At 64.5% G+C, this 56,005-nt stretch carries 50 protein-coding genes, 1 tRNA gene and 1 pseudogene (2 of these 52 only partly in view); 30 read left to right on the top strand and 22 right to left on the bottom strand.

Annotated elements, in window-relative coordinates; translation table 11 throughout:
- The 11 genes from BRA471DRAFT_RS32830 to BRA471DRAFT_RS32780 form a co-directional block, all read left to right on the top strand.
- Positions 1-261, top strand: partial view of a superoxide dismutase gene (locus tag BRA471DRAFT_RS32830; RefSeq protein WP_007615200.1) — the final stretch only. Its footprint begins 336 nt before the window's first position; the window shows 261 of its 597 coding nt (coding positions 337-597); its start codon lies beyond the left edge, outside the window; its stop codon occupies positions 259-261.
- A 184-nt stretch (positions 262-445) separates the two neighbouring features.
- Complete coding sequence (locus BRA471DRAFT_RS32825) at positions 446-1,057, top strand: permease (RefSeq protein WP_007615198.1); 612 nt, start codon at positions 446-448, stop codon at positions 1,055-1,057.
- Positions 1,054-1,554, top strand: a complete 501-nt coding sequence (locus BRA471DRAFT_RS32820; RefSeq protein ID WP_007615196.1) for a hypothetical protein — start codon at positions 1,054-1,056, stop codon at positions 1,552-1,554. The genes BRA471DRAFT_RS32825 and BRA471DRAFT_RS32820 overlap by 4 nt, the downstream gene beginning before the upstream one ends.
- 43 nt (positions 1,555-1,597) lie before the next feature.
- Complete coding sequence (locus tag BRA471DRAFT_RS32815; protein ID WP_007615194.1) at positions 1,598-1,846, top strand: hypothetical protein; 249 nt, start codon at positions 1,598-1,600, stop codon at positions 1,844-1,846.
- Positions 1,847-1,848: 2 nt separating this feature from the next.
- Positions 1,849-2,604 (top strand): metal ABC transporter ATP-binding protein, encoded by a 756-nt coding sequence (locus BRA471DRAFT_RS32810; protein ID WP_007615192.1) that lies wholly within the window; start codon positions 1,849-1,851, stop codon positions 2,602-2,604.
- A 6-nt stretch (positions 2,605-2,610) separates the two neighbouring features.
- Positions 2,611-3,480 (top strand): metal ABC transporter permease, encoded by an 870-nt coding sequence (locus BRA471DRAFT_RS32805; protein WP_007615191.1) that lies wholly within the window; start codon positions 2,611-2,613, stop codon positions 3,478-3,480.
- A 5-nt stretch (positions 3,481-3,485) separates the two neighbouring features.
- On the top strand, positions 3,486-4,349 hold the full coding sequence (locus tag BRA471DRAFT_RS32800; protein ID WP_007615190.1) for a metal ABC transporter solute-binding protein, Zn/Mn family: 864 nt from the start codon (positions 3,486-3,488) through the stop codon (positions 4,347-4,349).
- A gap of 59 nt (positions 4,350-4,408) precedes the next feature.
- Entirely contained in the window at positions 4,409-5,458 is a 1,050-nt protein-coding gene (locus BRA471DRAFT_RS32795; RefSeq protein WP_007615189.1) for a GTP-binding protein, read from the top strand.
- Complete coding sequence (locus BRA471DRAFT_RS32790; RefSeq protein ID WP_007615188.1) at positions 5,458-6,477, top strand: WD40 repeat domain-containing protein; 1,020 nt, start codon at positions 5,458-5,460, stop codon at positions 6,475-6,477. Before BRA471DRAFT_RS32795 ends, BRA471DRAFT_RS32790 begins: the two co-directional genes overlap by 1 nt.
- A gap of 30 nt (positions 6,478-6,507) precedes the next feature.
- The gene (locus BRA471DRAFT_RS32785; protein ID WP_007615187.1) at positions 6,508-7,224 is read left to right on the top strand and encodes an MgtC/SapB family protein; all 717 of its coding nucleotides are present in this window, start codon (positions 6,508-6,510) and stop codon (positions 7,222-7,224) included.
- Positions 7,225-7,325: 101 nt separating this feature from the next.
- Complete coding sequence (locus BRA471DRAFT_RS32780; protein ID WP_007597175.1) at positions 7,326-7,661, top strand: hypothetical protein; 336 nt, start codon at positions 7,326-7,328, stop codon at positions 7,659-7,661.
- A gap of 211 nt (positions 7,662-7,872) precedes the next feature.
- Here the strand turns inward: BRA471DRAFT_RS32780 and BRA471DRAFT_RS32775 are convergent, their stop codons facing one another.
- The 5 genes from BRA471DRAFT_RS32775 to BRA471DRAFT_RS32755 all read right to left on the bottom strand — a co-directional run bounded on the left by BRA471DRAFT_RS32775 (position 7,873) and on the right by BRA471DRAFT_RS32755 (position 12,665).
- A complete protein-coding gene (locus tag BRA471DRAFT_RS32775; protein ID WP_007615186.1) occupies positions 7,873-9,315 on the bottom strand; it encodes a homospermidine synthase in 1,443 nt (480 codons plus the stop codon).
- Positions 9,316-9,359: 44 nt separating this feature from the next.
- Positions 9,360-9,749 carry a RidA family protein gene (locus BRA471DRAFT_RS32770; protein WP_007615185.1) on the bottom strand — a complete coding sequence of 130 codons (390 nt, stop codon included), beginning with the start codon at positions 9,747-9,749 and terminating at the stop codon, positions 9,360-9,362.
- Positions 9,750-9,883: 134 nt separating this feature from the next.
- Positions 9,884-10,471 (bottom strand): GNAT family N-acetyltransferase, encoded by a 588-nt coding sequence (locus tag BRA471DRAFT_RS32765; RefSeq protein ID WP_007615175.1) that lies wholly within the window; start codon positions 10,469-10,471, stop codon positions 9,884-9,886.
- A 130-nt stretch (positions 10,472-10,601) separates the two neighbouring features.
- Positions 10,602-11,744: a type III PLP-dependent enzyme gene (locus BRA471DRAFT_RS32760; protein WP_007615165.1), complete on the bottom strand. Its 1,143-nt coding sequence runs from the start codon at positions 11,742-11,744 to the stop codon at positions 10,602-10,604.
- 666 nt (positions 11,745-12,410) lie between these two features.
- Positions 12,411-12,665: a hypothetical protein gene (locus BRA471DRAFT_RS32755; protein WP_007597166.1), complete on the bottom strand. Its 255-nt coding sequence runs from the start codon at positions 12,663-12,665 to the stop codon at positions 12,411-12,413.
- Positions 12,666-12,800: 135 nt separating this feature from the next.
- Here BRA471DRAFT_RS32755 and BRA471DRAFT_RS32750 point away from each other — a divergent pair, with 135 nt between their 5' ends.
- Genes BRA471DRAFT_RS32750 through BRA471DRAFT_RS32740 form a run of 3 tightly spaced genes read left to right on the top strand, consistent with a single transcriptional unit; the run spans position 12,801 to position 16,611 of the window.
- Positions 12,801-14,882, top strand: coding sequence for a M3 family metallopeptidase (locus BRA471DRAFT_RS32750; protein WP_007615164.1), 2,082 nt, complete (start codon positions 12,801-12,803; stop codon positions 14,880-14,882).
- Positions 14,882-15,520 carry a DUF1007 family protein gene (locus BRA471DRAFT_RS32745; protein ID WP_007615163.1) on the top strand — a complete coding sequence of 213 codons (639 nt, stop codon included), beginning with the start codon at positions 14,882-14,884 and terminating at the stop codon, positions 15,518-15,520. The genes BRA471DRAFT_RS32750 and BRA471DRAFT_RS32745 overlap by 1 nt, the downstream gene beginning before the upstream one ends.
- Positions 15,517-16,611 (top strand): nickel/cobalt transporter, encoded by a 1,095-nt coding sequence (locus BRA471DRAFT_RS32740; RefSeq protein WP_007615162.1) that lies wholly within the window; start codon positions 15,517-15,519, stop codon positions 16,609-16,611. Before BRA471DRAFT_RS32745 ends, BRA471DRAFT_RS32740 begins: the two co-directional genes overlap by 4 nt.
- A 105-nt stretch (positions 16,612-16,716) precedes the next feature.
- Here the strand turns inward: BRA471DRAFT_RS32740 and BRA471DRAFT_RS32735 are convergent, their stop codons facing one another.
- Positions 16,717-17,115, bottom strand: a complete 399-nt coding sequence (locus tag BRA471DRAFT_RS32735) for an MAPEG family protein (protein ID WP_007615161.1) — start codon at positions 17,113-17,115, stop codon at positions 16,717-16,719.
- A 79-nt stretch (positions 17,116-17,194) separates the two neighbouring features.
- Here BRA471DRAFT_RS32735 and hemH point away from each other — a divergent pair, with 79 nt between their 5' ends.
- From hemH to BRA471DRAFT_RS32715, 4 genes are all read left to right on the top strand, one after another.
- The gene (gene hemH, locus BRA471DRAFT_RS32730) at positions 17,195-18,232 is read left to right on the top strand and encodes a ferrochelatase (RefSeq protein WP_035974481.1); all 1,038 of its coding nucleotides are present in this window, start codon (positions 17,195-17,197) and stop codon (positions 18,230-18,232) included.
- A gap of 25 nt (positions 18,233-18,257) precedes the next feature.
- On the top strand, positions 18,258-19,232 hold the full coding sequence (locus BRA471DRAFT_RS32725; RefSeq protein ID WP_007615159.1) for an ABC transporter substrate-binding protein: 975 nt from the start codon (positions 18,258-18,260) through the stop codon (positions 19,230-19,232).
- A 274-nt stretch (positions 19,233-19,506) separates the two neighbouring features.
- A complete protein-coding gene (locus BRA471DRAFT_RS32720) occupies positions 19,507-20,508 on the top strand; it encodes an SPFH domain-containing protein (protein ID WP_007615156.1) in 1,002 nt (333 codons plus the stop codon).
- Positions 20,509-20,578: 70 nt separating this feature from the next.
- Positions 20,579-21,025: an NfeD family protein gene (locus tag BRA471DRAFT_RS32715; protein ID WP_007615154.1), complete on the top strand. Its 447-nt coding sequence runs from the start codon at positions 20,579-20,581 to the stop codon at positions 21,023-21,025.
- A gap of 166 nt (positions 21,026-21,191) precedes the next feature.
- Here BRA471DRAFT_RS32715 and BRA471DRAFT_RS32710 read toward each other — a convergent pair whose 3' ends face one another.
- Positions 21,192-21,521, bottom strand: coding sequence for a helix-turn-helix domain-containing protein (locus BRA471DRAFT_RS32710; RefSeq protein WP_007615152.1), 330 nt, complete (start codon positions 21,519-21,521; stop codon positions 21,192-21,194).
- A gap of 72 nt (positions 21,522-21,593) precedes the next feature.
- Between BRA471DRAFT_RS32710 and BRA471DRAFT_RS32705 the strand changes: the two genes are divergently transcribed.
- Complete coding sequence (locus BRA471DRAFT_RS32705; RefSeq protein WP_007615150.1) at positions 21,594-22,148, top strand: carboxymuconolactone decarboxylase family protein; 555 nt, start codon at positions 21,594-21,596, stop codon at positions 22,146-22,148.
- A gap of 109 nt (positions 22,149-22,257) precedes the next feature.
- On the opposite strand, the gene BRA471DRAFT_RS32700 is transcribed toward BRA471DRAFT_RS32705, so the two are convergent.
- A complete protein-coding gene (locus tag BRA471DRAFT_RS32700; RefSeq protein ID WP_007615148.1) occupies positions 22,258-23,265 on the bottom strand; it encodes an SIS domain-containing protein in 1,008 nt (335 codons plus the stop codon).
- A 191-nt stretch (positions 23,266-23,456) separates the two neighbouring features.
- Between BRA471DRAFT_RS32700 and BRA471DRAFT_RS32695 the strand changes: the two genes are divergently transcribed.
- Complete coding sequence (locus BRA471DRAFT_RS32695) at positions 23,457-25,223, top strand: outer membrane beta-barrel protein (protein WP_007615146.1); 1,767 nt, start codon at positions 23,457-23,459, stop codon at positions 25,221-25,223.
- Between the two features lie 328 nt (positions 25,224-25,551).
- Here the strand turns inward: BRA471DRAFT_RS32695 and BRA471DRAFT_RS32690 are convergent.
- The 3 genes and pseudogenes from BRA471DRAFT_RS32690 to gltB all read right to left on the bottom strand — a co-directional run bounded on the left by BRA471DRAFT_RS32690 (position 25,552) and on the right by gltB (position 33,150).
- Positions 25,552-26,602: pseudogene (locus BRA471DRAFT_RS32690) on the bottom strand (IS110 family transposase).
- A 219-nt stretch (positions 26,603-26,821) separates the two neighbouring features.
- Positions 26,822-28,273 (bottom strand): glutamate synthase subunit beta, encoded by a 1,452-nt coding sequence (locus tag BRA471DRAFT_RS32685; protein WP_007615144.1) that lies wholly within the window; start codon positions 28,271-28,273, stop codon positions 26,822-26,824.
- Positions 28,274-28,416: 143 nt separating this feature from the next.
- Positions 28,417-33,150 carry a glutamate synthase large subunit gene (gene gltB, locus BRA471DRAFT_RS32680; protein ID WP_007615142.1) on the bottom strand — a complete coding sequence of 1,578 codons (4,734 nt, stop codon included), beginning with the start codon at positions 33,148-33,150 and terminating at the stop codon, positions 28,417-28,419.
- A 492-nt stretch (positions 33,151-33,642) separates the two neighbouring features.
- Between gltB and BRA471DRAFT_RS32675 the strand changes: the two genes are divergently transcribed.
- The gene (locus tag BRA471DRAFT_RS32675; RefSeq protein WP_007615140.1) at positions 33,643-34,392 is read left to right on the top strand and encodes a hypothetical protein; all 750 of its coding nucleotides are present in this window, start codon (positions 33,643-33,645) and stop codon (positions 34,390-34,392) included.
- 225 nt (positions 34,393-34,617) lie between these two features.
- On the opposite strand, the gene BRA471DRAFT_RS32670 is transcribed toward BRA471DRAFT_RS32675, so the two are convergent.
- Complete coding sequence (locus BRA471DRAFT_RS32670) at positions 34,618-35,379, bottom strand: alpha/beta fold hydrolase (RefSeq protein ID WP_007615138.1); 762 nt, start codon at positions 35,377-35,379, stop codon at positions 34,618-34,620.
- Positions 35,380-35,652: 273 nt separating this feature from the next.
- Entirely contained in the window at positions 35,653-36,114 is a 462-nt protein-coding gene (locus tag BRA471DRAFT_RS32665) for an Hsp20 family protein (RefSeq protein WP_007597127.1), read from the bottom strand.
- Positions 36,115-36,335: 221 nt separating this feature from the next.
- On the opposite strand from BRA471DRAFT_RS32665, the gene BRA471DRAFT_RS32660 reads away from it, so the two are divergent.
- A complete protein-coding gene (locus tag BRA471DRAFT_RS32660; RefSeq protein ID WP_007615136.1) occupies positions 36,336-37,283 on the top strand; it encodes an alpha/beta fold hydrolase in 948 nt (315 codons plus the stop codon).
- A 178-nt stretch (positions 37,284-37,461) separates the two neighbouring features.
- On the opposite strand, the gene BRA471DRAFT_RS32655 is transcribed toward BRA471DRAFT_RS32660, so the two are convergent.
- The gene (locus BRA471DRAFT_RS32655; RefSeq protein ID WP_007615134.1) at positions 37,462-40,227 is read right to left on the bottom strand and encodes a di-heme-cytochrome C peroxidase; all 2,766 of its coding nucleotides are present in this window, start codon (positions 40,225-40,227) and stop codon (positions 37,462-37,464) included.
- A 175-nt stretch (positions 40,228-40,402) separates the two neighbouring features.
- On the bottom strand, positions 40,403-42,199 hold the full coding sequence (locus BRA471DRAFT_RS32650) for an adenylate/guanylate cyclase domain-containing protein (protein ID WP_007615133.1): 1,797 nt from the start codon (positions 42,197-42,199) through the stop codon (positions 40,403-40,405).
- A 246-nt stretch (positions 42,200-42,445) separates the two neighbouring features.
- On the opposite strand from BRA471DRAFT_RS32650, the gene BRA471DRAFT_RS32645 reads away from it, so the two are divergent.
- Positions 42,446-43,078: a LysE family translocator gene (locus tag BRA471DRAFT_RS32645; protein WP_007615131.1), complete on the top strand. Its 633-nt coding sequence runs from the start codon at positions 42,446-42,448 to the stop codon at positions 43,076-43,078.
- A gap of 6 nt (positions 43,079-43,084) precedes the next feature.
- Here the strand turns inward: BRA471DRAFT_RS32645 and BRA471DRAFT_RS32640 are convergent, their stop codons facing one another.
- Positions 43,085-43,837 carry a sulfite exporter TauE/SafE family protein gene (locus BRA471DRAFT_RS32640; protein ID WP_007615129.1) on the bottom strand — a complete coding sequence of 251 codons (753 nt, stop codon included), beginning with the start codon at positions 43,835-43,837 and terminating at the stop codon, positions 43,085-43,087.
- A gap of 88 nt (positions 43,838-43,925) precedes the next feature.
- On the opposite strand from BRA471DRAFT_RS32640, the gene BRA471DRAFT_RS32635 reads away from it, so the two are divergent.
- Positions 43,926-44,816 carry a LysR substrate-binding domain-containing protein gene (locus BRA471DRAFT_RS32635; protein ID WP_007615127.1) on the top strand — a complete coding sequence of 297 codons (891 nt, stop codon included), beginning with the start codon at positions 43,926-43,928 and terminating at the stop codon, positions 44,814-44,816.
- A gap of 8 nt (positions 44,817-44,824) precedes the next feature.
- On the opposite strand, the gene BRA471DRAFT_RS32630 is transcribed toward BRA471DRAFT_RS32635, so the two are convergent.
- The 3 genes from BRA471DRAFT_RS32630 to BRA471DRAFT_RS32620 all read right to left on the bottom strand — a co-directional run bounded on the left by BRA471DRAFT_RS32630 (position 44,825) and on the right by BRA471DRAFT_RS32620 (position 48,019).
- Complete coding sequence (locus BRA471DRAFT_RS32630; RefSeq protein WP_007615125.1) at positions 44,825-45,790, bottom strand: tripartite tricarboxylate transporter substrate binding protein; 966 nt, start codon at positions 45,788-45,790, stop codon at positions 44,825-44,827.
- 17 nt (positions 45,791-45,807) lie between these two features.
- Positions 45,808-46,590: a histidinol-phosphatase gene (gene hisN, locus BRA471DRAFT_RS32625; protein ID WP_007615123.1), complete on the bottom strand. Its 783-nt coding sequence runs from the start codon at positions 46,588-46,590 to the stop codon at positions 45,808-45,810.
- 538 nt (positions 46,591-47,128) lie between these two features.
- The gene (locus tag BRA471DRAFT_RS32620) at positions 47,129-48,019 is read right to left on the bottom strand and encodes an N-formylglutamate amidohydrolase (protein ID WP_007615122.1); all 891 of its coding nucleotides are present in this window, start codon (positions 48,017-48,019) and stop codon (positions 47,129-47,131) included.
- Positions 48,020-48,398: 379 nt separating this feature from the next.
- Here BRA471DRAFT_RS32620 and cpdR point away from each other — a divergent pair, with 379 nt between their 5' ends.
- From cpdR to BRA471DRAFT_RS32595, 5 genes are all read left to right on the top strand, one after another.
- Positions 48,399-48,758, top strand: a complete 360-nt coding sequence (gene cpdR, locus BRA471DRAFT_RS32615; protein WP_007597092.1) for a cell cycle two-component system response regulator CpdR — start codon at positions 48,399-48,401, stop codon at positions 48,756-48,758.
- Positions 48,759-48,832: 74 nt separating this feature from the next.
- A tRNA-Val gene (locus BRA471DRAFT_RS32610) sits at positions 48,833-48,907 on the top strand.
- A gap of 230 nt (positions 48,908-49,137) precedes the next feature.
- Positions 49,138-49,623, top strand: a complete 486-nt coding sequence (locus tag BRA471DRAFT_RS32605; protein ID WP_007615120.1) for an L-2-amino-thiazoline-4-carboxylic acid hydrolase — start codon at positions 49,138-49,140, stop codon at positions 49,621-49,623.
- An 11-nt stretch (positions 49,624-49,634) separates the two neighbouring features.
- Complete coding sequence (locus BRA471DRAFT_RS32600; RefSeq protein ID WP_007615118.1) at positions 49,635-49,880, top strand: hypothetical protein; 246 nt, start codon at positions 49,635-49,637, stop codon at positions 49,878-49,880.
- 221 nt (positions 49,881-50,101) lie between these two features.
- A complete protein-coding gene (locus BRA471DRAFT_RS32595; protein ID WP_007615116.1) occupies positions 50,102-50,524 on the top strand; it encodes a RidA family protein in 423 nt (140 codons plus the stop codon).
- Positions 50,525-50,593: 69 nt separating this feature from the next.
- Here BRA471DRAFT_RS32595 and BRA471DRAFT_RS32590 read toward each other — a convergent pair whose 3' ends face one another.
- On the bottom strand, positions 50,594-51,685 hold the full coding sequence (locus BRA471DRAFT_RS32590) for an enolase C-terminal domain-like protein (RefSeq protein ID WP_007615114.1): 1,092 nt from the start codon (positions 51,683-51,685) through the stop codon (positions 50,594-50,596).
- 176 nt (positions 51,686-51,861) lie between these two features.
- Here BRA471DRAFT_RS32590 and BRA471DRAFT_RS32585 point away from each other — a divergent pair, with 176 nt between their 5' ends.
- The gene (locus tag BRA471DRAFT_RS32585; protein ID WP_007615113.1) at positions 51,862-53,424 is read left to right on the top strand and encodes an adenylate/guanylate cyclase domain-containing protein; all 1,563 of its coding nucleotides are present in this window, start codon (positions 51,862-51,864) and stop codon (positions 53,422-53,424) included.
- Between the two features lie 226 nt (positions 53,425-53,650).
- On the opposite strand, the gene BRA471DRAFT_RS32580 is transcribed toward BRA471DRAFT_RS32585, so the two are convergent.
- Together BRA471DRAFT_RS32580 and BRA471DRAFT_RS32575 are read right to left on the bottom strand one after the other, a co-directional pair.
- Positions 53,651-54,874 carry an ABC transporter substrate-binding protein gene (locus tag BRA471DRAFT_RS32580; protein WP_035975254.1) on the bottom strand — a complete coding sequence of 408 codons (1,224 nt, stop codon included), beginning with the start codon at positions 54,872-54,874 and terminating at the stop codon, positions 53,651-53,653.
- A gap of 390 nt (positions 54,875-55,264) precedes the next feature.
- Positions 55,265-56,005: the 3' portion of an alpha/beta hydrolase gene (locus BRA471DRAFT_RS32575; RefSeq protein WP_007615109.1), read on the bottom strand. 189 nt of this gene lie beyond the right edge of the window; 741 of the gene's 930 nt are visible here — the last part of the coding sequence; its start codon lies off the right edge, out of view; it ends in the stop codon at positions 55,265-55,267.

The following is a 56,005-nucleotide window of genomic DNA, read 5'->3' as shown; positions in this document are numbered from 1 at the left end:
ACGGACTTCCAGGCGGCCGGCGTCGGCCAGTTCGGCTCCGGTTGGTGCTGGCTCCAGGTCAAGAACGGCAAGCTCGAGATTGCCAAGACCCCGAACGGCGAGAATCCGCTGGTGCACGGCGCCACCCCGATCCTCGGCTGCGACGTCTGGGAGCACTCCTACTACATCGACTATCGCAACCGCCGTCCCGACTATCTGAAGGCGTTTGTCGAGAACCTCGTGAACTGGGAATACGTCGAGTCCCTGTTCGACAAGGCCTGAGTTAAGCCTCATCGGAATAGCGAAAGGCGGTCGCTCGTGCGGCCGCCTTTTTGCTGTGCGGAATTCGCACTTCGCCCGCATGGCCCTGCGCGACGTGTGCATCGCTCCCGTCATCGTACTGTTTGCATCGCATCTGCGGCGCCCTTAATCAGGACGGGCATCACCCTCGAGCCGAACGCGCCCGTTGTCAGAACCCTCCCCGAAAGACCCGGCGCCCGCCGAGGACGCGGACTCCGAGCCACGGCCGGGTCGCGTGCGCAAGCCGATCGGCTGGTCGACCATCATCATCGCAGCGCTGGTGGCGGTGAGCGCGGGTCTGGTCTGGCGGCGTGACGGCACCGACGGTGTTCTCGACATCCTGACCCACGATCTCTCGCTGTTCAGCGGCATCCTGCCGCGCGTGCTGGCCGGCTGCCTGCTCGGTGCGTTCATCTCCGAGATCCTGCCGCACGAGAAAGTCTCGCGCGCGCTCGGGCCGAAATCGGGCCTGAAAGGCCTTCTGATCGGTACCGCCTTCGGCGCGATCCTGCCCGGCGGTCCCTTCACCGCCTATCCCGTGGCGAGTGCGCTGCTCGCGGTCGGCGCCGATTTCGGTGCCACCATCGCCATGGTCGTGAGCTGGACCCTGATCGGCTATGGCCGGGCAGTGGCCTGGGAAATCCCGATCATGGGGACCGACTTCACATTGTGGCGCATTGTCATCTCGCTGCCGTTGCCGGTGCTCGCAGGCGCGCTCGGCCGCTTCGTCTATGTCCGGCTTTATCCGAAGTGGGCCCTGAAGGACGATGAGAATTGAGCGCCGCGCTTCTGATCGACATCCTGTTGTGGGGCTCGGTGTTCGGCGTCGGCCTGATCGCCTTTCGCCGCGGCCCACCGGTGTTCAAGGCCTCGCTGCGCGAAGGCTCGATGGACTTCATCAACATCGTGCCGCGGATCGCGCTGGGGGTGATCGGCTCCGGCTACATCGCCGCCATCATCCCGCAGGAGGTGATCAGCGGCTGGCTCGGCCCGGACAGCGGCTGGCTCGGGGTCGCGACGGCCGTGATCGCCGGGGCCGCGACGCCCGGCGGCCCGGTGATCGGCTTCTCCATCGGTACGGTGGCGCTGAAATCAGGCGGTGGGGTGCCGCAGGTGGTTGCCTATGTCGTCGCCTGGGCGCTGTTTGCCTTCCAACGGGTAATTTTGTGGGAAATTCCGTTCATGCCGGCCCGTTTCGTCTGGTTCCGCTGCGCAGTCTCGGTGCCGTTCCCGTTCGTCGCCGCCGCCATCGCCATGGTGATCGGCAAGCCCTGAGCCCGGCGTGGACAGGGGTAACGTTATAATATAACGTTCCGACATGGTTCCCGCCGCGTCCCCAGCCCATCATCACGACCATCATGGCCATTCCAATGACCACGGGCATTCGCATGGACACGATCACACCCACGCGCATAACACCCACGCCCATGTCCACGATGCGGCCTCTCCGCATCCGGCTCAGGCGGCGCATTGGTCGATCCTGCGCATGACGATGGCCGCCCGCCTCGCGGCCGCGCTCGCGGTCTGCGCCGTGCTCTGGGGCGTGGTCTTCCTGGCGATGAGGTGACCATGGCGGCGCTGCATTTCCACAACGTTACGCTCGGCTATGACCGCCATCCGGCCGTGCACCACCTCAACGGGGAGGTCGCGCCGGGCGCGCTGCTGGCCGTGATCGGCCCGAACGGCGCCGGCAAGTCGACGCTGCTGCGGGGCATCGTCGGCATCCTCAAGCCGCTCGACGGCAGCATCCATATCGGCGGGCTCGACAGCCGCGATATCGCCTATCTGCCGCAGAGTGCGGAGATCGACCGCAGCTTCCCTATCTCGGTGCTGGACTTCGTTGCCACCGGGCTGTGGCGTGGGACCGGCCTGTTCGGCGGCATCGGCAAGGCGGCGCGCGAAAAGATCCTCCGCGCGATCGCTTCCGTTGGGCTCAACGGTTTCGAAAACCGCCCGATCGGCACACTCTCGGGCGGCCAGATGCAGCGCGTGCTGTTCGCGCGCGTGCTGCTCCAGGACGCCCGGCTGATCGTACTCGACGAGCCCTTCAACGCCATCGACAGCAAGACCACGGCCGATCTGCTGGCGCTGGTGAAGCACTGGCATGGCGAGGGCCGCACCGTGCTCGCCGCACTGCACGACATGGAGATGGTGCGCACCCATTTCAGCGAGACGCTGGTGCTGGCGCGCGGGCCCGTGGCGTGGGGGCCGACGGCGGAAGTGCTGACGCCGGAAAATCTGATGGTCGCAATGAGGATGTGCGAAGCCTTCGACGACAGCGCCGCCGCCTGCTCGGCCGATGATGCCCGCTCACGTGCGGCTTGATATCCGATGCTCTATGACGCGCTGATCGGCCCGTTCACCGAATTCGAGTTCATGCGACGTGCGCTCGCGGCCGTCATCGCGCTGTCGCTCGCGGGGGCACCGATCGGCGTGTTCCTGATGCTGCGGCGGATGAGCCTGGTCGGCGACGCCATGGCGCATGCAATTCTTCCCGGCGCCGCTGTCGGTTTCCTGCTCTCGGGTCTCAATCTGTTCGCGATGACGGCCGGTGGCCTGATCGCAGGTTTTACCGTCGCGATCCTCGCAGGTCTCGTCGCGCGCTCGACCGGGCTGAAGGAGGATGCCTCGCTCGCGACCTTCTATCTGGCCTCGCTGGCGCTGGGCGTGACTATCGTCTCGATCAAGGGCACCAACATCGACCTGCTGCACGTGCTGTTCGGCAATATTCTCGCGATGGACGACCAGACGCTGCTGGTCGTCGCCTTCAACGCCACGGTGACGCTGCTGGTGCTCGCCGTGATCTACCGGCCGCTGGTGATCGAGAGCGTCGATCCCTTGTTCTTGCGCACCGTGAGTCGGGCTGGCGGGCCTGCGCATCTGGCTTTCCTCGCGCTGGTCGTGATCAACCTCGTCAACGGCTTTCAGGCGCTCGGCACGCTGCTCGCGGTCGGTCTGATGATCCTCCCGGCCGGCATCGCGCGGTTCTGGTCGCGCGATCTCACCGTCATGATCTGCATCGCGGTCGTCGCTGCCGCCGTCTCCGGCTATGCAGGTCTCGTGCTGTCGTTCCAGACCCGTGTGCCGTCGGGCCCTGCGATCATTCTGGTGGCGAGCGCGCTCTACACCGTCTCCGTCCTGTTCGGTCGGGTCGGCGGTGTCGTCAGGCAACTATTTCCCGGCCGGCATCTGGAAGCGTGACAGCGATGCGGCGCATCCTGCTTTGTGTGCTTTTGCTGATTGCCTCGCCGCTGCATGGCGCAGAGCAGCTCAAGGTCGTCGCGAGCTTCTCGATTCTCGCCGATTTCGTCCGCAATGTCGGCGGCGACCGGATCAATCTGACGACGCTGGTCGGAGCCGACAGCGACGTCCATGTCTACGCGCCCGCACCAAGCGATGCGAAGCGGATCGCGGACGCAAGGCTGGTCATCGTCAACGGACTTGGCCTTGAGGGTTGGCTGCCGCGGCTCGTGCAGTCCTCGGGCAGCAAGGCGCAGGTGATCACCGCGAGCGCCGGCATCGCGCCGCTCAAGCTCGGCTCTGCCGCCGACCCGCATGGCTGGCAGTCCGTCCCCAACGCGAAGGTCTACGTCACCGACATCGCCAATGCGCTGGCCGCGGCCGACCCTGATGATGCGGAGTTCTTCCGCGCCCAGGCCAAGGCCTATCTGGAAAAGCTCGAAACGCTCGACCGCGAGGTCCGCGAAGCCGTGGCCAAAATCCCGCAGGAGCGGCGTAAGGTGATCTCGACCCATGACGCCTTCGGCTATTTCGCCGCCGAATACGGCGTCCAGTTCATCGCGCCGCTCGGCGTCTCCACGGAAACCGAGCCCAGCGCGCGGGACATCGCCACCATCATCGGCCAGATCAAGGCTCAAAAAATACCAGCCGTGTTCCTGGAAAATATCAGCGACGACCGGCTGATCCGGCGGATCGCGGCGGAGACCGGCTCAAAAGTCGGCGGGACCCTGATTTCGGACGGTTTGACCGGCGAAAAGGGGCCTGCACCCACTTACATTGATATGGTCAGGCACAATATAAAGGCCCTGACCAGCGCGCTTGACCACTAGGGCAGGGGCCACCCCGCCCCGCCTCGCGTCGCGCGAAAAGCCCGAAGTCCGGAGTTGTTATGTCTGAAGCGACCGCCCCAAAAATTCCCGTGACCGTCCTGACCGGCTATCTCGGTGCCGGCAAGACCACGCTGCTGAACCGCATCCTGTCGGAAAACCATGGCAAGAAGTACGCCGTCATCGTCAATGAATTCGGCGAGATCGGCATCGACAACGACCTCATCATCGGCGCCGATGAGGAAGTGTTCGAGATGAACAACGGCTGCATCTGCTGCACCGTGCGCGGCGATCTCGTGCGCATCATGGAAGGCCTGATGAAGCGCAAGGGCAAGTTCGACGCCATCATCGTCGAGACCACCGGTCTTGCCGATCCGGCACCGGTGGCCCAGACCTTCTTCGTCGACGAGGACGTGCAGAAGAACGCGCGCCTCGACGCGGTGGTCACGGTTGCGGACGCCAAATGGCTGTCCGACCGTCTCAAGGACGCGCCCGAGGCCAAGAACCAGATCGCCTTTGCCGACGTCATCGTGCTGAACAAGACCGATCTCGTCACCAAGGGTGAGCTGGCCGAGGTCGAGGCCCGCATCCGCGCCATCAACCCCTATGCGAAGCTGCACCGCACCGAGCGCTGCTCGGTGGCTTTGGCCGACGTGCTCGACCGCGGCGCCTTCGACCTCGACCGCATCCTCGACATCGAGCCGGACTTCCTGAATGCCGAGGATCATGACCACGACCATGATCATCATCACCACGGTCACGATCATCATCACGATCATGATCACGGCCACGGCCTGAAGCACTATCACGACGAGGACATGCAGTCGCTGTCGCTCAAGACCGACAAGCCGCTCGATCCGAACGTGTTCATGCCATGGCTCCAGAATCTGGTGCAGGTGGAGGGCGGCAAGATCCTGCGCTCCAAGGGCATCCTCGCCTTCCACGACGACGACGACCGCTACGTCTTCCAGGGCGTCCACATGATGCTTGAGGGCAACCACCAGCGGAAGTGGAAGGACGGCGAGCCGCGCGAGAGCCGCCTCGTCTTCATCGGCCGCGAATTGCCGCAAGACCTCATTCGCCAGGGTTTTGAGAGCTGCATCGTCTCGTGATGAAAGAGTTTACGCCACCCGCCGATTCCGCCTCGATCGTCTCCGTCACCGAGCGCGTCAAGCCGCTCGCGCTCGGGATGGTCGTGACCTCCGTGCATTTCCTTGGCAACCGCGCCGCCTTCGTCGGCGGCGAGGAGAATGTCGCGTTCGTGGATGGCCAGGGCGAGATCAGCAAGGTCGCCGTGCACAGCGGCGGCATTCTCTCGGCCGCCTCCGATGGCAAGCGCCTCGTGATGGGCGGCGACGATGGAAAAGTCGTGTCGCTCGACACCAAGGGCGAAGTGACGCTGCTTGCGACTGACCCGAAGCGGCGTTGGATCGATGCAGTGGCGCTGCATCCGGATGGTGCCTACGCCTGGTCGGCCGGCAAGACCGCCTTCTTCAAGAGCGGCAAGGGCGAGGAGAAGTCGCTCGAGGTGCCCTCGACCGTGGGCGGCCTCGCGTTTGCGCCGAAGGGCCAGCGTCTCGCGATTGCCCATTACAACGGCGCGACGCTGTGGTTTCCCAACATGGCGGGATCGGCCGAATTCCTGCCCTGGGCCGGCTCGCATCTCGGCGTCACTTTCAGCCCGGATAACAAATTCCTGGTCACCACGATGCATGAATCGGCTCTGCACGGCTGGCGGCTTGCCGACAACAGGCACATGCGCATGACCGGCTATCCCGGCCGCGTCCGCTCGATGTCATGGAGCGCGGGCGGCAAGGCGCTGGCGACCTCGGGCGCCGACACCGTCATCCTGTGGCCTTTCGCAAGCAAGGACGGCCCGATGGGCAAGGAGCCCGCGATGCTCGCGCCGCTGCAGGCGCGCGTGTCGGTCGTCGCCTGCCATCCAAGGAACGACATCTTCGCGGCCGGCTACAGCGACGGCACCGTGCTGATGGTGCGGTTGGAGGACGGTGCCGAGATCCTGGTCCGCCGCAATGGCACCCCGCCGGTGGCCGCGCTCGCCTGGAACGCCAAGGGGACTCTGCTGGCGTTCGCCGACGAAAATGGCGACGGCGGTCTGCTGGAGCTTTAAGCTGTCATCGTTCTGACCGTAGATGGGGCCATGCGGTTTCTGACGACCTTCCAGATCGCTGACTTTGCGGACACGCTGGTCAGCCTGTTCACGGCCTTCGTGCTGGGCACACTGATCGGCGCCGAGCGGCAGTATCGCCAGCGCACCGCGGGCCTGCGTACCAATGTGCTGGTCGCGGTCGGCGCCGCCGCCTTCGTCGATCTCGCCATGCACCTGACCGGCGCTGACGGCGCGGTGCGGGTGATCTCCTACGTCGTCTCGGGCATCGGCTTCCTCGGCGCCGGCGTCATCATGAAGCAGGGCATGGACGTGCGCGGGCTCAATACCGCGGCGACGCTTTGGGCTTCGGCTGCGGTCGGCTCCTGCGCCGGCGCCGACATGGTCGCGCAGGCCGCGGCGCTGACGGTGTTCGTGATTGCCGGGAACACCATGCTGCGGCCGCTGGTCAACGCCATCAACCGCATCCCATTGAACGAGAAGACCTCCGAGGCGACCTATTACTTCAAGCTCGCGGTCGCACCGGACGCTTTGCCCGACATGCGTGACCGGCTGGTCGAGAAGCTTGAGGGCGCAAAATATCTGGTGGCCGATATCGACATGGTCGAAACCGGGGACGATCTGATCGAGATCGTGGCAAAGCTGGTCGCGACCGCCGTCGATCCGAACGAACTGAATGCGGTGGCGACCGATCTCCAGCACCTCCCCGGCGTCCGCCACGCCACCTGGGAAGTCAGCACCACGGATTGAGCGCGGCGATGGGGCGCGCAGGCGTCGGGTTCCGGCGGCCATTGGCAGGGAACCGCAGACCGGCGATTTCGTTGATCCCGAGGACAAAGGCGGTGATCGACATGCCCGGCCAATATGACAAGCGCAGACTGAAGCTCGACCTGATGGTCGCCTGCTCGCTGTTCGCAGCCGGCGTTGTGGTGTCAGGCATGTCGCTGGCGCAAATCCGCGCCGAGACCCGGATGCAGACCGCCCAGGCGACGCAACCGCTTCAGGGCACGCCGTCCGACGATCAGAACAAGCCCGCGGAAGCCAAGCCCGGCGGCGACCGGCCGACCACGCCCGCCCCGGAGCCGGCGCGGCCCGACCCGCAGACGCAGGGCGCTGCGGGCGCGGCGAAACCAGCATTGCCGCCGGCGCCGGCCGAGAAGATCGCGCCGCCGATCGAGAGGAAGTAGGTTCTGCATCCTCCGCGAACGCTGTCATCGTCCGCGAAGGCGGACGATCCAGTATTCCAGAGGCTGTGCGTGGATACGGAGAGGCCGGCGTACTGGATGCCCGCCTGCCACCTACGCTAAAGCTTCGGCGCGCCTGGACCTCAACCTCGGCGAAGCCTTGGCGTAGCCGGGTCGCGGGGCATGACAGCAGTGGGCGAGGCGCGACGGTCCCTCACCGCACCAGAACGTTCCGGAACTGCCAGGGATCGCTCGTGTCGATATCTTCCGGGAACAGTCCCGGACGATCCGTCAGCGGCGTCCAGTCGGTGTAGAAGCCCTTCACCGGGCCGAGATACGGCAGCTGGATTTCCAACAGACGATCGAAATCCATCTCGTCGGCTTCGACGATGCCCTCGTTCGGGTTTTCGAGCGCCCACACCATGCCGCCGAGCACGGCGGACGTCACTTGCAGGCCGGTGGCGTTCTGATAGGGCGCGAGCTTGCGGGTCTCTTCGATGGAGAGCTGCGAGCCGTACCAGTAGGCGTTGTTGTCATGGCCGAACAGCAGCACACCGAGTTCGTCGATACCGTCGACGATCTCGTTCTCGTCGAGGATGTGGTGCTTTTCCTGCATCTTCGCGGCGCGGCCGAACATCTCGTGCAGCGACAGCACGGCATCGTCAGCCGGATGATAGGCGTAGTGGCAGGTCGGCCGATAGACCGCCGTGCCCGATGCATCGCGCACGGTGAAATAGTCGGCGATCGAGATCGACTCGTTGTGGGTGACGAGGAAGCCATACTGCGCGCCGCGGGTCGGGCACCAGGTGCGCACGCGTGTGTTGGCGCCGGGCTGCATCAGATAGATGGCAGCGCCACAGCCGGCTTCGTGAGTCCGCGCATTTTCGGGCATCCATTTTTCATGAGTGCCCCAGCCGAGTTCTGATGGCTGCACGCCTTCCGACAGGAAACCTTCCACCGACCAGGTGTTGACGAAGACATCCGGCTCTTTCGGCTTCTTGGAGCGCTGGGTGTCGCGTTCAGCGATGTGGATGCCCTTGATGCCGGCTTGTCGCATCAAGTCCGCCCATTCGGCTTTGGTTTTCGGCTTGGGGGCATTGAGCTTCAGATCGGCGGCGACGTTGAGCAGCGCCTGCTTCACGAAAAACGAGACCATGCCGGGATTGGCGCCACAACAGGAGACGGCCGTCGTCGAGCCCGCGGGGCGCGCCTTCTTGGCGGCCAGCGTCGCCTCGCGAAGGGCGTAGTTGGAGCGCGCCTCCGGGCCCTTCGACGAATCGAAATAGAAGCCGAGCCAGGGCTCGTTGACGGTGTCGATATAGAGAGCGCCGAGCTCGTTGCAGAGCTCCATGATGTCGGTTGAGCCGGTGTCGACCGAGAGATTGACGCAAAAGCCCTGGCCACCGCCTTCAGTGAGCAGCGGGGTCAGCAACTCCCGATAATTGTCCTTGGTCACGCCCTTCTGGATGAAGCGCACATTGTGCTTCTCGCAATGCGCTTTGCGACCCTCGTCCTTGGGATCGATCACGGTGACGCGCGACTTGTCGTAGTCGAGATGCCGCTCGATCAGCGGCAGCGTGCCCTTGCCGATGGAGCCGAAGCCGACCATGACGATGGGACCGGTGATCTTCGCGTAGATCTGCGAGGCGGGGCTCATGGGATGGTTTCTCCGGAACGTGCTGGCGAACAAAGGATGGGGGATCAAGCGTTACGGCGCTTGGCGGTGACTTCGATCTCGACCTTCATCTCGGGCTTGGCGAGGCCGCTGACGACCAGCAAGGTCGCGGCCGGCCTGATGTCACCGAGAACGTCGCCGCAGACAGCGAAATGGGCATCGATATAGCTGGCGTCGGTGACGTAATAGGTCGCACGGACGATATCGGCCATCTCGAATCCGCCCTCCTGCAGGGCGGCTTCGATGGTCTTGAAGCAGTTGCGTGACTGGCTCGTGACATCGGCCGGCATCGTCATCGTTGTGTAGTCATAGCCTGTGGTTCCCGCGACGAAGGCGAACTCGCCGTCGATCACGGCGCGGCTGTAGCCGACGGTCTTCTCAAGCGGAGAGCCGGTGGAGATCAGGCGACGGGACATGGTCGTGGGCCTCGACTGAAGGGGGCGTTTGGCGGGTTAAAGGGCGTTTCTCAGCCCCGCGCAACCCTAAAGCAAAGGGCACGCGCGAGCATCTCCGCTCGGCGCGGCTTTGGTATTGCGATCATGGCAATCCCTTACGCCGCGCGCGCCTCGAGGCCGCGAACTACCCTCCGTTTGGGCAGGGTCGCGCCAGTCGGGACGATCATCCCCGCGGCGCCATCGAGCGCACCGGCCTGGAATTCGATCGCCAGCAGGCGGTCGCGCTCGAACGGGCCGGGCAGCGACAGCTCGCCGGTCCTCTCATGCGAGAATCCGAAGCGGGCGTAGTAAGGGGCGTCGCCGAGCAGGATCACGGCGGCATGTCCGCGCGCCCGGGCGGCAGCCAGCGCTTGTTGCATCAGCGCGGCGCCGATCCCGAGCTCGCGGCAGGCAGGGTCCACCGCCAGCGGTCCGAGGACCAGAGCGGGCCTGCCTCCGGCGCTGACGTGCCACAGCCGCACGGTTCCCACGAGTTTCCCCTCGCGCATCGCGGCCAGCGCAAGGCCGGCAGCGGGTGCGCGTCCGTCACGCAGGCGCTGGCAGGTGCGGCCATGGCGGTTCTCGCCAAAGGACGCATCGAGCAGCACTTCACGCATCGCAACGTCGGCAGCACGCTCGCTGCGGATCGCGAACGGAGCGGCTTTCGAGGTGGGGTCAACCTGTGTCTTCCGAAGAGCAGTCATGGCGCGTCAGTCCCCGCTTGAAACCGACGTGCGCAAAGCACGCCGGTCCAAGGCGTCGTCAGATCGAAATGTCAGGGAGGGAGCCGGCAAGCCGGCTCCCGGGTTCGTCAGGCCTCAGACGAGAGGCGGATCAGATGTGGTAGGTCTTCAGCGGCGGGATGCCGTTGAACGCCACCGCCGAGTAGGTTGACGTATAGGCCCCGGTGCCTTCGATCAGCAGCTTGTCGCCGATCTCGAGCGTCACCGGAAGCGGATACGGGTTCTTCTCGTACAGCACGTCGGCGCTGTCGCAGGTCGGGCCAGCGAGCACGCACGGCGTCATGTCCGCGCCGTCATGCGGGGTGCGGATGGCGTAACGGATCGACTCGTCCATGGTCTCGGCGAGACCGCCGAACTTGCCGATGTCCAGATAGACCCAGCGCACCTCGTCCTCGTCGCTCTTCTTCGAGATGAGCACGACTTCGGATTCGATGATGCCGGCGTTGCCGACCATGCCGCGGCCCGGCTCGATGATGGTCTCCGGAATCTGGTTGCCGAAGTGCTTGCGCAGCGCGCGGAAGATCGAGCGCCCGTAGGTCACCACCGGCGGCACGTCCTTCAGGTACTTGGTCGGGAAGCCGCCGCCCATGTTGACCATGGTCAGGTTGATGCCGCGCTCGGCACAGTCGCGGAACACCTGCGAGGCCATCGCCAACGCACGGTCCCACGCCTTCACCTTGCGCTGCTGCGAGCCGACATGGAAGGAGATGCCGCACGGCTCCAGGCCCAGACGCTTGGCAACATCGAGCACGTCGACGGCCATCTCCGGGTCGCAGCCGAACTTGCGCGACAGCGGCCATTCGGCGCCGGCGCAGTCATAGAGGATGCGGCAGAACACCTTTGCGCCGGGCGCGGCACGGGCGACCTTCTCGACTTCGGCGGTGCAATCGACCGCGAACAGCCGAATGCCGAGCGCGAAGGCGCGCGCGATGTCGCGCTCCTTCTTGATCGTGTTGCCGAAGGAGATGCGGTCGGGCGTCGCACCGGCGGCCAACGCCATCTCGATCTCGGCGACCGTCGCGGTGTCGAAGCAGGAGCCCATGGAGGCGAGCAAAGCCAGCACTTCCGGCGCCGGGTTCGCCTTGACGGCATAGAACACGCGGCTGTCGGGCAGCGCCTTGGCAAAGGTCTGGTAATTGTCGCGCACGACTTCGAGGTCGACGACGAGGCACGGTTCGGTGTCGAGGCCCTCGCTGCGGCGGTTGCGCAGGAATTCCTGGATACGGTCGGTCATAGCACTCTCCCAAACGGCCCAGCGACGGGGATCCGTTCAAAAAATGACGTCGGATAAGAGCGCTCCGGCCAGATCGCGCGATGGAGGCGCGACGAGCCAAAGACTCACATCAGACTGTGCTGCCGTGGATTGGTTGGGAATGTTCCCGCCCGCACACCTGGCAATGAAGGACAAGCCTTTTCAGTAGCCCGCGCCGGCGTTGGACTGCCGGTAGAGACCAAAAAAGCCCGATCCGTCGTTGCTTTAAGTCGCGTCCCCCGTTGAGAGCGGGGTGCGCCGGTTCGCCTCCGGCTGCCAGTCACGGTTGCAAAGAGCAAAGTCACCTTCGACAAGGCATCTCTTTGAGAGAGATGCTGGACGCTCCGGGTTTGCTTTCGTCTTCCGGCTAAGAGCCTTCCGACTTCCACACTTCCGAAGAGCCCCTCGGCTTCTTCACCCCTTGGCGGCTGTCCGGCCTCTTGTCCGGATACCTACCGACTGACACACGACCACAGGCACGTGCGAAATTGGGCAATCCGCACATAAGTGTTTTGACTCTGGTTCGCAAGAGATTTTTTAGGCTGCGAGCAGAATTGCCTAACATCTGCTTGCGAAGTGTTGCGCGAGCGACGCGGAAGATGAACGCGCGTTAAGTTTCTGCGCGCGTGTCTCGGGCGCGAGGAAGTGTCAGCCGCGCTTCGTGAACGGCTCGACGCGCTGAGCGGCGCGGATGAAGGCAGTCATCACGAGCACGCCGAGCGCAAACAGCGCGGCCTGAAGGATATGCGTGCCCTGCTCGCCCAGCCCGAACAGGATCGCGAGCGCCCAGCCGCCGGCAAACGCCGCGCCGAACACCTCGGCGCCGATCAGGATGGCGGCGCTGATGACGGTGATGACGCTCGGCCAGACGATCCGACGGGAAGACGAGGAGGTCGCGTTCATGAGCTCAGGGGTCCTAGGCTTGGAGGGCCGCAATCTCCCCGAAAAGGCAGCCGGGAGCAAGGGCAAATGGCCCAAAAAAGCCCCATCGCGTGCTATAGCTGGCCGCAACAATCGAGCCACAAATCGGGACTTGTAATGTCAGAACCCCGCCAAACTACGGACTCCGAGACCAACCCGCTGCTGAAGGCCTGGGTGACGCCGTTTGCGACCCCGCCCTTCGACGAGATCAAGCCGGAGCACTTCCTCCCGGCCTTCGAGCAGGCCTTCGCCGACCACTCCGCCGAGATCGCAGCGATCACCAACGACCCGACCGCGGCCGACTTCGCCAACACCATCACGGCGCTGGAGCGCTCGGGCAAGCTGCTCAGCAAGGTCGCGTCGGTCTTCTACGACCTCGTCTCGGCGCATTCCAACCCGGCCATTCTGGAGATCGACAAGGAGGTTTCCTTGCGGATGGCGCGGCACTGGAATCCGATCATGATGAACGCCGTGCTGTTTGGCCGCATCGCCCAGCTGCACGAGAACCGCGCCAATCTCGGTCTGACACCGGAACAGCTCCGCTTGCTCGAGCGCACCTACACCCGCTTCCACCGCTCCGGTGCCGGCCTCTCCGAAGAGGCCAAGACGCGGATGGCGGAGATCAACGAGAGATTAGCCCAGCTCGGCACCAGCTTCAGTCATCATCTGCTCGGCGACGAGCAGGAATGGTTCATGGAGCTCGGCGAAGCCGACCGCCAGGGCCTGCCGGAGAGTTTTGTCGCCAGCGCCAAGGCTGCGGCAGAAGAACGCGGCATGGCCGGCAAGGCCATCGTCACCCTGTCGCGCTCCTCGGTCGAACAGTTCCTGAAGAGCTCGGCCCGGCGTGACCTGCGCGAGAAGGTCTACAAGGCCTTCACCGCGCGGGGCGACAACGGCAATGCCAACGACAACAACGCGACCATCGTCGAGGTCCTGAAGCTGCGCGAGGAAAGCGCCAATCTCCTGGGTTACCCGACCTTCGCGGCCTACCGGCTCGAGGATTCCATGGCCAAGACGCCGGAAGCGGTGCGCGGCCTTCTGGAGCGGGTCTGGAAGCCGGCGCGGGCGCGGGCGCTCGCCGACCGCGACGACATGCAGGCGCTGATCACGGAGGAGGGCGGCAATTTCAAGCTCGCCCCCTGGGACTGGCGCTTCTACGCCGAAAAGCTGCGCCTTCAGCGCGCCAATTTCGACGACGCCGCGATCAAGCCCTATCTCGCGCTTGATCACATGATCGCGGCCGCCTTCGACTGCGCCACGCGCCTGTTCGGCGTCACCTTCGAGGAGCGCAAGGATGTGCCGGTCTGGCATCCGGACGTCCGGGTCTGGGAGATGAAGGGGCGGGACGGCAAGCACAAGGCGCTGTTCTATGGCGACTACTTCGCCCGGCCATCGAAGCGCTCCGGCGCCTGGATGACCTCGCTGCGCGACCAGCAGAAGCTCGACGGCGAGGTCGCGCCGCTGATCCTCAACATCTGCAACTTCTCCAAGGGCGCGGATGGGGAACCCTCGTTGCTGTCGCCCGACGACGCCCGCACCCTGTTCCACGAGTTCGGCCACGGCCTGCACGGGATGCTCTCAAACGTGACCTATCCGTCGTTGTCGGGCACCTCCGTGTTCACCGACTTCGTCGAATTGCCTTCGCAGCTCTATGAGCACTGGCAGGAGCGGCCCGAGGTGCTGCAGCAGTTCGCCCGCCATTACCAGACGAGCGAGCCGCTGCCGGACGATCTGCTGCAAAGGTTCATGGCCGCCCGAAAATTCAACCAGGGTTTTGCCACCGTCGAGTTCGTCTCTTCGGCGCTGATCGATCTCGAATTCCACACTCAACCGGCTTCCGCCGCGCAGGATGTCCGCGCCTTCGAGAGACGCGAGCTGGAAAAGATCGGCATGCCCGAGGAGATCTCGCTGCGTCACCGTCCGACGCAATTCGGTCACATCTTCACCGGCGATCATTATGCGGCCGGCTATTACAGCTACATGTGGTCGGAGGTGATGGACGCCGACGCCTTCGGTGCATTTGAGGAAGCCGGCGACATCTTCGATCCCGCCGTCGCAAAGCGCCTGCACGACGACATCTACTCGAGCGGCGGATCGGTCGATCCGGAAGCCGCCTATGAGGCCTTCCGCGGCCGGCCGCCGGAGCCGGACGCGCTCTTGCGCCGTCGCGGCCTGCTCGACGCCCCGAAGGCTGCCTGATGGGCATGCGGACCCTGCTGGGGCTGCTGCTCGCCGTCGCCCTGTCGCTCGCGGCAGGCGAGGCGCGGGCGCATCCGCATGTCTGGATCACCGCGACCAGCGAGCTGCTCTACGCCCCCGACGGCACCATCACCGGCGTGCGCCACGCCTGGACTTTCGACGACATGTTCTCGGCCTATGCAGTGCAGGGGCTCGAGAGCAAGACCAAGGGTGCCTATACTCGCGAGGAGCTGGGGCCGCTGGCGCAGACCAACGTCGAGTCGCTGAAGGAATACGCCTACTTCACCTTCGCGCGGGCCGACGGCAAGAAGGAGCGATTCCAGGAGCCGGTCGACTACTTCCTCGACTACAAGGATACCGTGCTGACCCTGCACTTCACGCTGCCGCTGAAGAACCCGGTCAAGCCCAGGCAATTGGTGCTCGAAGTGTTCGACCGCTCCTTCTTCATCGACTTCCAGATGGCCAAGGACAATCCGGTCAAGCTGGTTGGCGCGCCCGCCGGCTGCCAGATGAAACTTGACCGGCCGAGCGACGGCACCGCGAGTGCCCAGAAGCTCAACGAGCAGACTTTCATGAACGGCGAGAATACCAATTTCGGCATGATGTTCGCCAACAAGATCACGGTGGATTGCCCTTGAAGCCGCAACTCACGCCTCTCGGGCGCGGGCTCGCCGTCTGCGCCGGCGTTCTTCTCGTCGTGGCCGTGGCCGACGCGGCGCTCCACGATCTCCTCGCGCAAAATCCGTTCGGCGCGCCGCGTTCGCCACAAGCCGCTCAGCCTGAGGCCAGTGGCCTCATCGGCTGGCTCTTGGCAAAACAGTCGGAATTCTATCGCCAGATGTCGGCGACGATCCGCGCCGCCAAGTCCGACGGCTCGGCGGTGTGGACGCTGCTCTTCATCTCGTTCGCCTATGGCATCTTCCACGCGGCCGGCCCCGGTCACGGCAAGGCGGTGATCGCCTCCTATCTCGTCGCCAATCGCGAGACCGCGCGGCGCGGCATCGTGCTGTCGTTTGCCTCCGCGCTGATGCAGTCGCTGGTGGCGATCCTGATCGTCGGTATCTCGGCCTGGGTGCTGAATGCGACCGCCAAGACCATGTGCAAGGCGGAAGGCGCGATCGAGATCGCAAGCTACGCGCTCATCGCACTGTTCGGCCTGCGGCTGGTCTGGGTCAAGGGCGGCACCTTCATCCGTGCGCTGCAGGCGGTTCAGCCGGTGCCGGCGATCGCGGGCGTGCCGCATGACCATCATGATCACGGTGACCACCACCACGATGCGCACGATCATCATGGTCACGATCATGCCCATCATCACCACGAAGATGACCACGTCCATGACGAGCATTGCGGCCATTCCCACGGGCCCACGCCCAGCGAGCTCGCCGGCCCCGGAGGCTGGGGACGCGGCTTTGCCGCGATCCTGACCGTCGGCATTCGCCCCTGTTCAGGCGCGATCCTGGTGCTGGTGTTCGCGCTGGCCCAAGGCCTGTTCTGGGCCGGCATCGCCTCGACCTTGCTGATGGGGCTCGGCACCGCGATCACGGTCGCAGCCATTGCCGTGGTCGCCGTCTCCGCCAAGGACATCGCCGCCCGCCTGAGCGCCGGACGCGACGGCAACGGCGCACTGTTCATGCGCGGCATCGAATTCGCCGCCGCCGGCCTCGTGCTGCTGTTCGGTGCAGGCCTGTTGTTGGGTTACATCGCGGCCGAACGGACGACGTGTTTTTGAGCGGCAGGTGTTGTAGCCCGGATGGAGCGAAGCGCAATCCGGGACAGTGCCGCCGTGGAGGAATCCCGGATTACGCTTCGCTCCATCCGGGCTACGATCTCAAGCTCACACCGGCAAGAACTGCTTCAAGGCCGGCATGAAGAAGATCCCGAGATTGATTGCAAAGCCGATACTCCAGAGAATGGAGCGCAGCGTCGGGCGGTTGCCGAGATAGGTCAGCACATAGGCGATCCGTACGATCAGGAACAGCGCCGCGAGCTCGTCGATCAGGCGCTGCGGCGACTCCCTGTATTCGGCCAGCAACACCGCGAAGGCGAAGAACGGAAAGGTCTCGATGCCGTTCTGGTGCGCGCCGAGCGCGCGCTGCGCGATGGCGTCCTCGAAGAACGCTGGATCGCGCGGCCGCGAATTGTCGAAGCCACGAAATCTGATCCATTTGATCGAGACGATCGTTAAGAGATAGAGCAACAGCGCCCCGAAAACGCACCATTCCGCCAGCGTCATGGTTCTCCCCCTGTGCACTGACCCTAGCGAAACCGGCCCAATCTTGACAAGTTCGGAACAACGCGCGACGCAACGGATCATGATGACAATCGCCCCCAGCCAGACCGCGATGCCGGCGACGCAGCCGGCCCCCTCGGGGGTCGGCGTACTCCTGGTCAATCTCGGCACGCCCGATACCGCCGACGCGCGCGGCGTGCGGGTCTATCTGAAGGAGTTCCTCTCGGACGCCCGTGTCATCGAGGATCAGGGCTTGATCTGGAAGGTGGTGCTGAACGGCATCATCCTGCGCACCCGCCCCCGCGCCAAGGCGCGCGACTATCTCAAGATCTGGAACACCGAGAAGAACGAGTCGCCGCTCAAGACCATCACGCGCTCGCAGAGCGACAAGCTCGGAGCCATGCTGTCGGACCGCGACCAGATCATGGTAGAGTGGGCGATGCGCTACGGTAATCCTTCGATCAAGTCGGGCATCGATGCACTGATTGCGAAGGGCTGCGATCGCATCCTAGCCGTGCCTCTCTATCCGCAATATTCCGCTGCGACATCGGCCACCGTCTGCGACGAGGTGTTTCGCGTGCTTGCCCAGCTGCGCGCGCAGCCGACGCTGCGGGTGACGCCGCCTTATTACGAGGACGAAGCCTATATCGAGGCGCTCGCCACCTCGATCGAGACGCATCTGGCGAGCCTGCCGTTCAAGCCGGAGCTGATCGTCGCCTCCTTCCACGGCATGCCGAAGGCCTATGTCGACAAGGGCGATCCCTATCAGGGCCAATGCGTCGCGACCACCGAGGCGCTGCGCCGCCGGCTCGGGATGGACGCGACAAAGCTGCTGCTGACCTTTCAGTCGCGCTTCGGATTCGACGAGTGGCTGCAGCCCTACACCGACAAGACCATGGAGCGTCTGGCGAAAGAGGGCGTGCGCCGTATCGCGGTGATCACGCCGGGTTTTTCCGCCGACTGCCTCGAGACGCTGGAGGAGATCGCGCAGGAGAATGCCGAGATCTTCGAGCACAATGGCGGCGAGCAGTTTTCCGCGATCCCCTGCCTCAACGACAGCGACCCAGGCATGAACGTGATCCGAACGCTGGTGCTACGCGAGCTCCAGGGCTGGATCTAGTGAGCCTGGATCCGAGGAGCGCCCCATGAACCGCCGCGAGGTTCTGGCGCTTCTTGGGGTGACCGCGGCGCTGCCGGCCTCGGTGCTGGCGCAAACGAATGCGACGCGCCGGCTCGGCGTGCTCTCGGTCACTGCGGCCGACGATGCGATCGGGCAGACGCGTAGCGCAGTCCTGGTCCAGGCGCTTGCCGGCCATGGCTGGAAGGAGCGCGACAACCTCAAGATTGATTGGCGCAACGGCGGCGGCGACCGCGCACGGATCGCGCAATTCGCCGACGAACTCGTGGCGCTCAAGCCCGACATCCTGCTTGCGGTCGGCACGCCCTCGGTCGAGGAGCTGCGCCGGCGCACGGCGACGATCCCGATCGTTTTCGCCGTCGTCACCGATCCCGTCAGCCAGGGCTTTGTCCAGAATCTCGCCCATCCCGGCGGCAATGTTACCGGCTTCACCGATTACGACGGCCCGCTGGCTGGCAAATGGCTGGAGATGCTGACGCAGGTCACGCCAAAACCGTCCCGTGTGTTCGTGGTCTACAATCCCGCCACCGCGCCGTTCGCGCCCCTGATGCTGGGTACGATCGAGGACGCTGGGCGCGCGCTCGATGTGACGGTGGAGTCCACGCCGGTCCATGACACGGCCTCGATCGTCGCCCTGGCTTCGCGGAAGGATGGCGGCCTGCTGGTGCTGCCGGACTTCTTCACCATGTCCAACCGTGCGCTTCTGCTGGCGGCCATCAATGAAGCGCGCGTGCCGGCGGTGTTCTGGAGCCGCACCTTCGTCGACGAGGGTGGCTTGATGTCCTACAGCACCGACAGCGCCGAGCAGCTCCGCCGCGCCGCCTCCTATATCGATCGCATCCTGAAGGGGGCGCGGGCGGCCGACCTGCCGGTCCAAAATCCAACCACGTTCGAGCTGGCGATCAACTTGAAGACGGCCAGGGCGCTCGGCGTCACGCTTTCGCCAAGCCTGCTCGCAACCGCGAACGAAGTCATCGAGTAGGATTTGGCTGCGACCGCCGGCATGGCCGGATTCGTTAATTTCGTCGCTAGGTCTGCGCCAGCACGCTTTCAAGAGCGCCTCGCAAATACATAATCGCGACCATTCCCTCTCCCGGCGTCTTGTGTAGAATCCTGCCGATGCCGAAATCATCCACGACCGCTGAACACTGAATCCTTTACTGAACGCTTTACTGAACCCCTGGGGTCGTGATCCCGACCAATGACAGCGCGGAAAAGGGCCTTTTCCCGACAATCTTTCCCGCCTTGGAGGAAATATGAGCGGTTTCGACATTTTCGCGATTGTGCTGGTTTTGCTCGTCATCGTCACGTTGGTGGCCGGCGTAAAAACGGTGCCGCAGGGCTATGACTGGACCATCGAGCGGTTCGGCAAATACACCCAGACGCTGAGCCCGGGGCTCAATCTGATCGTGCCCTATTTCGATCGCGTCGGGCGCAAGATCAACATGATGGAGCAGGTGATCGACATTCCCGAGCAGGAGGTGATCACCAAGGACAACGCCACCGTGACGGTCGACGGCGTCGCCTTCTTTCAGGTGTTCGACGCCGCCAAGGCGAGCTACGAGGTCTCCAACCTGACCCAGGCCGTCACCGTGCTGACCATGACCAACATCCGTTCGGTGATGGGCTCGATGGATCTCGACCAGGTGTTGTCGCACCGGGACGAAATCAACGAGCGGCTGCTGCGTGTGGTCGATGCCGCCGTCTCACCCTGGGGCCTCAAGGTCAATCGTATCGAGATCAAGGACATCGTGCCGCCGGCAGACCTCGTCGAAGCGATGGGCCGACAGATGAAGGCCGAGCGCGTCAAACGCGCCGACATCCTTCAAGCTGAAGGTGCACGCCAGTCCGAGATCCTGCGCGCCGAGGGTGCCAAGCAGGGCCAGATCCTCCAGGCGGAAGGTCGCCGCGAGGCCGCCTTCCGCGACGCCGAAGCACGCGAGCGGTCGGCGGAAGCCGAGGCCAAGGCGACGCAGATGGTCAGTGAAGCCATTGCCAAGGGCGACGTCGCGGCGCTGAACTATTTCATCGCCGACAAATATATCAAGGCGTTCGGGCAGTTCGCGGACTCGCCGAACCAGAAGATCATCATGCTGCCGATCGAGGCCACCAGCATGCTCGGCTCGCTTGCCGGCATCGGCGAGATCGCGAAAGCCACGTTCGGCGAGAGTGCTGCATCCGCGGCTGCCGCCGCTCGTCGCGGTTCGGTGCCGACGACTGGGAGCACGCCGCCGGCGGTGCCTCCGCGGCAGGGGTAAAGCGCATGCCCCGGAAAAGTGGACACCGGTTTTCCGACAAGGGCATGCGTCATTTCAAAGAGGTCGTGTCATGACCGACATGTTCGTATCGCTCGGCACCTGGAACTGGCTGATCTTCGGCTTCATCCTGATGGCGTTGGAGGTGCTGGCGCCGGGCGTGTTCCTGTTCTGGCTCGGACTCGCCGCGCTGCTGGTCGGGCTGATCTCGTTCGGAGTCGCGACATCCTGGCAGATTCAGCTCGTGATGTTCGCGATCTTCGCCGCCGCCGCCGTGCCGGTATGGCGCCGCCTCGCCCGGCCGAAGCCGGATGCAATTGCCGCCAGCCCCTTCCTCAACAAGCGTGCGGATGCGCTGCTCGGCCGCGAGTTCACGCTGGAGAAGCCGATCGTCGACGGCAACGGCACCATGCGCATCGGCGACACCGTCTGGCGCGTCGCAGGTCCCGATACGCCGGCGGGCACGCGTGTGAAGGTGGTGCAAGTGGACGGTGCGAATCTGACGGTGGCGGCGACGTAGTCTTATCTTACCTCGCCCCGCTTGCGGGGAGAGGTCGGATTGCATCGAAGATGCAATCCGGGTGAGGGGGAGTCTCGGCGAAGGCAGCTGTCACTGAATTTGCGGAGGCAGCCCCTCACCTCAACCCTCTCCCCGTAAGAACGGGGAGAGGGAGATGACCGGCGTCTCAGCTCTTCTTCCACCTCTCCGCAAACCGGTGCAGCGGCATGAACGTCTCGCACAATTCCCGCCCGAGCGCCGTCAGTCCGTAACCGCCGGCTTCGCCGAGCTCCACGAACCCGGCCTCGCGCAAATCGTCCAGCCGCGCCTGCAGCACTGTGGGCGAGGCCTCGTTGCAGGCCGTTCGCAATGTGCGCGAGGTGAGGGGGGCATCGCGCAGCTCCCAGAGGATCCGCAGGCTCCAGCGGCGCCCCAGGATGTCGAGCAGCGCCATGATCGGTCGCCCGGTGCGCGAGCCTCGGACGCCGCGCGATCTCGAACTGGTCTGTTTCGCCATCGTCCCCCTCTTGCGCGCCGCTACACATAGTGTAGCGTGATGCTACAAGAAATGTAGCAAGAGAGGCGGCCAATGTCCCAAGCCACATCGCGCATTGCCCCGCTCACCCCGCCTTATCCCCCGGAAATCCAGGCGCAGTTCGACCGCATCATGCGCGGTGCGCCGCCGCTGCTGCTGTTCCGGGTGATGGCGGGCCATACCCGCGCCTGGGACAAGTTTCGCGCCGGCGGCCTGCTCGATCCCGGACCGCTGTCGCTGCGCCAGCGCGAGATCGTCATCGACCGCACCTGCGCGCTGAACCAATGTGAATATGAATGGGGTGTGCACGTCGCGGTCTTCGCCGCGCCGGCGAAATTCACCGAGGAGGAGGTGCGCGCGACCGTGCTGGGCGATGCGGCGTCGTCGTGCTGGTCCCCGGCCGAGCAGGCGCTGATCGCCGCCGTCGAGGCGCTGCATCACCGCGCGACGCTTGACGACGCCGAGTTCGCCGCGCTGTCGGCGCATTATGACGAGGCGCAGATCCTGGAGATCATGCTGCTGTGCGGCTTCTACCGCACGGTCTCGTATCTGGCGAATGGGCTGCGGCTGCCGCTGGAGGACACGGCGGCAAGATTTCCGCAGCTCTAGCCACACGTCATTGCGAGGAGCTCTTGCGACGAAGCAATCCAGGCTGTCTCCGCGGTGACAGTCTGGATTGCTTCGCTGCGCTCGCAATGACGAGCGGAGAGAGCGTGTCTTAAGCCACGCCCGCCCGCAGCAGATCGTGCAGGTGCACGATGCCCACCACCTTGTCCGCCTCGGTCACGACCAGCGTCGTGATCTTGCGGGTGTTCAGCACCTCGATCATCTCGGTGGCGAGCATCGAGGGCGGCACGGTCTTCGGCTGCCTGGTCATGATGTCGTCGACCGACGCCGTCAGCAGGTCCGGCCGCATGTGGCGGCGCAAATCGCCGTCGGTGATGATGCCGACAGCCTCGGCCGCATCGTTGACGATGCAGACGCAGCCGAGGCCCTTGGCCGACATCTCCATCACCGCGTCCGACATCTTGGTGCCGAGCGGCTTGAGGGGGATCTCCGCGCCGGTGCGCATGTAGTCGCGGACGAATTTCAGCATTGCGCCGAGCTTGCCGCCGGGGTGGAAGTGCGCGAACTCCAGCGCGGTGAAGCCGCGGCCTTCGAGCAGCGCGATCGCGAGCGCATCGCCGATCGCGGCCTGCATCAGGGTCGAGGTGGTCGGCGCCAAATTGTGCGGGCAGGCCTCGCGCGCCTTCGGCAGCTCGAGGACGATGTCGGCCGCTTGTCCCAGCGAGGACGCCGCGTTCGACGTCACCGCGATCATCGGGATCGCGAACCGCGCGGAATAGTTCACGAGAGTCTTCATCTCCGGCTGCTCGCCGGACCAGGACAGCGCCATGATGACGTCGTCGGTGGTGATCATGCCGAGGTCGCCATGGGCGGCTTCGGCGGTGTGGACGAAGAAGGCGGGCGTGCCGGTGGAGGCCAGCGTTGCCGCGATCTTGCGACCCATATGGCCCGACTTGCCGAGCCCTGTGACGATGACGCGGCCCTTCGCGTTGCGGATCAGATCGACCGCCTGGGCGAAGCTGGCGCCAAGCGAGCCGCGCAGGGCGGCGGCGAGCGCGTTGATACCGCCACTCTCCGTTTCCAGCGTGCGGAGTGCGGATTCGACGCTGTCGGGAATGGGGCCGGATGATTGGGTCATCAGCGGTTTCGAACTCGGCATGTTCTGGTCCAGGGAGGAGGGGCGTTCGCCCGTTGGCGCCTGCTTAGCACGCCACGGCCTTCGAGGCGACGAGGGCGCCCCGACCCTCAACCGGTCGTTAACCATAATTGTTTTAACTCCATTAACGATGGTTCCCGCCGATCGGTGGGGACGATCGCGAAAGTGTTTGATTTCGTTGGAGTTCTTCCATCGTGGGGTCGTCTCCAGGCACGAGCCGGAGCAAACGCGCGCATTTCCTGCGCGCGGCTTTGCCGTGCCTTGCGCTGACGGTCCTCGGAAGCGCCCCCGTGGCCGCCCAGAGCCTCACCCCCGACCTGTTCAGTCCCAACCGCGGTGGCTTCGCCTCGCCCGACACGCTGCCGACGCGCCGCACCGCGGGCGTGCCGCAGGCGCCGTCGGATGCGCTGCCGGCGCTGCCCGATCCCAACGCCGATTTGCGCAAGCGCCAGCAGACGCCGGCGCGCCCCGGCCAAAACCCGACCAACCAGAACCCGACCGGCCAGGTCCCGACCTATGGCCTGCCTGCCGCCAACGGCGCGAGCAGCTCCGGCTACGATTCGCTCAACCGCAAGCGGCAGCAGCCGAAGCTCTATCCGGGTCAGCCGAAGCCGAAGCGCCCTGCCGGTCCCGGCTCGCCGGTACCGCCTGCGACGCCTGAGCGAACGCTCGGCCCGCCGCGCATCGCGCCGCCGCCGTCCGAGACTGCGCACAAGACACCGGTGCCGCCGGCGATGGCCGGCAACGTGCCCGGCCAGCCGCTGCGCCGCCGCCTCAAGCTCGACGACGATGCGTTCGGCGCGGTCGGCGATTATGCTGGCAGCTTCCTGATCAAGGGCGGGCTCGAGCTCTCCACCGGCTACGACACCAACCCGGCGCGCCTAAACAAGCCGGTCGGCTCGCCGGTTTATGTGGTCGCGCCCGATCTCCTCGTGGCGTCCGATTGGGAGCGCCACGCGCTGGTCGCGGATCTGCGCGGCTCGTTCTCGGGCTACACCAACAACATGCCCGCGACGATCGACGGCTTTGCCTCGCCCTCGCCGGTCGAGGTCGACCGCCCCGACTTCAACGGCCACATCGACGGCCGCATCGACGTCAATCGCGATCTCAAGCTGACCACGCAGCTGCGCCTGCGGCTCGCCACCGACAATCCCGGCAGCCCGAACGTGCAGGCCGGCCTGCAAAAATATCCTGTTTACGCCGCCTATGGCACGACAGTCGGCTTCGACCAGACCTTCAACCGCTTCCAGGTCGCGGCCGGGGCCACCGTGGACCGCACTGCCTACACCAACTCAAAGCTGACCGACGGATCGATCTTCAGCAACGACGATCGCGACTTCAACCAGTATGGCGGCGTGGGGCGCTTCTCCTACGAGTTGAAGCCGGGCCTGAAGCCGTTCGTCGAGATCCAGGGCGACACCCGCGTCCACGACCGGGCCGCCGACCGCAACGGCTATTTCCGCGATTCGAACGGCGGCTACGCCAAGGTCGGCACGTCCTTCGAGTTCTCGCGCATTCTCATCGGCGAGGTCTCGGTCGGCTATTCCGCGCGCAACTATGTCGACCCGCGCCTGAGCCAGCTCGCGGGCTTCCTCACCTCGGGCTCGCTGATCTGGAGTGCAAGCGGCCTCACCACTGTGAAATTCGCCACCGACACGCAGATCGCCGAGACCACCGTCCCCGGCTCCTCCGGCGTGCTGGTGCACACCTACGGGATCGAAGTCGATCACGACTTCCGCCGCTGGCTCACGGCCGTCGGCAAATTCACCTACGGCACCTACGACTATCAGGGCCAGAACCGCAACGACAAGACCTACTCGCTTGAAGGCAATCTGATCTACAAGCTCAACCGCAACATCTGGATCAAGGGCACGCTCCGCCACGACATCCTGGATTCGAACCAGCCGGGCTCAAGCTCGCAGGGGACGGTGGTGATGGTCGGTGTGAGGCTGCAGAATTAGGGAGGCCTGACCTTAGGCTCCTGGCTAATGTAGCCAAACCTCAGGTGTCGTCCTGGCGAAAGCCAGGACGGCCCCCGTGGCACAAGAGCTTAGTGAGGTTTGATCGGATCGCTTGCATCCATATGTCCGGCCTGTTGATGCGGCTTTGTCGGACCGCTGGCCAAGATGGTTTTCGCGACACGAGTTCCAATCACCCATGCGACCTTATTCGGCCAATGGGTCCTACGGATTTGCTCGCATCTCGAACGATCGATCGCACCATCTCCTCTGCTCTTGCAGCTCCGGTTCGGCCGGTGGGGCTAACCCGCCGGTCGGCCGAATCTTTCGATCACACGGCAGCGGCCGTTTGGGCCTCGTTTTGCGCCCCTAGCCGCGCGCGATCGTATTGCTCTCCCGTCGTCATCAGCTTCCAGGCGATGCGGGCCATCTTGTTGGCCAGCGCCACCGCCGCCAGCTTCGGTGTTTTGCGCTTCAAAAGCTCGATCAGCCAGCTCGGCCCACGAGCTTTCGATTTGGCGATCTTGACCACCGAAGTTGCCCCAAGCACCAGCAGCTGACGCAAGGTCTCATCGCCTGCACGGGTTATCTTGCCGAGCCTGGTCTTTCCCGCGGTGGAATGGTCCTTTGGGGGTCAGGCCGAGCCAGGCGGCAAACAGCCGTCCCGAGCGGAAGGCGTGAGGATCGGGTGCCTTCATCACCAGTGCTGCGGCGGTGACCGGACCGATCCCCGGGATCTGAGCCAAACGACGGCTCAAGGCATTGGCACGGTGCCAGGCGAGAAGCTTCGCCTCCACTGCCTTCAGCTCGACCTGCACCTGATCATATTGGCGGGCAAGCGTCGCAAACAGTTCGCGGGCCAGCGTCGGCACCCTTTCATCGTGCTCGATTGCGGCCAGGAACGAGACCAGCTTGTCCAGCCCCTTGGCCTCGATCAGACCGAACTCCGCCGCATAGCCGCGGATCATGTTGGAAAGTTGAGTGCGTCGCACGACCAGTTGTTCGCGGATGCCCAGCAGCATCAGCGCGGCCTGTTGCTCGGCGGTTTTCACCGGCACATAGCGCATCCGCGGCCGGCTCGCCGCCTCGCACAGCCCCTCTGCATCGCGCCCATCGTTCTTGTTGCGCGCCACGTAGGGTTTCACCAGCTGCGGAGCGATCAGCTTGGCTGTGTGTCCCAGCTTACCTAGCTCTCGCGCCAGGACGTGAGCCGCCCCACACGCCTCGATCACCACCACCGTCGGCGGCAGCTTGGCAAAGAACTCCAGCATCCCCTTGCGGCCAAGCCGTTTGCGCAGCACGACCTGCTCCGAGGCATCCACCCCATGCAGTTGAAAGATATACTTCGACGTATCCATCCCAATGCGGATAATCTGGCTCACGGACGGCTCCTGTGAATGAGTTTCTGACAACCTCATTCTGGCACACTGATGCCGTAGGGGGCCGTCCACACCATCACCCCAGGGAGTAGTTTGGCGAAGACTCGTCGCTTGGTATTGCGACCGGTCAACGATCGAGGGATCACGCGGTATGGGTCCTGGCTTTCGCCAGGACGACAGCGGATTGTTTGTCTGCCTTAAGCCGCGGCGGCTCGCGCCAATTCAGCGCGGCAGATCCGTCTTCCCCATCAGGAACGTATCGATCGACCGGGCGCACAGCCGGCCCTCGCGGATCGCCCACACCACCAACGATTGCCCACGGCGCATGTCGCCGGCGGTGAACACGTTCGGACGCGAGGTCTGGTAGTCGAGCGTGTTGGCCTTGACGTTGCCGCGGGGGTCGAGCTCGACCGAGAGCATCTTGAGCAGGCCCTCGTGCACGGGATGGACGAAGCCCATCGCGAGCAGGACGAGGTCGGCGTCGAGCTCGAACTCGGTGCCGGCGATCGGCTTGAACTTGTCGTCGACGCGCACGCAATGCAGCTTCTTGACCTTGCCGTTCTCGCCCGAAAACTTCTGCGTCAGCACGGCGAATTCGCGGATCGCGCCTTCGGCCTGGCTCGAGGACGTCCGCATCTTCAGCGGCCAGTTCGGCCAGGTCAGGCCCTTGTTCTCGTGCTCCGGCGGTGCGGGCATGATCTCGAGCTGGGTCACGGAGAGCGCGCCCTGGCGCAGCGAGGTGCCGATGCAGTCGGATCCGGTGTCGCCGCCGCCGATGACGACGACATGCTTGCCGGCGGCCAGAATCTCCTGGACGCCATTCAACGGTTCATTGGACACGCGGCGGTTCTGTTGTGGCAGGAAGTCCATGGCGTAGTGGATGCCGGCGAGGTCGCGGCCGGGGATCGGCAGGTCGCGCGGGGCTTCGGCACCGCCGGTCAGCGCCACGGCGTCGTACTCGTTGAGCATCTCGCGCGGATCGACATTGCCGTCGCCACCGACATGGCTGTTATAGTGGAAGGTGACGCCTTCGCCTTCCATCTGCTTGACGCGGCGGTCGATGACGTTCTTTTCCATCTTGAAGTCGGGGATGCCGTAGCGCAGCAGGCCACCGGCCTTGGCGAACTTCTCGAACAGATGCACGTCGTGGCCGGCGCGTGCGAGCTGCTGCGCGCAGGCCATGCCGGCCGGACCCGAGCCGATCACCGCGACCTTCTTGCCGGTCTTGTGGGCGGCGATTTCGGGCTTCAGCCAGCCATTGTCCCAGGCGCGGTCGACGATCGCGCATTCGATGGTCTTGATGGTGACGGGATTGTCGTCGATGTTGAGCGTGCAGGAGGCTTCACACGGCGCCGGGCAGATGCGCCCCGTGAACTCCGGGAAATTGTTGGTCGAGTGCAGATTGCGCGAGGCTTCTTCCCAGTTGCCCTGATAGACGAGGTCGTTCCAGTCCGGGATCTGGTTGTTGACCGGGCAGCCCGGCGTGCCGGGCGAGACCGAGCCGGTGCCGTGGCAATAGGGAATGCCGCAGTTCATGCAGCGCGCCGCCTGGTCGCGCGTTTCCTTCTCGGAGAGGGGGACGACGAACTCGTGGAAATGCTTCACGCGCTCGGCGACCGGGGTGTACTTGCGGTCATGCCGTTCGATTTCGAGAAAACCCGTGATCTTGCCCATTAAACCCGAAGTCCCTGCCGTCTAATCATTTGTTGTTTCCTCACCGTCATTGCGAGGAGCTCTTGCGACGAAGCAATCCAGTCTGCTTCCGAGTAGAAAGTCTGGATTGCTTCGCTGCGCTCGCAATGACGGGTGCTGATGTCCTACGCCCCGATCGCGATTTTCGGCTCGGCGTCCGCGTTGGCGGCCATTTCGCGCAGCGCGCGCCGGTATTCGACCGGCATCACCTTGCGGAATTTGGGCAGCCAGTCCTTCCAGTTGGCCAGGATGTCGGCGGCACGCCTGGAGCCTGTCGCTTTCGCATGGCGCGTGATCAGGACGTGGAGCCGCTCGACGTCGGAGGCGAGCAGGTCCTTGAACACGTCGACCCGGCCGTGCGCTTCGAGGTCACCGGAATGGTGATAGGTGCCGGCGTTGATCAGCTCTTCCGACAGCACCGGCTCGAGCTCGACCATCGCCATGTTGCACAGCCTGTCGAAATCGCCGGTCTCGTCCAGCACATAAGCGATGCCGCCGGACATGCCGGCCGCGAAGTTGCGTCCCGTCTTGCCGAGCACGACCACGATGCCGCCGGTCATGTATTCGCAGCAATGGTCGCCCGCGCCCTCGACCACCGCCACGGCGCCGGAATTGCGCACGGCAAAACGCTCGCCGGCGATGCCGCGGAAGTAGCACTCGCCTTGAATGGCGCCGTACATCACGGTGTTGCCGACGATGATGCTCTCTTCCGGCACGATGCCGCTGTTGGCCGGCGGCTTGACGATGATCTTGCCGCCCGAGAGGCCCTTGCCGACATAGTCGTTGGCTTCGCCTTCGAGCTCGAAGGTGACGCCTTGCGCCAGCCAGGCGCCGAAGGCCTGGCCAGCGGTGCCCTTCAGGCTGACATGGATGGTCTCATGCGGCAGGCCGGCATGGCCGTAGATCTTGGCGACCGCACCCGACAGCATCGCGCCCGCGGAGCGGTTGGTGCTGTTGATCTTGGCCTCGATCTTCACCGGCGCACCGCGGTCGAGCGCAGGCGTCGCCTGCTCGATCAGCGTGCGGTCGAGCACCGCTTCCAGATGATGGTTCTGGCGCTCGGAGTGATAGATCTTCTGGCCCTTCTCTTCCTTCTGCTTGACGAACAGCTTGGAGAAGTCGAGGCCCTTGGCCTTCCAGTGCGCGACCAGCTTGGTCTGGTCGAGCAGCTGCACCTGGCCGATCATCTCGTTGAAGCTGCGGAAGCCGAGCGAGGCCATGATCTCGCGAACCTCCTCGGCGACGAAGAAGAAATAGTTGATCACATGCTCGGGCTGGCCGGTGAAGCGCTTGCGCAGGACGGGGTCCTGGGTCGCGACGCCGACCGGGCAGGTGTTGAGATGGCACTTGCGCATCATGATGCAGCCGGCCGCAATCAAGGGCGCGGTGGCGAAGCCGAACTCGTCGGCGCCGAGCAACGCGCCGATCACGACGTCGCGGCCGGTACGGAAGCCGCCGTCGACCTGGACCACGATGCGGCTGCGCAGCCGCTCGCGCACCAGCGTCTGGTGGGTTTCCGCGAGGCCGATCTCCCACGGCGAGCCGGCGTGCTTGATTGAGGTCAGCGGCGAAGCGCCGGTGCCGCCCTCGAAACCTGCGATGGTAACGTGGTCGGCGCGCGCCTTGGCGACGCCCGCCGCCACCGTGCCGACGCCGATCTCCGAGACGAGCTTGACCGAGACCGCGCCGTCCGGGTTGACGTTCTTGAGGTCGTAGATCAGCTGCGCCAGATCCTCGATCGAGTAGATGTCGTGATGCGGTGGCGGCGAGATCAGGCCGACGCCCGGCGTCGAATGCCGGACCTTCGCGATGGTCGCGTCGACCTTGTGGCCGGGTAGCTGGCCGCCTTCGCCGGGCTTGGCACCCTGCGCCATCTTGATCTGCATCATATCGGAGTTGACGAGATACTCCGTGGTGACGCCGAAGCGGCCGGAGGCGACCTGCTTGATCGCCGAGCGCATGCTGTCGCCGTTCGGCATCGGCTTGAAGCGATCGGCTTCCTCGCCGCCTTCGCCGGTGTTCGACTTGCCGCCGATCCGGTTCATGGCGATCGCGAGCGTGGTGTGCGCCTCGCGCGAGATCGAGCCGAAGCTCATCGCGCCGGTGGCGAAACGCTTGACAATGTCCTTGGCCGGCTCGACCTGGTCGAGTGGCACCGGCTTGCGCTTCTCTTCGTCCGCATTCTTGATCCGGAACAGGCCGCGCAGCGTCAGGAGACGCTCCGACTGCTCGTTGAGGATCTTCGCGAAGGCGCGGTAGCGTTCCAGCGAATTACCGCGGGCGGCGTGCTGGAGCAGCCCCACCGACTCGGCGGTCCATGCATGGTCCTCGCCGCGGCTGCGATAGGCATATTCGCCGCCGACATCGAGCGAGGTCTTGTAGACGAGCGCATCGCCGAACGCGTCGGCATGGCGGCGCACCGCCTCTTCGGCGATCTCGCCAAGACCGACGCCCTCGACGCGGGTGTGCGTGCCGGCGAAGAATTTTCCGACGAATTCCGCCTTCAGGCCGATGGCGTCAAAGATCTGCGCGCCGCAATAGGACTGGTAGGTCGAGATGCCCATCTTGGACATCACCTTGAGCAGGCCCTTGCCGATCGACTTGATGTAGCGCTTGACGATCTCGTAGTCGTCGAGCGAGCCGGGCAGGCGGTCCTTCATCGCGATGATGGTTTCGAACGCCAGATAAGGATTGATCGCTTCCGCGCCGTAGCCGGCCAGGCAGGCGAAGTGATGCACTTCGCGCGGCTCGCCGGATTCGACGACGAGGCCGACCGAGGTGCGCAATCCGGTACGGATCAGATGATGATGCACGGCGGCGCAGGCCAGCAGCGACGGGATCGGAACCCGGTCGGTGCCGACCATGCGGTCGGACAGGATGATGATGTTGACGCCCTCGCGCACCGCGCTCTCGGCGCGCGCGCAGAGCTCGTCCAGCACCTGGTCCATGCCGGCCGCGCCGAGGCCGGCGTGAAAGGTGGTGTCCAGCGTGCGCGACTTGAAGTGCGACTCGGCGACCTCGGAGATCGAGCGGATCTTTTCGAGGTCCGCGTCGGTCAGGATCGGCTGGCGCGCTTCGAGCCGCTTGGTGGTGGCAAGGCCTTGCAGGTCGAACAGGTTCGGCCGCGGTCCAATGATGGAGACGAGGCTCATCACCAGCTCCTCGCGGATCGGATCGATCGGCGGGTTGGTGACCTGCGCAAAGTTCTGCTTGAAGTAGGTGAACAGCGGCTTGGCCTTGGCCGACAGCGCGGAGATCGGTGTGTCGTTGCCCATCGAGCCTGCGGCTTCCTCGCCGGTGGAGGCCATCGGCGTCATCAGGATGGTGATGTCCTCCTGGCTGTAGCCGAACGCCTGCTGGCGATCGAGCAGCGACAGGTTGGAGCGCACGCCGGTGGTCGGCACCTTAGGCAGATCTTCCAGCACGATCTGGGTCCGCTCCAGCCACTCGGTGTAGGGATGGCTCCTGGAGAGCTCGGCCTTGATCTCGTCGTCGGGGATGAGGCGGCCCTGCTCGAGGTCGACCAGCAGCATCTTGCCGGGCTGCAAGCGCCACTTGGTGATGATCTGGTCTTCGGGAATCGTCAGCACGCCCATCTCGGACGCCATCACGATGCGGTCGTCCTTTGTGACGAGATAGCGCGCGGGACGAAGGCCGTTGCGGTCGAGCGTGGCGCCGATCCGGCGGCCGTCGGTGAAGGCGATCGCGGCGGGGCCGTCCCACGGCTCCATCAGGGCGGCATGATATTCGTAGAAGGCGCGGCGCTTCTCATCCATCAAGGGATTGCCGGCCCACGCCTCCGGAATCATCATCATGACGGCGTGCGGCAGCGAGTAGCCGCCCTGCACCAGGAATTCGAGCGCGTTGTCGAAGCAGGCGGTGTCCGACTGGCCTTCGTAGGAGATCGGCCAGAGCCGGTTGATGTCCTTGCCGTACAGCTCGGAGCTCACCGAGGCCTGGCGCGCCGCCATCCAGTTGACGTTGCCGCGCAGCGTGTTGATCTCGCCGTTATGCGCGATCATCCGGTAGGGATGCGCCAGCGACCACGCCGGGAAGGTGTTGGTCGAGAAACGCTGGTGGACGAGCGCCAGCGCGCTCTCGAAATCCTTCTCGTGCAAATCGGGATAGTACTTGCCGAGCTGGTCGGCGAGGAACATGCCCTTGTAGATCACGGTGCGGCAGGACATCGAGCACGGATAATAGCCGGCGAGGCCGCGGTCGCGGCGCTGATAGATCGCTTGCGAGATCGACTTGCGCAGGATGTAGAGCCGACGCTCGAAATCGTCCTCGGTCTTGGCGGTGCCGTTGCGGCCGATGAACACCTGCATGCAGGCGGGCTCGGTCGGCTTCACGGTGACGCCGAGCGAGGAATTGTCGGTCGGCACGTCGCGCCAGCCGAGCAGCGTCAGGCCTTCTTCCTTGATCTGGTCGGCGATGATGCTCTTGATGACGTTACGCCAGGCGGTGTCGCGCGGCATGAACAGCGCGCCGATGGCGTATTCGCCCGGATTGGGCAGTGCGAAGCCGAGCTCCTTCGCTTTGCGGCTGAAGAAAGCATGCGGGATCTGCACCAGAATGCCGGCGCCGTCACCGGCGCGCGGGTCGGCGCCGACAGCGCCGCGGTGCTCGAGATTGCAGAGGATGCTGAGCGCGTCCGCGACGATCTCGTGCGACTTCTGGCCCTTGATGTTGGCGATGAAGCCGACGCCGCAGGAATCCTTTTCCAGGCTCGGATCGTAGAGGCCTACGGCCGGCGGGCGTGAATTGTGTTCCTGAATCGGATCGGCCGTTTTCGAGGCGACCGTCGCCGACAGTTGCTCTGCCACGATGTTTCCGCGCTCGACTTGCGACCCGTTCATGTCCTCGTCCTCTCCATGCGGCAAGCTGCCTCACCGCCATCTTCGGCGCACCTTGGGCGTCCCGCGGCACCCGCTTCTGGGTCACCGCTCGTCCGCTCGCGAGCCGCATTTTCTTAAATTCAGGCCAAGGCGTTCTTCGTCCCCGAGAACGGCTTTGCCTGTTGCCTTCTTGGCGCTCGAAAGCACCGTCTTTCGTTGCAATCCCTATGCCGGAACCGCAAGCAAAATTGAGACAGTCTTCCTGTCCTAACCATCACCTTGCCAAATTTTTGTCTATCACACAAGCGCGCGCAAGTCCCGATTCCCCATGGATCAATCAATCGCTTTCCAAAAGTTGCGCAGCCCCGGTTTTGAAGCAAACGCGCCCTGATCCGGCCCCGCCGACGCCGGAATCCCCAATGAAGCTTCGGATCAACCCTTCGGAAGCCGTGCCTCGCCGCAAGAAGCAAAAGAGCGCGATCCATCCGGGGGCCTGACAGGAGCGTCTCGACCATGAAGTTTTTCACAGGATGTGTGGCCGCCGCCACGCTGGCGCTGGCCGCGACCACGGCTCAAGCCCAGGTTCCAGCGCGAGGGGCGATGATCGCGGTCTCGGATTTCGACGGCCCCTATGCGCCGCCGGAGGCCGCGCCGCCCCCGCCGCCGCGCTATGGCTACGGCTATGGCTACGAGGAACGCGGGCCGGCTCCGGTGCTGCTGCCGCCGACCGAGGTCTACGCCGTGCTGCGCGAAAATGGCTTCTCGCCGCTCGGCGTCCCGACCCTGCGCGGCAGCGTCTACACCATCGCGGCGATCGATCGCCGCGGCGAGGACGGCCGGCTGGTGATCGATGCCCGCGACGGACGGATTTTGCGCTTCATGCCGGCTGCCGACGCCTACGGCATGGCGCCGGGCTACGAGCAGCCAGCGGTTGCGCCTTACCGCTCGCAGAGCGCGCTGCCGCCGCCGACGATGGTCCGCAGCGGTCCGCCCCGCCCACCGGCCCCGATCCCGCATGTCGCCAGCCGCTCCGTGCCGCTGCCGAAGGCCGCTCCGGCGCGTGGCGCGGCGCCAGTCGCCGCCGCCAAGCCAGCCGAACCTGCGAGGCCGCAGGCTCAACCTGCAACGCAGACCGTGGCGGCGGTGCCGGCAAAGCCCGCCGAGGCCGCGCCGCAAGTCATTGCTCCAACCGTCGGTCTGGCCAAACCTGCTCCAACGATCCTGCCGACACAGGACATGCCGGCAGCGCAGGGGCTGGATTAGGACGCTGCGTGTCACACCAACGGTGTCGTCCTGGCGAAGGCCAGGACCCATACCGCGAGGTCTGTCGAGCGATTGAGGTGCGAGTACCGGACGAGTCTTCGCCAAACTCCTTCCTGGGGTAATGGGTCCTGGCCTTCGCCAGGACGACGTTGAGGAGAGAGTTAGCGCAAATAAAATAGAAGGCGCCTGAGCATTCAGGCGCCTTTGCATCATGACAAGCGCCGCTCAGCTCCGTCCATACCCCGCCGCTTCCAGGATCAAATTCGCCACCTCTTTCCGGTGTGACACCAGCGAGAGGTGTCCGGCGTCGATCTCGATCGTGGTTGCGTTCATGCGCTTGGCGAGGAAGCGTTCGAGATCGGGATTGATGGTGTAGTCGTTCTTCGACACCGCGTACCAGCTCGGCTTGGAATGCCATGCCGCCTCGGTGGTGCGACCGGCGAAGATCGAGGCGGCAGTCGGCCATTGCACGGCGTAGAGCTCCTTGGCCTGCTCCGGCTTCACGCCATTGGCGAAGTACTTCAGGAAGGCGTCTTCCGAGAGTTTTGTGTAACCGTCGCGCTCGACGACGCCGGCGCGTGCCGGTCCCGCCGGGAATTGCTTCGACAGCGCGACAAAATCCTCGTTGGCATCGGGCGCACGTGCGGCGACATAGACAAGGGCGCTGACCTTCGGGTCGGTGCCGACCTGGCTGATCACGGTGCCGCCCCAGGAATGCGCGACCAGCACGGTCGGACCGTCCTGTTCGGCCAGCACGCGCTTGGTGGCTTCGACGGAGTCCGCAAGCGACGACAGCGGATTCTGCACGGCGGTTACGTTGAGCCCTGCGGCCTGGAGAATCGGGATCACCTCCGACCAGCTTGAGCCGTCGGCCCAGGCGCCGTGCACCAGCACAACGTTCTTGGCCTTTACGGTCTGCGCGTGAGCGAGGCTGAGAGGGGCCGCCAACAGGCTCGCGGCGACGAAAAAGCTGCGCCAGAAAGTCATGATCGTTCTCCGTCTTGTTTTGGGTTCGATAGCCAAAGGACGACGCACGGGCCGACGGCGTTACGCCAATTCACCGCTGTGTGATGCGGCGCAACAGTCCAGCAGGGCCGTTCAGAAATCGGTGACGTCCCGGCGACGGCCGAGACCATCCTCTCTGGCAAGGTATGGCAGATCCGTCGTCCGGTATTTCTTCCGCGCACGATTGATCAGCCAAACAAAAAAACGCCCCGGGGCACCGGGGCGTTTTCGCAACCTGGAAGTGGCCGACGTGATTTACGCCGCTACCGAGTTCTCGATCACCTGTGCGCCCTGCGCGCCGGTGTTGATCGCGATCTGGCGGGGCTTCTTCGCTTCGGGAATCTCACGGACGAGGTCAACGTGAAGCAGCCCGTTCTCGAGCGAGGCGTTCTTCACTTGCACGAAGTCGGCAAGCTGGAAGGCGCGCTCGAAGGCACGCGCGGCGATGCCGCGGTACAGCACTTCGGCCTTCGAGTTCTCGTTGGCGACTTTCTCGCCCTTGATCGTCAGCGTGTTTTCCTTCGCGACGATGGAGAGCTCATCCTTGGCAAAGCCCGAGACCGCAACGGTGATGCGGTAGTCGTTCTCGCCGGTGCGCTCGATATTGTAGGGGGGATAACCGGGGCTGCCGTCCGAACCGGCCTGGTCAAGCAGGTTGAAGAGGCGGTCGAAGCCGACGGTGGAACGGTAGAAGGGGGTCAGGTCGTAGGTACGCATGGTCAAGTCCTCCATTGAGCGACTGTTTGAGTAACCCGCCCGCCAATCGGGCCGGGCTTTCGTCTGTGTGCAGCCTGATGTTCCGGTTCCGAAACACTGGTAGCGGCCTGCACCAAAGTGATATGGGTTGAGGAGAACGGCGTTCAAGAGGGCGGATACTCAGCCTTTTCGGCGCTCCTGCCCCCTGATTTGCAGCACTTCGTGCCCAAGCCCTCCCCATCATGACGCTGGTCTCGATACCATCCAATCCCGTTCCCGAAGACGTCGTCAGCGGCACCATCAAAACCCCTGATGGCGTCGAGCTGCGCTTTGCGCGCTGGGCGCCGCCGGCGAACCGCAAGGGCACCGTCTGCGTCTTCACCGGACGCAGCGAGCAGATCGAGAAATATTTCGAGACCGTGCGCGACCTGCGCGACCGCGGCTTCGCGGTGGCGATGATCGACTGGCGCGGGCAGGGCCACTCCTCGCGTCGCCTGCGCGATCCGCGCAAGGGCTATGTCCGCGACTTCGCCGATTTCGAGATCGACGTCGAGACCTTCGTGCAGCAGGTGGTGCTGCCGGATTGCCCGCCACCCTTCTTTGCGCTCGCCCACTCCATGGGCGGCACGGTGATGCTGCGGGTGGCGCATGCGGGCAAGCGCTGGTTCGACCGCATGGTGCTGTCTGCGCCGATGATCGACCTGCCCGGCCGCGCCACCTCGTTTCCGGCGCGGGCTCTGCTGAAGACGATGCGCGTGTTGGGGATGGGCGGCCGCTATGTCCCCGGCGGCAGCGACCAGATCACCGGGCTCAATCCCTTCATTAACAATCCGCTGACCAGCGATCCCGTGCGCTATGCGCGCAATGCCGCGATCCTGGAGGAGGATCCGACCCTCGGGCTCGCGTCACCAACGATCGCCTGGGCCGATACCGCCTTCCGCGCGATGCACACTTTCAGGGGCAAAAACTACCCGTCCGAGATCCGTCAGCCGATCCTGATGCTGGCGGCCTCCAGCGACACCGTGGTCTCGATCGCGGCGATCGAGGAGTTTGCCTATCATTTGCGCGCCGGCTCCCATCTCGTGATCGCCGGCGCCAAGCACGAGATTCTCCAGGAGCAGGACCGCTACCGTTCCCAATTCTGGGCAGCCTTCGACGCCTTCGTGCCGGGCACGCCGCTGTTCAAGTGAGGGGAAGCGAGGGTGCGCTCCCTCGCCTCGCTTGGTTCGCAAGACCCTCATGGTGAGGAGCGCGGAACGCGCGTCTCGAACCATGAAGGCCTCCGCCCTCGCCCGCGGCCATCCTTCGAGACGCCCGCTTTGTGCGGGCTCCTCGGGATGAGGGCGGCGTGCTTGGGACAGAGCTCGGCTACAGCGTCTTCAGATACTCGATCAGATCGTAGCGCTCGTTGTCGTCCTTGAACACGCGGCCGATCACGCCCGGACGTTTTTCCTCGCCCGGCTTGCGCTCGAAGGAATGGCCGAGCACGCTGTTGCCCTGGATCGGATCCTTCTCCGACCCCGCCGAGAACTCGGTTTCACCCGTCTTGCACTTCTCGTCGGCGGTGACCGCAAAGCCGACGGTCACAGGATCATAGTCACGGCGGCCCATGCAGAATTTTTGCGGGCGCTCGCTTGCAGGCCTCAGCAACCAGTAGAGAGAGGGCACCGAACCGTTGTGCAGATAGGGCGCCGTGGCCCAGATGCCGTTGAGCGGCCGTGCCCGATAGCGTGCTCCCCCCACTGGATTGAGGCAGTTCTTGCGCGCGAGATTCCACAGTTTCGCCCGCTCGGCGTCCGGAGTCTTCTCGTCGTCCATCCATTTGCGGGCGACGAGGTCCACCACCGTCATGAGCCCGAGCGCATACACCATCTCGGTCGGCGAGCTTGCGGTCGAGACGTCGCATTGCCACCATTTCTGGAGGTCGGCCGTATTCACCTTCAGGAAGCCGGGCACATCGACGATCCTGTTGCTGAGCACGAGCGACTGTTCGGGATCCGTCTTGATCTCGTCGAGGGGGATCGTCACCGCGTTCAGCACCTTGCTGTCGCCGCTCGGCTCCCAATGTCTCGACGACCAGAAAGCCGGGGTGTCGATCGCCGGCAGATGGCAGCCTGAACACATTTCGGCGTAGATCTTGCGGCCATTGTCGACCTTCTTCTGATCGAGCCTCCAATTGTCGCCGAGGATCTGCGAGGGCCATCTCGGCGCCAGCAGGCCGCCGAACTTCGGACCGGTGGAGGGATCCGCCGTCTTGAACGGATCGGGCCCCCTCAGCATGTCCTCGATCCAGCCGAGGGTGTTGATATGGACCGAGGAGCGCCACAGCCTGTCCTCAGGGTAGGCATCGGACAGATTGAGCAGCGCCGTCACGCCGAGGGCTTCGCCGGCGTTGCGGATCAGCGGCTGCTCGATCGAGGCGTCGTACTGGGCGAACTTGAACCAGGGCACGGTCCAGATCGGGGGATAGCTGACCGGGGCGTCCTGGGCGTGCAGGTTCTTCTCGAAACCCTTAAGCCCGCTCAGCGCGAGATCCTGCGAAAACACCTGATTCCCGATGCGGTTGAGAGCGTCGAGGCGACCGAACCCTTCCTCGGTGTCACTCTGCTGCCGGCCGTTCCAGGTCTTCTTGCCTTCTATCGTCTTTTGCTGGGTTTGCGCCCAGTCGATCAGGAAGTTGCCGATCGCGCTGAGCTTCTGCTTGAGCGCGGCGCGGTCAGCCCTGCTGGCATCGGGGCCGAGCACGCGATCAGCGAAGCGCTGGAAGCGGAACGGCACGTAAAGCGTGTAGGCGATCGACAGGCCGGTGGAGAGCTCGAGCTTCTTCAGATCGGTCATGGCCGGACCGCCGTCGAAACGCACGTCCACGCCCTGGTAGTGGATCTGGCCGGTATGGCAGGCCGCGCAGGTCAGCCCGATCTTGTCCTCTTCGCGACGGCCCGTCGCGGGATCGACGACACCGGTCATCCGTGCGAAGCCGACCGGCAGGCCGTCGACGTTCTCCGCCGGCGTCCACCTGGTCGACCAGTCCGGCACCTGCGTCGTCTCGTAGACATTGGCGTAGCCGAAGCGGCGCAGTGACGTCGCGTCGGTCTGGATCGACTGCGGGCTCGGGATGAATCCGAAGCGCTCGAGATAGGCGCTGTCTGTCATCATGCCCGGCCGCGAGAACAGATGCAGGCGCGGCTGCTCCAGCGCCATGAACCATTCATAAGGCACCGGGAAGGTCGCGGTGCCCTGGCTGGCATGGTGAAACCAGTGCCTGTCCTTCAGCGACCAGTTCTGTTCGAGCCAAAAGGCCGCCTTCGTCTCGGGGACCGTGGGCAACGACGGCGGCAGGAGATTCACGAGAATTCCCTTTTGCGGCAGCATGGCACGCACCTGGTCGGGGAATTCAGCGACCGCAACGAGCAAGGCAAGACCGAGGGCGACGGGCACGGCCGCAACCTTGAGGGCGCCCCGCACCACGCGCTGGCAGGTCGACAGCACCGGCTGCGATACGAGCCGCTGGTTGATGCGAGCAGGGAATTGCCGCTCGTTGAACAGAGTGCGCACGTCGGCCACGCTGAGATAGCGGTTCTCACCCGCGCCCTTGCCCACGATCTTCAGGAGGATCGGCCATTCGAACTTCATCAGCAGGGGGTAGTACCAGCGCGCGGCGCTGCCGGCGCGCTTGAGGTTGTCGCGCATGAAGACGCCGATTTCCGAGGCGTTGAGACCCGGCTCGGAGCCGCCGCCGTTCGGATCCTGGTAGTTCCGGCCGAAGCTCGCAAACCGCGCAAGCTCGTCCTCATCGACCGTGCCGTCGACGCCGAGGACGCGCGAGCCGGCACCGCGCTTGTCGAGAGGGCCGCCACGCAAGGCGTCGAGCTGCGCGCCCGAAAATATGCTCTTCAGGACGTGACCGAGACCGTTGGCGATGAGCGCGACGCCGCGGACCTGGATGCGGGCCGAGACCTTCTTCAGCCCGGTCTCGCCGCTCGCATTCGCGATCGTTTGCGACAGCGTTCCGAGCGGGACGGTTCCGCCGTCAACAAATCCCTCGCCGACGAGGCCGCGCAGGAATGGACAGGGATTGTTCGGCGAGACCTGGATCGAGGGGTCGAAGGGGGGCTTCGGAGCGGAGTCATGCATGGCCCAAAATCCTGAAAACGGCGAATCGTGAAATACAGACGCGCCGATAGAGCGCGGAAAGTCCTGACAAACCGACAACACGTTATACTACTTCAGCGTGTAGCGGAGTGTGGCTGAATTCACCGTCGTGTCAATAAAGGCGGAGGGGACATTGCCGCGTGGCCGCGGCTGGCCCTCAGGATTCGGCGACGCGTTTGACGTCGCTCGAGACCAAGGTCAGTTTGCCGAGCGGCACGCCCGCATTCAAGAGTCCGGCGCGGTAATGGGCGAGGTCCTCGGGCCGCTTCCAGTGGAAATTGCGCAAATGGCGGTCGACATTGAGAGTCGGGTAGTTAGCCATGAGCACGCGGGTCGCCTCGACCGCCTCGTCGCCCCGTCCCAATTGCGCCAGCGCCGCGGCACGGATCGCCAGCGCCTGCAAATGGTTCGGGTTGATGTAGAGCTGTTCTCGAGCCCATGACAGGGTCGCGTCATATTGGCCCAGCAGATAATGGCTGAAGGCGTTCAGTGCGGCCCATTGGTAGCGCGGATCGCTGTTGTCGCGCTGTGAGGCCATCGAGAACAGCTCGATTGCCTCGCGGTGCTCGCCGATGGCGAAATGGCAGATGCCGAGCACGCCGCGCGCGCCGTTGTCGTAGGGGTTGAGCGCGACGGCGCGTTTGGCGGCGTCCATCGCGGCCTCGTAATGCCCCTCCAGCGCGTGGGTCCAGGACAGGATCGAGAACGCAAATGACGAGCGCGGGTCGAGCCGGACGCTGGTTTCGGCAAGCTTCATCGCTTCGGCCCACATCTCGCGCGTGCCCTTGACCCAGCCGAAATGGATGCTCTGGATCTGGATCGTGGCGAGATAGGCGTGCGCAATCGACAGCTTGGGCTCGAGCCTGATGGCCTCCCGGAACAGGTCGACGGCGATGGCCAGGTCTTCCTTGGTTTGTCGATAATAGTGCGACAGCCCTTTGAGGAAGCGGTCCCAGGCAGTGACGTCGGTCGAGAGCCGCGCCGGCGCCGAGGCCTCGGCCCGGACGATCTCGGTGGCGATGGCGGCGGACAGGTTGGTGGTGATCTCGTCCTGCATCGCGAAGAGATCGCCGATGTCGCGGTCGTAGCGGCCGGTCCAGAGCTGCTCGCCGGTCTCCGGCGCGATCAACTCTGCGGTGACGCGGATCTTGGCTCCGGCGCGCCGCACCGACCCCTGGATCAGATAGGTGGCGTCGATCTCCCGCGCGATCAGGCGGTTGCTGACGTTGTTGCCCTTGAACACGAAGGTCGAGTTGCGGCTCAGCACGCGATAGAAGGATTGCAGTGACAGCGCGTGGATCAGATCCTCGGTCAGGCCGTCGGAGAAATATTCGTCCTGGGCGTCGCTGAGATTGGCAAAGGGCAGCACGCCGACGATCGCGGTGCGGTACTGCTGCGAGAGGGCGGATGCCTCTCTCAGCGCGGGCGCAAGGGCCGGTGCGCCCTCAGGCGTCCAGGTCCAGACCCCGATCGGATCCTTGATGTTCTTGAAGCGGTGGTTGCCGGCATCGGCCAGCGGCACGGCGAGATGCTTGCTGGCCTCCTTGTAGGCCTTGGCCGAGATCGCGAAGCCGCCGGGGCTCGCCACGGATTCGAGGCGGACGGCAATGTTGACATCGTCACCGAAGACCTCGCCCTCGTCGGCGATGACGTCGCCCATGTGGATGCCGAGGCGAAACTGCATGGCGCGATCGGCGGGCAGATGGTGATTGCGCTCCGCCATCAGCGTCTGCATCGCGATCGCGGCCTCGGTGGCGCCGACGATCGAGGGGAACTCCAGCAGGAAGCCGTCGCCGGTGTTTTTGACGACGCGGCCGCCGTGATTGAGGATGATGGGGTGGATCGCGCTGCGATGGGCCTTGAAGGCGGCATGAGTGCCGGCCTCGTCGGTACCCATCATGCGCGAATAGCCGGCGACATCGGCGCAGACGATGGCAGCCAGACGTCTTTCCATATTCCGGAGCTCCAAGAGACTTGCAAGAGACTTGGAAGAGATCGAGGACCGGCCACCGCGTAGCCGTCACCTCGAATCCCTGCATTAAAGAACCCGTTCCTTATAGAGCAGATGAGGCCGAGCGAAAGTATGATCCGCATTGCAAATTCGAGGTAAATCCTCGGCAATCCCGGCGGTGGACGTGGATGAGCGAACCCACTAAGCCGGGTCTGAGGGCGACGGTTGGGCGGCGGAGGCACGTCACATATGCTGGGCATTCACGAAATCTGGCTCTTCGTCCTGTCGGGCGTGCTGCTCAACATCACGCCGGGGCCTGATACGGTCTATGTGATCGGCCGCAGCATGCAGTTGGGCTGGCGAGGTGGTGCCGCGGCCGCGCTGGGCATCAGTTGCGGCTGCTTTTTCCATGTCGCGGGCGCGGCAATCGGCCTTTCGGCCCTGCTGATGGCCTCGTCGACCGCGTTCTCGATCCTGAAACTGGTCGGAGCAGCTTATCTCGTCGTGACCGGCCTCCAGATGCTGTGGTCGCGCCCGGTGCTGGCCTCGGCCGTCGACGAGCCGTTGCAGAGCTCGCTGCGGCGGGTTTTCCTCCAGGGCGTCTTCACCAACGCGCTCAATCCCAAGGTCGCGCTGTTCTTCCTGGCCTTCCTGCCGCAATTCGTCGCAGTCGACTCGGCGCACAAGCCGCTCGCCTTCCTGACGCTCGGCCTGATCTTCATCTGCACGGGAACGCTGTGGTGCCTGGTGCTGGCGGCGTTCGCGGCAAAGGCCGCCCACCGCTTGCGGAGCTCCGAAGGCGCGGTCGCCTGGGTCAACCGTGCCCTCGGCGGCCTCTTCATCTATCTCGGCATCCGCGTCGCCCTGCTGGAGACGCGGTAACTTCGTTTACGCGAATTCCTTCAGCAGCGCGCTGCCGGTGAGATAGAGGCCGAGCAGGATCATCGCGATCAGGAACCAGCGGCGAAACGCTTCCGCCGGCATCCGCGCCCGCACCGTCTGGCCGATATACATGCCGGCAAACGCGCATGCCATGCCGACCGCACCCGGCACTGCGTTGGCCGGCGTCAGCAATCCGCCCGCGGTGAGGTTGAAGGCGAGCGCCAGTGTCGCGGTCGTGAAGAACACGCCGAGCGCCTGTACCAGCTCGTCCTTCTCCATGCCGATCGCCTGCATGAACGGCATCGAGGGGATCACCTGCACGCCTGTCGAGGCCGAGATCACGCCGGTGACCACGCCGACCACGCCGCCGACCCATTTCTCGTTCTTTGGCGCAACGTGGAACTGGAATTTGTTCAGCCCGATGATCGCGTAGACGACCAGGAGTACACCGAGCACGATCGTGCCGTAGCGCGCATGCGGGCCGGTGAGCGCGCCGGCATTGAGCCAGCACCCGATTACGGTGCCGATCATCAGCGGCCACAGCCGCCTCAGGATGTCGCGCAAATGGGGGCCGACGAAAGTCTGCCAGATGTTGGTGAGGATGGCGGGCACGATCACGATGGCGATCGCGCGGCTGGGCGCCATGCTCACCGCCAGCAGGCCCATGGACACCGTCGGCAGGCCAAGCCCGACCACGCCCTTGACGAATCCGGCAATCAGGAAGACGGCGGCGATGAGAATGAGGAGCGGGTCGATCATATCTGCACATTGACCGATGCCGCGCGCCGGCACAATCTGTAGGTTACGGAGAAAGCCTTCGTCTGGAACGAAGGCTGAAGGACCCCGGATGCGCTTCGACCTTGTCGACCTCCAACTGTTCATCGCGGTCGCCGACCAGCGCAGCATCACCCGCGGCGCGGAGCGGTCGCATCTGGCCCTGGCCTCGGCCAGCGCGCGCATCAAGGGGCTGGAGGATGCGCTCGGCGTCGCGCTGCTCAAGCGCGGGCGCCGCGGCGTTGAGTTGACCTCGGCCGGCGAGAGCCTGCTCGATCACGCCCGTCTCGTCATCCACCAGATCGACGCCATGCGCGGCGATCTCGCCGGCTTTGCCAGCGGCGTGCGCGCGAGCGTGCATTTCCTCGCGAATACGTCCGGCCTCTCGGAGCATCTGCCGAAGGCGCTCGCCGGCTTCCTGCGCGAGCATCGCGACGTTGCCATCGACATCGAGGAGCGCGAGAGCACCGACATCGCGGCCGCGATCACTGCGGGCGCGGCCGATCTCGGCTTCGCAGCCGAGCACGCGCTGCCCGATCATATCGAGCGATTCGCCTTCAGCGAGGATCGCCTGACGCTGGTAACGTCCAGGCGCGGTCCGTTCGCCGGTCGCCGCGCGATCGATTTCCAGGAGGCGGGCGCTTGCGACTTCGTCGGGCTCACCAGCGCCACCGCGCTTCAGGTGCATATTTCGAAGCACGCCGCCCGGCTCGGCATGCGGCCGCATTATCGCGCCCGCCTGCGCGACTTCGATGCGATCTGCCAGATGGTCGCCGCCGATGTCGGCGTTGCCCTGGTGCCCGAAGCCGCCGCCCGCCGCTGCGCAAAACTGATGCCGCTCGCCATGGTCCGCCTGCGCGATACCTGGGCCAACCGCAAACTCGTGATCTGCGCGCGAAGCTTCAAGACGCTGCCGCGCCCAGCCAAGATGCTGGTGGAGCATTTGCGGGCGGCGGCAGTGTGAGCTCTGCGCTACTTCGCCGTCTCCACGCCAGCGTCCTTGATCACCTTCGCCCATTTCTTGGTCTCGTCCGCGATGAAGGCGCGAAAATGCTCTGGCTCATCGCCGACCAGCGTTGCCCCTTGGGCGGCGAGCTTTTCCTTCACCGCGGGATCCGCCGTCGCCTTCGTGGCGAGGGCATGCAGCGCGGTGACGATCTCCTGCGGCGTGCCCTTCGGCGCGACCATGCCGTACCAGTTCTCGATGCGCAGATCAGGAAAGCCGGCTTCCGCCGTGGTCGGCACCTCGGGCGCCGTCGGCGAACGCTCGGCGGAGCCGACTGCGATCGGCCGCAGGGCGCCCGCCTTGACCTGCGGCAGCAGCACGGGGAGATCCAGGAAGGTCATCTGCACCTGCTGGCCCAGCAGATCGTTCACGGCGGGCGCCGCGCCGCGATAGGGCACATGCACGATGTCGATCTTTGCGGTGAGCTTGAACAATTCACCGGCGAGATGCGGCAGGCTGCCGGGGCCGGAGGAGGCGAAGTTGAGTTTTCCCGGCTGCGCCTTGGCGAGCGCGATCAATTCCGCGATGTCCTTTGCGGGGACGTTGGTGGCGACAACGAGCATTTCCGGCACGGTCGCAACCAGCGTCACCGGCGTGAGGTCGTGGAGCGTATCGTAGGCGACCCTCTCCATGCTCGGACTGATCGCCAGCGCGCCGGCGCTGGAGATCGCGATGGTGTAGCCGTCAGGTACGGCCTTGGAGACGGCATCGGTGCCGAGCACGCCGCCCTGGCCGCCGCGATTGTCGATCAGCACGGGCTGTCCTGACAGCTCCGACATGCGCTGCCCGATCACCCGGGCAATGATGTCGTTCGGGCCGCCGGCCGGGAACGGCACGATCAGCTTGATCGGCTTGACCGGGAAATTCTGGGCGCAGGCCAGCGTCGGAAACAGAAGCAATGCCGCGAGAAGGAGCTTGCGCCAGTTCGTCATGCAGGCTCCTGGATCGCCTATCCGTTGAGCAGCTTCAGTGCTTCGTCGTGAACCCTGGCGTCGCCGGCCGCGATGATGCGGCCGCCGCCCTGCGCCGGCTTGCCTTCCCAGGTGGTGACGACGCCGCCGGCGCCGGTCACGATCGGGATCAGGGCTGCGATGTCGTAAGGCTTCAGCTCGGTCTCGACCACGAGATCGACGTGACCTGCCGCCAGCATGCAATAGGAGTAGCAGTCGCCGCCATAGCGCGACAGCCGCGCGCCCTTCTCGATGCGGCCGAAGATGGCGCGGTCGCGCTCGTTCATCAGCAGCGGGCTGGTGGTGTAGGTGGTCGCCTCCGACAGCGAGGCACAGCGCCGGACCTGGAGCCGGCGCTCGCCGGATGGGCCTTTATAATGAGCCGAGCCGCTGTCGCCGGAAAAGCGTTCGCCGATGAACGGCTGGTGCATCATGCCGTAGACCGGCGTGCCCTTGTGCAGCAGCGCGATCAGCGTGCCCCAGATCGGAAAGCCGCCGATGAAGGATTTGGTGCCGTCGATGGGGTCGAGCACCCAGACATAGTCCGAATCCTCGCGCTCGTTGCCGAATTCCTCCCCGACGATGCCGTGCTGGGGAAAGTTGGCCTTGATCAGACGCCGCATCACCGCCTCCGCGGCGCGGTCGGCCTCGGTCACGGGATCGAAATCCTTGGTCTTGCTCTTGTCCTCGATCGACAGCGAGGTGCGGAAGAATGGCAGGATGGTTTCGCCGGAGGCGGTGGCGAGCCGTCCGATGAAGGCGGAGAAATCGATCACCGTCACGGCGTATCCTCAAAAAGTGAAAGTCGGGTGAAGCTCACTCCTGCCTAGCTCAAATCGGAAGAATCGTGCAGCGCTGTCTTGCTTTTGCACCCTGGTATTTTGGATGCGGGAAGCGTTCGCCTGGTCAAAGCCCCTCGCTGGGCAAATATCGATCATTGAGTTGAAACCTTAGTTCCGACTTTGCCTCGTTCGTATGCAAATGACTATCAACCCATTGAATTTCCTTATCAAAGGGACTGAATCTGGGTTTCTCTGGAAGCAACCGAGCTATGTCCTCATTGCATGGGAAATCGCTCGAAAGCCCTTGCACTTTGTGCGTCGCGGCCGCATATTGTTGCGGTGCGGTAGCGCTTCTCGCGTTACTGCTGCCCTCCTTGGGCGTTTCCTCCCTAGACTTGGGCCGCTTCTTCATTAGAAGCGGCCCTTTTTTCTTTCAGCCTCTAATTTCTTTCAGCGTCGGCTTTCATTTCAATGCGCGCGGCGAAACGCGCTCGCGCTGATCGCACCCAGCCCGATCGTTCGAAGAAAAACGTCGCGCCTATTCCGCCGCGGCCTGGAACGGGCCGAGATCGCCGAACGGGACCGTGGTCGCCAGCACGTCGGCGAGCACGCCGAAGTCCGACGCCACTTGCGCAAAGCGCGGAGTGCGCTCGCGCCGCCGCTCGTCCATGTAGATCGCGCGGTTGAGCTCGAGCTGCACGGCGTGCAGGCCACTGGCCGGGTTGCCGTAATGCTCGGTGATGAAGCCGCCGGCATAAGGCTTGTTACGGCCGATCGAATAGCCGAGCCCGGCCATGGTCTCCTCGACCCGGTCGGGCAATAGCGGCGTGCAGCTCGTGCCGTAGCGGTCGCCGATGACGATGTCGGGCCGCCGTGGCTCGTCGCGGGAGACGCCGACCGAGGGCATCGAATGGCAGTCGACCAGCACGACGGTGCCGAACATCTGGTGCACCTTGTTGATCAGCCGGCGCAGCGCGCGATGATAGGGTTTGTAAAGCGTCTCGATCCGCCCCAGCGCGTCGTCGACCAGGATGCGCTCGCGATAGATCTCCTGGCCGTCGCCGACCACGCGCGGAATAGTGCCAAGGCCGCCGGCGACCCGCATCGAGCGGGTGTTGGCAAAGCTCGGCAGGCGCCCGGTGAACATCCGGGGATCGAGCTCGTAGGGCTCGCGATTGACGTCGACATAGGAGCGCGGAAAGTTGACCCGCACGGTCGGAAAGCCGCGCTCGCTGAGATGGCCGATCAACTCGTCCATGAAGGAATCTTCGGAACGCCGCAGCGTCGGCAGGTCGATCCTGGAGGCGCTGAGGAATTCGTCCGGATAGGTCGAGCCGGAATGGGGCGAGTTGAAGATAACCGGCGCGCGCCATTGCGCGGGCTCAACGATCTCGAAGGCTGGCGACTTGTCGCCGTCAAACCGGGTCATCTTCTCAGGCTTCGTCCCTTGGTGTCAGGCTTCGTCCCTTGTAATCAGGCTTCGCCCTTGGCGCCGCACGATCCAACAAGCCCGGCCCAGGCCTCAACACATTGATTCGGCCGATCGGGCGGCTCTTATGTGTCGTCATTGTCCGGAATCGCAACCATCCTGCCAAGCGAAAAGATGAGATCCGCTCTGGAACATGTCTTAACCCTGCGGGCAGCGAGGTGGGGACCGGCAGGTCCGGCTCGATTGCTTCGTACTGTATTCCGGTTCACAAGAGTCCGGCAGCGCGAGCTGCGGAGGGTAAAGATTTTCACCCCAAATTTACCCTCCGTCGGGCTTAGTGACCTCTGCTGATATCCTCTGGGGATTCGACGTTTCCGCCATGCCAAAGATCCTGCTCGCCGAAGACGACAACGACATGCGCCGTTTCCTGGTCAAGGCGCTGGAAAACGCCGGTTTTCAGGTCTCGTCCCACGATAACGGCATGGCCGCCTACCAGCGGCTGCGGGAAGAGCCGTTCGAGATGCTGCTCACCGACATCGTGATGCCGGAGATGGACGGCATCGAGCTCGCCCGCCGGGCCTCGGAACTCGACCCCGACATCAAGATCATGTTCATCACCGGCTTCGCCGCGGTCGCCCTGAACTCGGATTCGGACGCCCCCAAGAACGCCAAGGTGCTGTCCAAGCCCGTGCATTTGCGCGAATTGGTCAGCGAAGTGAACAAGATGCTGGCGGCCTAAATCGGCCCCCTTCCGTCCTTGCACCGGCTCCCCTGAGCCGTTATAGGGACCCGACCCGATCTAGACGACATCTAGGGCGCGTAGCTCAGCGGGAGAGCACTACCTTGACATGGTAGGGGTCACAGGTTCGATCCCTGTCGCGCCCACCATCCTTCGCTCGCGATAGCCGAGTGAAGGATGCCACGCCGAAGCCCAAAGGGCGCAGGCGGGCTGCCGCCGCGAGCTTCGGCTCGGCAAGCCACCAATCTCGTTGCGAGAAGCGTGTCCGGCGTAGCTCGAAGAGCGTAGACTGGCTTTTCGTCCGGACCTCGACCAGGCAAGCCACAATCTTCTATAGCAACACTGGTGTGCTACCGTCGTCTCAGACGCGAGGCCGCCCATGAACGTTTCCGTCATCGAGCAAGCAAAGATCCAGGCGCAGGTGCTGGTGCCGCTGGTCAAGGCGCTCCAGGCCGAGCTCGGCGAGGCGCGTGCCAACGCGCTGGTACGCAAGACGCTCGGCGATGTCTATCGCGGCTTCGGCGAGGAATTTTGGCAGGCCAAGAACAATGCCGAGAACGAGAGCGATCTCGGCAAGGCGGTGTCGTCGGCATTCAAAACCTACGCCCGCGACGATGCGCTCGCCTATGACGTGATCGAGCAGACCCACGATGTCTTCGCGTTCGACGTCAAGCGATGCGCCTATGCCGAGTTCTACAAGGCGCTGGGCGAACCCGAGCTCGGTTTTCTCCTGGTCTGCACCGCTGACTTTGCGACCGCCGAGGGTTTTGGCTCCGACATCAAGCTCACGCGGACGCAGACAATCATGCAAGGAGCCGCTCATTGCGACTTCCGCTACCGGCGCGATGGAGACGGGTCACAGTGAAGGGACTCCAGATGATTCGGGTGAGCTGTCTTGCGGTGGCCGCGCTTGCGCTGATTACGTCGCGCGCTGATGCCGCGGCTATTGACTGGCAGGCCGAGCTCCAGCGCTGTCGCGCGCTGCGCGAAACCGTGGCGCCACTGCTGCAGGCCGGCCAAGGAATATCCGCGGTCGGCCGCTCCAACAGATCCGTGCGTCGCTGCATATGGATCCAGCGCATGGCGGTACGCAGAAAAATCCCCGGCGCAGAGACGTGGTAGGGCGGGCGCCTCTCAGGTGGACGCCTTCTTCGGCCCGCGCCGCAGGTCCTTCAATCCGGTCGGATAGAGGCTCGGTCCTGGCCGCCGAACGCGCGGCCCGGCGCAGCCTTGATCCGTGACTCTCCGCCTGCCATTGTCCGATCCTTCGCCGCGGCGGCGAACCCGGCATTCGGCGAAACTGTGTCGCTTGGCGGGACGTGGAAAGAAGGCAGGTTACCGAAATGAAGAGCGTGAACAAGCCCGGCGGCAACTACCTGCCGGTGATCATCCATAGTGGAATTGCGTATGTCAGTGGTCAGCTGCCGCGTCGCGGCGAAGACCTGCTGTACTCAGGCAAAGTCGGCGCAGACGTCGATGTCGCCGCCGCACAGGAGGCTGCTGCACTCTGCGCTGATCTCTGCATTTCGGCCATCAACCACGCAACAGGCGGAGAGGACAAGATCGTCCAGGTCTTGCAGCTCGTTGGATACATCGCCTCGGCGCCTGGATTTACGCAGCAATCGCAAGTCATGAACGGCGCCTCCGACCGGCTGATCGAGCGCCTAGGTGATCGCGGTCGTCACACGCGTACATCTGTTGGCGTCGCCGAGTTGCCGCGAGGCGCACCGGTCGAGCTGAGTATGATTGCCGCTGTTCGGTCGTAGCTGGCATATTCGCTCGCTGATCGTCAGGTTCCGAAGTCCGCACTTTGATGCGTCGCGACGACACGCGGTCTATTGGACCAGATACTTCTTCACCGCCGCCTCGTCCCACGCGATCCCGTTGCCGGGTTCCTCGCTCGGCACCGCAAAGCCGTCCTTGATCTGCAAACGGGTCGAAAGCACCGCATCAGCCCAGTCGACATATTCCAGCCAATGCGCGGTCGGTGTCACGCACAAAAGATGCGCGCTGACTTCCGAGAACAGATGCGTCGACATCTCGATCCCGGCGGCGTGGGCCAGCGCGGCGGCGCGCAGCCAGCCGGTGACGCCACCGATGCGCTGCACGTCGGGCATCACGTAATCGCAGGCTTCCGCTGAGAGCGCGGATTGCATCGCGAACGCGCTGTCGAAATTCTCGCCGATCTGGACCGGGGTACGCAGCGCATCCGCGATACGGGCGCAGCCCTCATAATCGTCGTGACGGATCGGCTCTTCGATCCAGGTGAGCCCCTCGTCGTCGAGCATCTCGCCGCGGCTGATCGCCTCGGTGACCGTCAGCGCCTGATTGTAGTCGCACATGAGCGTCACGTCGTCGCCGACGGCCTTGCGCACCGCGCGGACCACCTTCAGGTCTTCCCGCGCATCGGGACGGCCGACGCGGATCTTCGCGGCCTGGAAGCCCTCGGCCAGCAGCTTGTGGGCTTCCTCCACCGCGGCACCCGCCGGCATGATGCCGAGCCCCTTCGAATTGTAGGCCCTGACCGGTTTCGGCGCGCCGCCGAGCAGCCGCGCCAGCGGCAGGCCGCGTGCGCGCGCCAGCGCGTCCCATGCCGCCATGTCGATGCCGGACTGTGCCAGCCGCTGCAGGCCGGCGAGCCCCAGCAGCGTGAAGCGCTGGGTCAGCTTGCGCTCGATCTCGAACGGTAGCAGCTCATCGCCCGCCAGTATCTCCGACATTTCCGCGACCGTCGCCGTCAACGGCTTCAAGGCCGAGGGGGTGATCGAGAACAAATAGGCGTGCCCGGTTGCGCCGAGGTCGGTCTCGCAGTCGATCAGCACCAAAGGTGCCCTTGCGACCGCCCCGGTCGAGGTTTTGAGCGGGAGGTTCATCGGCACGATGACGGGGCGCGCATTGAAGCGCTTGATACGGATGGTCTCGGTCATTTGGTGGATCTCCCGGCGGAGTGAATGGAAGTCAATGCCGATCTTAAACATTCGCCATGAAACGAAAAGCCGCTTGGCGCGACCACCATAAAATGGGGTTGCGCGGGAGCGCGTTTATTGGCTCTGTGCCGCAAATCGCCGGTTCAAGACAAGAACGCTCATCACGGAGCCAAAGAGTGAAGCAAGAGATCTCCGAAGAGCAGCGCAAGAGCGGCATCCTGACCGGTGCCGCGATCGCCTTCCTGCTGCTCGCGCTGCCGGTGGCCGTGTGGCTGGACCTGACGGAGCTGAGCAAGACGGCGCTGCGCCGGCAGGCCGCCGATCTCAATTCGGTCATTACCAGCGTGCGCAGCTACTACGCCTCCAACGTGGTCGGCCGCATCCTCGCCAGCCCAAATGGCTCGACAAAGGTCGTTCACAACTACGAATCCGTCCCCGGCGCGATCCCGATCCCGGCCACGCTGTCGCTGGAGCTTGGCCGAGTAATCGGGGCGCAGCAGGAGAACATCACCTACCGTTTCGTCTCGGACTTCCCGTTCCAGAACCGCGCCTCGCACCAGCTCGACAAATTCGAGAAGGACGCGCTGGAAGCCCTGCGCGCCGACCCCGAGCAGAAGATCGTCGAGACCGAGACCTCGCTGTTCAACGACAAGGTCCGGCTGATCGCGCCCGTCACGATGGGCCCGGCCTGTGTCAGCTGCCACAACAGCCATCCCGAGAGCCCGAAGAAAGACTGGAAAGTCGGTGACGTCAGAGGCATCCAGGAGGTGATCATCGCCCAGCCGATCGCCGCCAACATCTTCTCGTTCAAGTTCCTGTTGGCCTATTTCCTGATCGCCGCCGGCAGCGGCCTGTCGTTTCTCTCGCTGCAGCGCCGCCAGGCCAGCCGCATCAAGGGCATGAACAAGGAGCTCGAATCCGCCAACGACTTCCTGGCTTCGCTGTCGATGAAGATCTCGCGCTACATCCCGCCGCAGGTCTACAAGAGCATCTTCTCCGGCCAGAAGGACGTGACGATCCACACCGAGCGCAAGAAGCTCACCATCTTCTTCTCGGACATCCAGAACTTCACCGCGACGGCGGAGCGGCTCCAGCCGGAGTTGCTGACCCAGCTCCTCAACGAATATTTCACCGAGATGTCGGCGGTCGCCCACGAATTTGGCGGCACCATCGACAAGTTCATCGGCGATGCCATGCTGATCTTCTTCGGCGATCCCGAGACCAAGGGCGACCGCGCCGACGCGCAGGCCTGCCTCCAGATGGCCTGGCGCATGCAGCACCGTCTCACCGAGCTCAATGCGAAATGGCGCGCCTCCGGCATCGAGCTGCCGTTCAAGGCCCGCATGGGCATCAATTCGGGCTATTGCAATGTCGGCAATTTCGGCAGCAGCGACCGCATGGACTACACCATCATCGGTGCCGAGGCGAACCTCGCCGCGCGCCTGCAATCGATCGCCGAGCCCGGCGGCATCGTGCTGAGCTACGAGACCTTCGCGCTGGTCAGCGACGTCGTCCGCGCCCACGCGCTGCCCGCGATCACGATGAAGGGCATCAGCCGCGAAGTCATTCCCTATTCGGTCGACGCGCTGAACGATGCGGCGGCCGAAACGAGCGGGATCATCACCGAGCGAGCGCCGGGGCTGGAGCTCTATCTCGATCCCGCCGTGGTCAAATCCGGCGACGCGGCGCGGGTGCGCTCGCTGCTGGAGAACGCGCTGGCTTCGCTGAAGCCGGCGTGAGCCGGGCTATCGCATATCGCAGTTGAGAGGTTGTCGAACGTGCACGGCCTGCATGGTTCGAGACGCCCGCTCTGGCGGGCTCCTCACCATGAGGGTCGGATATCTCGCCGCGAAAACGCGACCCTCATCCTGAGGGCCCGCCGTAGGCGGGCGTCTCGAAGGATGGCCGCGGGCGAGCTCCCAGTCACGTTTTCTCCGTGCGCTACCGCTGCCAGCGTGAGTCACCTCACCGCGCGGCACCTTCCGTAAACGCCGTCTCGATCACGTCGCCGAAGGGTTGCCAGGAGCGGCCGTCGAACTGGACCAGCCGCATCTGCCTGATCGGCAGGTAGCTGTTCGGCGAGGTGTTCATCCTGATGTTGGGCAGGGCGACCGAGGGCTGATAATTCCTCAGCGAAGCCGCCTGACGCATGATGTTCTCGCGCGACAGGTCGTCGCCGCACTGCTTCAGCACTTGCGTCAGCGCCTCTGCCGCGGCGTAGCCAAACAGTGCAGCGCTGCTGTTGGTGCTTTCGTCGTGATGGTACTTGTCCATGAAAGCGAACCAGTCCTTCATGGCGGGATCGTCCTTCCATGCGGGATCGCTCGGATCCTTCAGAAAGGCCGCCGAGATCACGCCGGAGGAATTCTCCAGGCCTGCGGGCGCCATCGCATTGGCGATCGAGGCCGAGGCGTCATTGACGATGAAGACCGGGCGCCATTTCATCGCCGCCGCCAGCTTGATCACCTTGGACGCCGTCGACGGCACGCCGAGAAAGACGAAGATATCGGCGCCGGCGCGCTTGAGGATCGAGACGTGTCCGTCGAGATGCTCATCGGCAATGTCGAAGGCGATGTCGACGAGGACGAGACGGTTCAGATCGCCAAGTCCTTCCTCCATGCCCTTGAGAAGCGCACGCCCGAACTGGTCGTTCTGCCAGAGCACCACGATCTTCTTCCTGGGATAATAAGCCTGGAGATAGTTGGCGTAGATGCGCCCCTCCGACCGGTACGACGGCTGCCAGCCCATGGTCCAGGGAAACGCCTTGGCCTGGCTCAGCTCCTCGTCTCCGGAGGCGACGAACAGTTGCGGAATTTTCTTCGCGTTCAGATACCAGCGCGCGGCGAGATTGCCCGGCGTGCCGAACGAGCCGAACATCAGATGCACGTCGTCCTTCTCGACAAGATTGCGGGTCAGCTCCAGCGCGGTCGTCGGGTCGGAATTGTCGTCGCGGGTGATGAAACGGATCTTGCGGCCGTTGATGCCGCCGCGCGCGTTGACCATGTCGAAATAGGCCGCTTCCGCCTGGCCGATGGCGCCGAACTCCGAGAGCGGTCCCGAATACGGCATGACATTGCCGATGCGGATTTCGTTGCCCGCGGTGGGTTGATCGGCGCGTTGCTCGGACATCGCGCCGAGCGACGCGAACGCGATCATCGAAACGAACAGCATTCTGCCGGTGACGCCCATACTCAACACCTTGTCGTTGGCCCCCAACGAGGTCGGCTCGATCCGCAGCAAGGCGAGTTGATCTAGGTCAAGCGTTTGTCGAAGCTGTGGCTTGAACGGCCTCTTCTGCAACGCAGCTGTCTGCCCGAGGAAAGGGGCAAGCGTGCTGACGCGCCGACAATCGAGAGAGTGTGCCGTGTGGCACCCCTCTCTCTAGCCCCCCCCCACAAGGGGGGAGGGAACACACCTTGCTTGTGGCGAGTGCATTTTGACTCATTGGCTTCATAACGATGAGCGTACAGAGAAGCCACGCGCTCCGCTGCGCGCCCTCCCCCCTTGTGGGGGAGGGCGGGGGAGAGGGGTAGCCCAGCAAAAGGTCTGTGTCGTTAGCGTACCGCCACCAACCGGCCGCTACGGCAAGCCCCGCGCCTCGAGCTGATGCACCAGCAGCAGCGTCGGCTCGGCGAGGCTGTCGCCGGAGCCGTCGAGGCCGAAGGCGCTTGCGATGCCGTCGCGGCTGCGCAGCAGTGCGCTACGCGGACAATGGCCGGCGCCGCAGAGCGTCTTCTTCAGGGTTTCGCCCTGCGTCGTGATGCCGGCGGAATCATCCGCCGCCCAGGCCAGCACGATCGGGATGTCGACATTGAGGATGCCGGGGAAGACCGAACGCTTGTTGTACTGGCTGGCGTCGCTGCCGAGATAGGCCTTCTCGCTATCGCTCGCGTCCTTGCCGGCGCGGTAGACCCCGGACACCAGCACGAGCGCCGCGACGTCGGCGCGGTCGGTCTGGAGTTCGGGATGGGCCAGCAGGGTGGCGACATGGAAGGCGCCGGCGCCGTAGCCGACCGCAACGATTTCGCGGGCGTCGCCGTTGAACAGGTCGATATTGCCGTGGACCCAGGACAGCGCCGCCGCCACGTCGGTCGCACCCGCCGGCCACGTCGCCGAGGGCGCCAGCCGGTAGTTGACGCGCACGCCGATCATGTCGTTGCGTGCGGCAAAGCACATGGCCTGGTCCTGGATCTGGCGCGACAGCTCCGGCGCGGAGCGGTCGCCGGTGAAGGTGTCGCCGGTCACGAACAGCAGCACCGGCCGCGGCGTATCCGCCTTGGTCGTGGCGGTGGCGACATCGAGCACATTGGCTTCGCTCTC

The organism is Bradyrhizobium sp. WSM471, from assembly GCF_000244915.1.
Lineage (GTDB): Bacteria > Pseudomonadota > Alphaproteobacteria > Rhizobiales > Xanthobacteraceae > Bradyrhizobium.
The sequence above is the reverse complement of the archived record's forward strand: the minus strand, read 5'-3'. Positions and strand labels throughout refer to the sequence as shown.

Coding starts and splice junctions, on each gene's coding strand:
- BRA471DRAFT_RS32815 (WP_007615194.1), top strand. CDS start 1,598: ATGGTTCCCGCCGCGTCCCCAGCCCATCATCACGACCATCATGGCCAT.
- BRA471DRAFT_RS32810 (WP_007615192.1), top strand. CDS start 1,849: ATGGCGGCGCTGCATTTCCACAACGTTACGCTCGGCTATGACCGCCAT.
- BRA471DRAFT_RS32805 (WP_007615191.1), top strand. CDS start 2,611: ATGCTCTATGACGCGCTGATCGGCCCGTTCACCGAATTCGAGTTCATG.
- BRA471DRAFT_RS32800 (WP_007615190.1), top strand. CDS start 3,486: ATGCGGCGCATCCTGCTTTGTGTGCTTTTGCTGATTGCCTCGCCGCTG.
- BRA471DRAFT_RS32795 (WP_007615189.1), top strand. CDS start 4,409: ATGTCTGAAGCGACCGCCCCAAAAATTCCCGTGACCGTCCTGACCGGC.
- BRA471DRAFT_RS32790 (WP_007615188.1), top strand. CDS start 5,458: ATGAAAGAGTTTACGCCACCCGCCGATTCCGCCTCGATCGTCTCCGTC.
- BRA471DRAFT_RS32785 (WP_007615187.1), top strand. CDS start 6,508: ATGCGGTTTCTGACGACCTTCCAGATCGCTGACTTTGCGGACACGCTG.
- BRA471DRAFT_RS32780 (WP_007597175.1), top strand. CDS start 7,326: ATGCCCGGCCAATATGACAAGCGCAGACTGAAGCTCGACCTGATGGTC.
- BRA471DRAFT_RS32775 (WP_007615186.1), bottom strand. CDS start 9,315: ATGAGCCCCGCCTCGCAGATCTACGCGAAGATCACCGGTCCCATCGTC.
- BRA471DRAFT_RS32770 (WP_007615185.1), bottom strand. CDS start 9,749: ATGTCCCGTCGCCTGATCTCCACCGGCTCTCCGCTTGAGAAGACCGTC.
- BRA471DRAFT_RS32765 (WP_007615175.1), bottom strand. CDS start 10,471: ATGACTGCTCTTCGGAAGACACAGGTTGACCCCACCTCGAAAGCCGCT.
- BRA471DRAFT_RS32760 (WP_007615165.1), bottom strand. CDS start 11,744: ATGACCGACCGTATCCAGGAATTCCTGCGCAACCGCCGCAGCGAGGGC.
- BRA471DRAFT_RS32755 (WP_007597166.1), bottom strand. CDS start 12,665: ATGAACGCGACCTCCTCGTCTTCCCGTCGGATCGTCTGGCCGAGCGTC.
- BRA471DRAFT_RS32750 (WP_007615164.1), top strand. CDS start 12,801: ATGTCAGAACCCCGCCAAACTACGGACTCCGAGACCAACCCGCTGCTG.
- BRA471DRAFT_RS32745 (WP_007615163.1), top strand. CDS start 14,882: ATGGGCATGCGGACCCTGCTGGGGCTGCTGCTCGCCGTCGCCCTGTCG.
- BRA471DRAFT_RS32735 (WP_007615161.1), bottom strand. CDS start 17,115: ATGACGCTGGCGGAATGGTGCGTTTTCGGGGCGCTGTTGCTCTATCTC.
- hemH (WP_035974481.1), top strand. CDS start 17,195: ATGATGACAATCGCCCCCAGCCAGACCGCGATGCCGGCGACGCAGCCG.
- BRA471DRAFT_RS32725 (WP_007615159.1), top strand. CDS start 18,258: ATGAACCGCCGCGAGGTTCTGGCGCTTCTTGGGGTGACCGCGGCGCTG.
- BRA471DRAFT_RS32720 (WP_007615156.1), top strand. CDS start 19,507: ATGAGCGGTTTCGACATTTTCGCGATTGTGCTGGTTTTGCTCGTCATC.
- BRA471DRAFT_RS32715 (WP_007615154.1), top strand. CDS start 20,579: ATGACCGACATGTTCGTATCGCTCGGCACCTGGAACTGGCTGATCTTC.
- BRA471DRAFT_RS32710 (WP_007615152.1), bottom strand. CDS start 21,521: ATGGCGAAACAGACCAGTTCGAGATCGCGCGGCGTCCGAGGCTCGCGC.
- BRA471DRAFT_RS32705 (WP_007615150.1), top strand. CDS start 21,594: ATGTCCCAAGCCACATCGCGCATTGCCCCGCTCACCCCGCCTTATCCC.
- BRA471DRAFT_RS32700 (WP_007615148.1), bottom strand. CDS start 23,265: ATGCCGAGTTCGAAACCGCTGATGACCCAATCATCCGGCCCCATTCCC.
- BRA471DRAFT_RS32685 (WP_007615144.1), bottom strand. CDS start 28,273: ATGGGCAAGATCACGGGTTTTCTCGAAATCGAACGGCATGACCGCAAG.
- gltB (WP_007615142.1), bottom strand. CDS start 33,150: ATGAACGGGTCGCAAGTCGAGCGCGGAAACATCGTGGCAGAGCAACTG.
- BRA471DRAFT_RS32675 (WP_007615140.1), top strand. CDS start 33,643: ATGAAGTTTTTCACAGGATGTGTGGCCGCCGCCACGCTGGCGCTGGCC.
- BRA471DRAFT_RS32670 (WP_007615138.1), bottom strand. CDS start 35,379: ATGACTTTCTGGCGCAGCTTTTTCGTCGCCGCGAGCCTGTTGGCGGCC.
- BRA471DRAFT_RS32665 (WP_007597127.1), bottom strand. CDS start 36,114: ATGCGTACCTACGACCTGACCCCCTTCTACCGTTCCACCGTCGGCTTC.
- BRA471DRAFT_RS32660 (WP_007615136.1), top strand. CDS start 36,336: ATGACGCTGGTCTCGATACCATCCAATCCCGTTCCCGAAGACGTCGTC.
- BRA471DRAFT_RS32655 (WP_007615134.1), bottom strand. CDS start 40,227: ATGCATGACTCCGCTCCGAAGCCCCCCTTCGACCCCTCGATCCAGGTC.
- BRA471DRAFT_RS32650 (WP_007615133.1), bottom strand. CDS start 42,199: ATGGAAAGACGTCTGGCTGCCATCGTCTGCGCCGATGTCGCCGGCTAT.
- BRA471DRAFT_RS32645 (WP_007615131.1), top strand. CDS start 42,446: ATGCTGGGCATTCACGAAATCTGGCTCTTCGTCCTGTCGGGCGTGCTG.
- BRA471DRAFT_RS32640 (WP_007615129.1), bottom strand. CDS start 43,837: ATGATCGACCCGCTCCTCATTCTCATCGCCGCCGTCTTCCTGATTGCC.
- BRA471DRAFT_RS32635 (WP_007615127.1), top strand. CDS start 43,926: ATGCGCTTCGACCTTGTCGACCTCCAACTGTTCATCGCGGTCGCCGAC.
- BRA471DRAFT_RS32630 (WP_007615125.1), bottom strand. CDS start 45,790: ATGACGAACTGGCGCAAGCTCCTTCTCGCGGCATTGCTTCTGTTTCCG.
- BRA471DRAFT_RS32620 (WP_007615122.1), bottom strand. CDS start 48,019: ATGACCCGGTTTGACGGCGACAAGTCGCCAGCCTTCGAGATCGTTGAG.
- cpdR (WP_007597092.1), top strand. CDS start 48,399: ATGCCAAAGATCCTGCTCGCCGAAGACGACAACGACATGCGCCGTTTC.
- BRA471DRAFT_RS32605 (WP_007615120.1), top strand. CDS start 49,138: ATGAACGTTTCCGTCATCGAGCAAGCAAAGATCCAGGCGCAGGTGCTG.
- BRA471DRAFT_RS32600 (WP_007615118.1), top strand. CDS start 49,635: ATGATTCGGGTGAGCTGTCTTGCGGTGGCCGCGCTTGCGCTGATTACG.
- BRA471DRAFT_RS32595 (WP_007615116.1), top strand. CDS start 50,102: ATGAAGAGCGTGAACAAGCCCGGCGGCAACTACCTGCCGGTGATCATC.
- BRA471DRAFT_RS32590 (WP_007615114.1), bottom strand. CDS start 51,685: ATGACCGAGACCATCCGTATCAAGCGCTTCAATGCGCGCCCCGTCATC.
- BRA471DRAFT_RS32580 (WP_035975254.1), bottom strand. CDS start 54,874: ATGGGCGTCACCGGCAGAATGCTGTTCGTTTCGATGATCGCGTTCGCG.